This is a genomic window from Jatrophihabitans fulvus (assembly GCF_054781375.1).
Genome location: NZ_BAAGUN010000001.1, coordinates 733109 through 790779, shown reverse-complemented (window position 1 = coordinate 790779; position 57671 = coordinate 733109). Strand labels below are relative to the sequence as shown.

Genomic DNA, 57671 nt, shown 5'->3' with positions numbered 1-57671 from the left:
CGCTGGCCCTTGGTGAGGAGCAGCGCCACCGCCAGAGGGCGAGCCGTCCCGGCCGCCCAGGCGTGCAACACGCCGGTGCCGGTCACGCTGGTCGCGAAGATGTTCGCCGTCACGGCGGTCGCCCAGGTGGGAACGTTGCATCCTGTCGCGGCGCCGCCCTGGGCGGCGAGGCTGCTCGCGCCCGCGACCCTGAACGTGCGAGTCCCGTTCTTCTTCAGGTTGCCGGCCTTGGCCCGGCTGGTGTCGACGGCACGGCAAGGCGCGATCGACACGTAGCTCGAGTCATGACCACCCGTCGGCACGTTGCGCGCGAAACTCCGGTGGCCGGCCACCGTGCTCGGGTCGTGCTGGGTGCTCGGCGCCGCCTGGCTGGCCGTCACGACCGATCCCGCTGCGACGATGCCGCATGCGATCACAGCGATCTTTCGGTACATCGCAGTTCTCCCCCTCGACCGCACACCGGACGGCGGTCGTCGAGGTGCATCCTGACCGTGACGTGGTCCCGACGGAAGGCAACTTCGCCGAAATCCGGCCACCGCGCCGGGGTCTGCCCGATCGGGCGGGACGTCCGTCCCGCCCGACGGGCAGACCCGTCACGGAGTGCGGGCGGTCGAGCTTCGCGGGAAGGGTGGACGCATGGTCGCCTCGTTCGCCGCAGTCGTGCTCAGCTCCCCCGATCCGGTCGCGCACGCCGCGTTCTACCGGGACCTGCTCGGCTGGGAGAGCGTCGTCGAAGGCCCGGAATGGGTGCGGGTGCGTGACCCGGAGCGCGAGCGTCCGGGGTTGAGCTTCCAGCTCGAGCAGGGTCACGTGCGTCCCGACTGGCCGGACGGTCCGGTGCAGCTGCAGTCTCACCTCGATGTCCTCGTCGACGATCTCGACGCCGAGGTCGCACGGGCCCGCGACCTCGGCGCCACGCTCGAGGCGTTCCAGCCGCAGGACGGCGTGCGGGTGATGCGCGACCCGTCCGGCCAGATGTTCTGCCTGTTCCTCGAGGGCAGTTAGCTCTGCAGCTTGCGCAGGGCGTCGCCCTTGTGCGCCGCCTTGCTGCCGCTCTTCTCGCTCTTCACGATGTAGACCGGCTCGTCGTCGCCGGCCGTGAACTTCTGCCCCTCGAACTGGAAGTCCTTGGTCTTCTTCTCCTCGACGGTGCCCTGCGTGCGTCCCTGTGGGGTGTTCCAGCTGACGCGGTCACCCTTGCTCATCGACATGCATCAGGCCTACCCGCCGTACGGCTCAGTTCTGCAGGTAGGCGAGCACCGCGAGCACCCGGCGGTTGTCGTCCTCGGAGGGCTCGAGCCCCAGCTTGGTGAAGATCGCGTTGGTGTGCTTGCTGATCGCTTTCTCGGTGACGCTCATGGCGGACGCGATCGCGGCGTTCGAGCGACCCTGCGCCATGTGCTCGAGCACCTCGCGCTCGCGCGGGGTGAGCGTCGACAGCGGGTCGTCGAACGCACTGCGGCGGGTGAGCAGCTGCGCGACGACCTCAGGGTCCATGGCGGTGCCGCCGGCGGCGACCTGACGCACGGCGTCGACGAACCGTGTCACGTCGAACACCCGGTCCTTGAGCAGGTACCCGACGCCCCCCGACCGGTCGGCCAGCAGTTCACGGGCGTAGAGTTGCTCGACGTACTGCGACAGCACCAGCACCGGGAGGCCCGGCTGCTGGCGGCGCGCCTCGATGGCGGCGCGGAGTCCCTCGTCGGTGAACGTCGGGGGCAGGCGTACGTCGACGACGGCGACGTCCGGACGCTGCCGCGCGAGCGCGCGCTGCAGCGACGGTCCGTTGTCGACGGCCTCGACCACGTCGATGTCGTGCGCCTCGAGCAGCCGGATGAGCCCGTCGCGCAGCAGGGCGAGGTCCTCGGCGATCACGACACGCACCCGACGACCCTAGACCGGCTCGCCCACCCGACGGCGCCACAGCAGCACCGCCGCGACGGACACCCCGGCGAGCGCATAGCCCGTGGTCGCGAGCGGGATTCCCCGCCCCAGTAGATACGCGAGACCGGGCGCGAAGGCGACGGGCAGCCACTCGTAGCGGCGGGCCAGCACGATCAGGGCGAGCAGCAGCCCGGAGTACCAGCTGTACCCGGGCGTGGTGACGAGGAAGGCCACGCCGAGCACGACCACGGCGCTCTGCTCGGGCGCGTCCGGGTCGGTGCGCCGCAGCGCCCACACCGCGGTGCCTGCCACGAGCAGCCCGCCGACGACGGTGTCGAGCGGGTGCGGCAGCACGAGGCCGAGCAGCAGCAACCGCGAGCCGGAGTCGTACCCCTCCTCGCCCAGGTAGCCGGGCAGGTAGCCGACGACGTCCGCGCCGACGGCGACGACGTGCGGCAGGTACAGCAGCACCCCCGTCGCCAGTCCAGCCACGATCACCACCCAGGGACGGCGGCGCAGCAGCGACGGGATGAGCAGCGCGGGGTACAGCTTGGTCAACGTCGCCAGCGCGACGAGCACCCCCGACGACGCCGACCGCCCCCGCGACGACACCGCGAGCGCGCCGACCCCCAGCAGCGCGGCGGCCCAGTCGAGGTGCGCGTTGTTGGCGTAGTCGAGCACCGCCAGTGGTGACCACGCCCAGATCGCGACCGGCCACACCGGACGCCGGGTGCGGGTCAGCAGCAGCGCGAGCAATCCGGCGACGGCGAGCACACCGAGAACGGCGAGCACCTGGAACGCCCGCACTCCCCCGTGCCCGAATGTGACGGCGCGGGTCCCGTCGAACACCAGCTGCGCGGCGGGCGGGTAGACCGTGCGGACGGACGGCCGGTTGATGACGGTGCACCCGTCCGGGATCGGCCAGGGACAGTCGGTGCGGCCGGTCGGGAACAGCGACGGGTCACGCAGGTGGGCGAGCTGCGGCGCCTGCGGCGGGTACGAGTACGGGTCGATGCCGTCGAACTGCACCCGCCCGTCCCAGATGTAGCGGTTGACGTCGTCGGACGTCGACGGCGGTGCCGTCAGCGCCACGACCTGCAGCAGCACCGCCCCACCGAACACGACCGCGAGCGTGGTCCGCGCGGTCCACGGCGCCCGGCGCAGCAGCAACACCAGCGCCGCGAACACCGGCACCGCGGCGACGAACAGCACCAGCTCGGCGCGGCGCCAGTCGAGGTGCAGGAACACCGCGTACAGCGCGGCGTAGACCGCGAACAGCGCGGCTCCGGCGCGGCGCGGGTCAGTCACGAACGAGCTCGGCGGTGCCCTCGCCGAAGTCGACGCGCGGCTCCCAGCCCAGCTCGTGGCGGGCACGCGACGAGTCGGCGGTGATGTGCCGGACGTCCTCGAGCCGGAAGCGTCCGGTGGTCACCGGTGGCGGGCCGTCGACCGCGTCGGCGAGTGCGGCCGCGAGGTCGCCGACCGTCCGCACCGTGCCCGAACCGACATTGAGCGCCTGCGCGCCAATGCGCGGGCGGGTCGCCGCCGCCGTGACCGCCGCGGCCACGTCACGCACGTGCACGAAGTCGCGGCGCTGGCCGCCGTCCTCGAAGACCTGCGGCGCCTCGCCGCGACGCAGCGAAGACAGGAAGATCGCCGCCACGCCCGCGTACGGGGTGTTGCGGGGCATGCCCGGACCGTAGACGTTGTGGAAACGCAGCGAGGTCGCGGCGCCGCCGGTCGAGCGCACCCACGAGCCGGCCAGTTGCTCCTGCGCGTGTTTGCTGACCGCGTAGGCGTTGCGCGGGTCCATGGGTGCGTCCTCGCCGACCAGCTGCGGCGACAGCGGGCGTCCGCAGTGGGGGCACGGCGGTTCGAACCGTCCGGCCTCGAGCTCGTCGACCGACCGCGGCGCGGGTCCGACCGCGCCGTGCTCGTGGCAGCGCCCCAGTCCCTCGCCGTAGACGACCATCGAGCTCGCCTGCACGAGCGTGCCGACGCCGGCGCGGGCCATGCCCGCGAGCAGCGACGCGGTGCCGTGCATGTTCGAGTCGGCGTAGTCGGGCAGGTCGTGCACGTCGACGCCCACCCCGACCTTCGCGGCGAGGTGCACGACGGTGTCGACGCCGGGCAGCACTCGGTCGAGAATGCCGGCGTCGCGCACGTCACCCACGACCAGCCCGTCGATGTCCGGCCGCGCGTCCGGGCCGTGCACGTCGGGGCGCAGCGAGTCGAGCACGGCGACGTCGTGACCGTCCGCCGACAGCGCGCGGTGCACGTGCCGTCCGATGAAGCCGGCGCCGCCGGTGAGCAGGATGCGCATCACGACCTCCGCAGCAGCGTCACCGCGTAGAGCGCTGCCGACACCGCGAAGAGCACACCGGTGACCGCCAGCCACCGCAGGAAGTACGGATCGGCGCTGAGGCCGGTGAGCGCGTTGTACTTGCCGCTCGCCCGGGCGATCGACGGCAGGAACACGACGAGCAGCAGCAGCGAGATCGCCGCCGGGAAGCGGATGTGGTTGATCCACGACTTCGGCGCGACGTCCGCACGCCGCCGCAGCGCGACGCGGTCGAGCAGCACGTACAACGGCAACAGCACCACGTCGTGCACCAGGGCGGCACCGACGAACCAGACGCCGGTGGCAATGGCGCGATCGTCGATCAGCGACAGGGCCGCGTAGCCCGACAGCGCGAGACTCGAGACGAGCACGAGGATCTGCAGTGGTTCGCCGAGGTGGTGCCGGCGCACCAGGCTCCTCATCGGACGAACTCCAGCCGCGTGACCCACTTCGTGTTGTGCACGCCGGGGTTGCCCGGGACGATCACCCGCGCCGGGTAGCCGTGGTCGCGCGACAGCGTCGCACCGTTGACCTGCAGGGCCAGCAGGCTGTCGCCGTCGAGGATCTGGTTCTGCCGAAGCGACGTCTCGCCGTAGCCGCCCTTCTCGAGCGACTGCACGAGCACACGGGACGGTTCGCGGACGCCGACGAGCGCGGCGAGGTCACGCAGGCGCACGCCCGTCCACTCCTGGTCGTCGGTCGACCAGCCCTCGACGCAGGCGATCGGCAGGTGCGCGGTGTGCTGCGGCAGGGCGAGCACCTGAGCGCGGGTGAGAACGACGTCGCGTCGTCCGCTGACCGTCAGCCGCCAGTCGGGGCCGACCATCTCGTCGGTGAGCCCGACCTCGTCGAAGCGCTTGTTGATCTGGAAGCCGTTGGGACCGGTGCCGGGGTCCTCGGAGCGGGGCGCGAGCAGCGCCGTCCGCCGGAAGGGACCGCCGAGACTCTGTCCGACGGTCAGGGCGACGAGGGCGAGCGATCCCGCGCCGGCGAGTCCCAGCACCCCACGCCGTGAGATGGACGCCGGCACCGGGTCGGTGGTGACGAGCCCGCTGTCGTCATCGGGGTCGGGGACGGTGTGGGCGGCGTCGACGCGCAGCTCGTCGCGCAGCCGGCGTCGCTTCAGCGCCCGACGCATCGCCGGGAACTTCAGGATCACGTGGGCGATGAAGGCGGTGAAGAAGACCCAGGCGCCGTAGTAGTGCAGGCGGTAGAACGACCCGGGGAACGCGTAGAAGTACTGGACGTTCAGGATGCCGGTGACGAGTTCGAAGACGATGCCGCCGACGAGCAGCAGCAGCGAGAGGCGTTCGAGCCCCTGCCGCGCCGACGTCACCGGCGGCCACGCGAACAGCTTGGGGATCACCGACCACAGCTTGGCCAGCACGATCGGCACGAGCGCGAGCCCGAGGGTGACGTGCACGCCCTGGGTGGCCCGGTAGAGCCAGGCCGGGTGCGTCGGCCAGTCGAACAGGAAGAGCCCGAAGAACCCACCGGTCGCGCCGGTCGTGTCGTTGGACGGCAGCTCCGGGTTGTACGCGGCGTACGAGAGCAGCCCCGTCACGAATACGACGGTGATGCCGAACAGCAGCACCGAGCCGAGCAGCGCGGTGAGCCACACGCCGCGCACGGGACTGCGGAAGAAACCGGGCCGGAACGGTCCGGGTGGGGTGCGCGTCACGGAATCACCTCCTGCTGGGTGGGACGGAACGTGTTCGGGCGGTGACACCCGCTCGTGAGAGCAGGCGCCACCGCCCGAGTGTGACGTGGAACGGGGCCGGGTGCTTACTTGGCCTTGATGGTGGCGATGCCGATCAGCAGGCCGCCCTTGAGAGCGGTGATCTTGAAGGTCTTGTTGAGCAGCGCGGCGGCGTCGCTCGACAACTTGACCTCGGTGCCGGTGAGGGTGGCGACGCCGTTCGACACGGTCGGGGTCTTGAGGGTGTTGCCGTTCAGGTCGAACAGCTTCGCGCCCTTGGCGGCCGACTTGCCGTTGACGGCGACGTCACCGGTGAGCTTCGAGTTGTTGCCCGGGTCGATGACGAAGTTGGTCAGCGACACCTTGGTGCCACCGGCGGTCAGCGAGAGGCCGCTGCCGTTGTGGTCGATCTCGCCCTGCACGTAGGGCGTGACGTCGCCCTTCTTGTAGACCTTCACGTCGCCGCCCGTGATCGGGAACGATGCGACGCCGGCCGAGGAGATCTTGGCGGTGCCGACCGGTGCCGGCGTGACCTTCAGGCTCTTCAGGGCGCTGACGAAACCGCTGTCCAGCGCGACGGACGTCGAGGTGCCGCTGAGGCTCTTGATCTCGGCGACCGGGCTCGGGTCGCCACCGCACGCGGCGGCGGTGGTGAGGATGACGGCACCCGCGCCGACGGCGGCGAGCTTCGTGGTGAGACGACGCATGACAGAACTCCTTGGGAAACGGTGGAACCCGCCCCGTCGGGGTCGGGAGGGGCGATGCGCTCCGTCGGCTCGCGTTCGGCCGGGTGGCTCGCCCCGTGTACCTGGATGTTCGTGCGCCACGCCGATCCGGTTCCCCTGCATCGAAGTCGTGACGCTGGTCTCGTCGTCGTTACCGTGTGGGGATGCCCCCCGTCGACGTCGTCCTGCCGTGCCTCGACGAGGCACGGGCGTTGCCGGTCGTGCTCGCGGGCCTGCCCGACGGCGTGCGCGCGATCGTGATCGACAACGGCTCGACGGACGGATCCGACCGCATCGCCGCAGACCTCGGCGCGACCGTCGTGCGCTGCGCGGTCAGGGGATACGGCGCCGCATGCCACGCCGGCCTCGAAGCGGCGAGCGCCGAGATCGTCGCCTTCTGCGACTGCGACGGATCCCTCGATCTCGCCGACGTACTTCGCTTCGAGGCCGTCCTGCGCGCGGGCAGCGACCTCGTGGTGGCACGACGCCGTCCGGTCGGTCGGGACGCGATGTCTCTCTCGTCCCGCGTGGCGAACCGCGAACTCGCCCGACGGATCCGAAAGCGCACCGGCGCGCGAATACAGGACGTGGGTCCATTGCGCGCGGCGCGCCGCGTACCGCTGCTCGAACTCGGTCTGACCGACCGCCGTTCCGGCTATCCCGCCGAAACCGTCGTGCGGGCCGCGGACGCCGGTTGGACCATCACGCAGCTCGACGTCGAGTACCGCCCCCGCATCGGGCAGTCCAAGGTGACCGGCACCCTGCGCGGCACGCTGCGGGCCGTCCGCGACATGAGCGCGGCCATCAACCGGGACGGGTCCACCTCGTGATCGACACCCTGATCGTCCTGGCCAAGCAGCCGCGGCCGGGACGGGTCAAGACGCGGCTGACCCCGCCACTGACGCCGTCGCAGGCCGCATCGGTCGCCGGCGCCGCGTTGCTCGACACGCTCGCGGCGGTCGACCGGACACCGGCGCGCCGCCGCCTGCTCGCCTTCGCCGGCGATCCGTCCGGATGGCTGCCCGACGGGTGGGACCACTATTCGCAACCCGAGGGCGGCCTGGACGTTCGCATCGCGGCCGCGTTCGCCGCGGCGGGTGCGGGGTCGGCGTTGCTCGTCGGCATGGACACCCCGCACCTGCAGCCCGCGGACCTGCTCGCGTTCGACCCGGACCGGCACGACGCCGCATTCGGCGCTGCCCCGGACGGCGGCTACTGGGCGCTCGGGTTCCGCGACGCGGCCACGGGTACGCGGGCGGTGCCGGGTGTGCCCATGTCGCAGGACGACACCGGTGCCCACCAGGTGCTGCGGCTCGCCGCACTGGGGCTGCGCGTGCGCGCACTGCCGACGCTCACCGACATCGACACGATCGCCGACCTGACAGAGGTCGCAGCGCTCATGCCTCGCACCAGCGCGGTGGCCCGGGCGTGGGCGGGACTTCGGCTCGACGCCGCGTAGGAATGTCCTACGGACGCTCGAGCACGCTGAACCCGCGGCCGTCCGCGGTCCAGTGCCCGCCGGGGGTCAGTCCGGCCGACACGGCCGCCACGGCCAATCCCGCCAGGCCGAGCCGCGCCCAGGGGAACGCGCGGCTGGCGCAGCCGCCGGAGGCGTCGACGAGCACGAGGTCGCCGCGGAACTCGCCCGCCACATAGGCCTCCACCTCGACCACGGCGCGGCCACCCGGCGCGAGCAGGTCCCGCACCCGCCGCAGCAACCGCACCGGGTCTCCGCCGATACCGATGTTGCCGTCGAGCAGCAGCACGCTGCCCCACGCGCCGGCGTCGGGGACGTCACCGAAGACGTCCGCCAGCACCGCCCGTCCGCCGTGCGATCGGGCGTGGGCCACGGCCCCCGCCGCGACGTCGATGCCCGTCGCCGGGAGTCCACGCTGCGCACAGGCGGCGAGCATGCGGCCCGGGCCGCACCCGATGTCCAGCACCGGCCCGGCGCAGTGGTCGAGCACCGACCGGTCGGTGTCGTCGGCGTCGGCCAGGTACCTCGCGGTGTCGAGGCGGGTCACCCGCCCACCGGCGGCCGGTCGGGTGAACAGCTCCGTGCGCGAACGCAGCGAGTGCTCGTACATGCTCAGCGCGGAGGTCACCCTGCCTGTTCGCCGTATGCCCCGGTCGCGGTTCCGTCCGGTGGGCCGCGCCACGGGCGGCGCCGCCGACGGGATCAGCGGGCGACGCGCAACCGGCGGTCGTCCGTCAGCGCGTCGGTCGCGAGGGCCACGAAGTCGAGCACGCGACGGCGCCGCTGCGCCTTGGGCAGCACGATGCAGGTCGCGATCGGTTCGGCGTCGCGCACGCGCACGGTGACTAGGTCGGGCCGCGGGTACGCCTCGGCGACGCTGCGCGGCACGACCGCGATGCCGTCACCGGCCGCGATCAGCTCGAACTTCTCCTCGACGGTGGAGGTCCGCCGGGCGTGCGCGTCGAGGATCGACTCGCCCTCGAGGTCGGCGAGCCCGATGACCCGCCGCCGCGCGAGCCGGTGGCCGACGGGCACGCACGCCACCCGCGGATCGCTGCCGATCGGGATCACCCGCATACCGTCCTCGTCGAACTGCCGCCGGAGGAATGCGACGTGGGCGCGACCGTCGCGCAGCGGCGCCTCCTGCTCCCAGTACGTCACCGGCAGCAGGTCGACGGCGACGCCGGGGTGTGCGGCGGTGAACGCGCGCACCGCCCGGGACACGTGCAGCCCGTTGGCGAAGGCGACGACGAGCCGGTCGACGCCGCGGTCGGCCTCGAGCACCCGCGCGACGGCGGCGTCGACGGACGGCAACAGCGCACGGGACTCGTCCAGCAGCTGCTCCCCCGCGGCCGTCAGCTCGACGCTGCGGGTGGTGCGGACGAGCAGCGCGCACCCCAGCTCCTGCTCGAGCGCCCGCACCTGCCGGCTCAGCACGGGCTGCGCGATGAACAGCTGCTCGGCCGCCCGTCCGAAGTGGCGGTGCTCGGCGACGGCAGCGAAGTACCGCAGCTTGCGCAGGTCGAGATCCATACCCGGAGGGTATCGGTCCGACGACGAAGGTATTGGACGGTTGCCGTCCGGGCGCCGACGCTGAACGCATGATCGTGATCACCACCCCCACGGGGGACATCGGTTCGCAACTGCTCGCCGCGCTCGCCGCCGGCGACGAGCCCGTCCGCGTCGTCGTCCGCGACGCCGCGAAGCTGCCCGACGGTGTGCGCGGGCGCGTCGACGTCGTCGAGGGCTCGCACGGCGACCCCGACGTGCTCGACCGCGCGCTCGCCGGGGCGGACGCGCTGTTCTGGGTCGTTCCACCGAACCCGGCCGCCGCCTCGCTCACCGACGCCTTCAGCGGCTTCACCCGGCCGGCAGCCGAGGCGATCGCCGCCCACCGCGTCGGCCACGTGGTGGGCGTCTCGGCGCTCGGCCGCGGCACCCCCTACGCCGGACGGGCCGGTCTGGTGACCGCCTCGCTCGCCATGGACGACGTGCTCGCCGGCAGCGGCGCGGCCTTCCGCGCGCTCGCCTGCGCCGGGTTCATGGACAACGTGCTGCGTCAGACGGACGGCATCCGCGACGCCGGCGTCTACGCCGACACCGTGCCGCTCGGGCGTGCGCTGCCCTACGTGGCCACCCGCGACATCGCCGCCACCGCCGCCGGCCTGCTCACCGACCGGGGTTGGGACGGCACCGGCGAGGTGCCGCTGCTCGGACCCGAGGACCTCACGCCCGAAGAACTCGTCGCGACGACGGCGGAGGTGCTCGGTCGCCCGGTCGAGTACCGGCAGCAGACCCTCGACGAGCTCGCCGCCCACGCCCTGCACTTCGCGCAGCAGGCGTTCGCCGACGGCCTGGTGCAGATGATGGCGGCGAAGCACGACGGCCTGGACGACGGCGCCCCGCGCGACGGTCGCGCCGCCCGCACCCCGACCACGTTCCGGCAGTGGTGCGAGGACGTGCTGGCTCCTGCCGTCAGGCGGTGGTGACCGGGGACGTCACCGGCAGCGTCATCACAACACGCGTCGGGCCGCCCACCGGGCTGGTGACCTGCATCGTCCCGTCGAACGCCGACAACCTGCGGCGGATGCCACGCAACCCGGTGCCCGCCGCCTCGTCCACCCCGCCGTGCCCGTCGTCGTCCACGGTCAGCCGCAGCGTGTCACCGGACCGTTCGATCGACACGACGGCGCGCGTGGCGTCCGCATGCTTGACCACGTTCGTGAGCGCCTCGGCGACGGCGAAGTAGGCGGCCGACTCGAGCGGCGCGGACAGCCGACCGTCCAGGGTGACGACGCAGTCGACCGGGACGGGAACGGCGAGGGCGAGTGCCTCGACCGCCCCGGCGAGGCCGCGGTCGGCCAGCACGGGCGGGTGGATGCCGCGCACGAGGTCGCGCAGCTCGCCGAGTGCGGTGCTGCTGGTGTCACGGGCCTCGGCGAGCAGGGCAGCGGCCTGTTCGGGATGCTCCGCGACGAGCTGCTCGGCCAGCGCGAGCGTCATGCCCAGCGACACCAGCCGGGCCTGCGCGCCGTCGTGCAGATCGCGTTCGATGCGGCGGATCTCGGCGGCACCGGCGTCGACCGTCTCGGCGCGGGACGCTGACAGTTGCTGCACCCGCAGCGCCAGGCGACTCTTCTCCGACACCGACAGCCGGTTCGCGTCGAGGGCGTCGCGAGCCCGCTGCGCGAGCCCCACCGGCAGCCACCACAGCAGCAGGTCGAGCAGGCTCTCGACCACGGCGACGATGGCCAGGGCGAGACCGATCGTCGCATCGGCGAACAGCCACAGCAGGTCCCGGCGGAACGCCGGATCGCGCACGATCGCGGCGAAGTGCGTCAGCAGGTTGCCCTCGGCGCGCAGGTACGGCGACCCGATCGCACCGGCCCGCCGCCGTCCGATCTCGCGGCGTCGCGAGTCGGCGTGCCAACGGGTCGCCTTCGACGTCCCGATCGTCACGGGGATGCCGACCCACACCGCGGCCAGCGGCACCGCCGTCACCGTCACGCAGAACAGCACAATGCTGATCGTCGACTGCACGACCGCGCGCACGGACCACCACACGAGGTCGGCGCGGCGGCGCCAGGAGCTGGTCATGCGTCCATCCTGACGCACCCGGGACGGTCGCACGGTGGAGGAAAGTCCACCGCGGACGGGGATCCAGCCCACCTCCGTCCGACGGTTCGAACCGCGAGCGTCGTCACCGACAAGTCCCGTCCGTCGGAAGGAACGCCCGTGTCCAGACCATCCCGTCGCGAGCCGGCCACCGTGCGCGTCGCCCGCTGGAGCGCGACCCACCCGTGGCGTGCGATCAGCCTCTGGCTCGCGTTCGTCACCGTCTGCATCGCGCTCGGCAGCACGACCACACTGCGCCAGGCCACCGATCTCGACCAGGCGATCGGTCAGAGCGGTCAGGCCGCGCGCTGGGTGCACGACGCCGGGCTCGAGAAGCCCGACACCGAGAACGTGCTCGTCAGCGCCCGCAGCGGTCGGCTCGACCCCGCCGCGGCCCGGGCGGCGCTCGCCGACGCGACACGCGGCCTGCGGACGCTGCCGCAGGTGACCGCAGTCGGCCGGCCGGTCACCTCCCCCGACGGCGCGGCCATGACCGTGTCCGTCACCCTCGCGAAGGACGCGGACGTGCAACCGCTGCTCGACGAGACCGCCGCCGTGCAGCGCGCCCACGCGGGCGTCCGCGTCGAACAGGTCGGCGACGCATCGCTCGACGAAGCGATGAATACGCTCGTCGACGACGACCTGGGATCGGCGGCGGTCATCAGCACGCCGGTGACGCTGCTGATCCTGCTGGTCGCGTTCGGGGCGATCGTGGCGGCCGGTGTGCCGGTGCTGCTCGCGCTCTCGGCCGTCGGCGCCGCGACCGGGCTGTCGGCACTGGCGTCGCATCTCGTGCCCGACTCGGGCTCGACCTCGGCGATGATCCTGCTGATGGGCATGGCCGTCGGCGTCGACTACTCACTGTTCTACGTGCGGCGGGTGCGGGAGGAACGCCGCCTCGGGCACGGCACCCTCGACGCGGTCGAGATCGCGGCGCGCACGTCCGGCCACTCCGTGCTGGTCTCGGGGGTCGCGGTGATCGTGTCGATGCTCGGCATGTACCTCGCCGGTTCGACGGTCTTCGACTCCCTCGCCACGGGGTCGATCATCGTGGTCGCCGTCGCGGTGATCGGCTCGCTGACCGTGCTGCCCGCGCTGCTGGTGAAGCTCGGGCGGGCCGTCGACCGCCCCCGGGTGCCGGTGCTGTGGCGGCTCACCGCGCAGGTGCGCGAACCGCGGTTGTGGCCGGCGGTGCTGCGCCCGTCGCTGCACCGGCCCGGACGGACGCTGGCCCTCTCGTCCTTCGCGCTGCTGCTGCTCGCCCTGCCCGCCCTCGGCCTGCACCTGCAGACCGGCAGCATCGACACCCTGCCGTCGTCACTCGCCGAGAAGCACACCCTGCAGCGACTGAACGCGGCCTTCCCCGACCAGCGGACGACCACGACGGTGGTGGTCCGCACGCCGGCGGCGCGGGCGGCGGAGACGGCGGCATCGCTGCGCGACCTCGGGTCGTCCGTCGACAGGAGGTACTTCCAACCCGGCGGTGAGGTGACGGCATCGTCCGACCGCACCGTGCAGGTGCTGACCCTCACGGCGACGGGCGACGACGAGTCGCCGGCTGCGCGCGACGGTGTCCGGCTGCTGCGCGACGGCCTCGTGGCACGCACGCTGCCCGACGGCGCGCGCTGGGCCGTCGGCGGAGGTGCCGCACTGTCCCTGGACGCCGACACCCACCTCGCGGACCGCCTGCCGTGGGTCATCGGGTTCGTCGTGCTGCTGACGATGCTGATGACGTGGCGGGTGTTCCGGTCGCCGCTGCTCGCGGTGGCGACCGCCGGCATGAACCTGCTCTCGGCGGGTGCGTCGTTCGGTGTGCTGGTGCTGGTGTTCCAGCACTCGTGGGCCGAGTCGCTGCTGGGGTTCACCTCGACCGGGCGGGTCGTCAACTGGATCCCGCTGTTCATGTTCGCGGTGCTGTTCGGCCTGTCGATGGACTATCACGTGTTCGTGCTCGGACGGGTCCGCGAGGCCGTCCGCCGGGGCCTGCCGGCCCCCGACGCCGTCCGCGAGGGCATCGTCGGCTCGGCGGGCACCATCACGAGCGCGGCCCTGATCATGGTGTCGGTGTTCGCGATCTTCGCCGCACTGCACGTGGTCGAGATGAAGCAGTTCGGCGTCGGGCTGGCCGTCGCGGTGCTGATCGACGCGGTGGTGGTGCGCGGCGTGGTGCTGCCGTCGGTGCTGGTGCTGGCCGGCGACCGTGCGTGGGGCCGTCGTCGGGTCACCCCGCCGGCCCGTGAGCCGGCGCTGGTGTGAGCTACTGCTCCGACAGCGGCATCGGGCCGTAGACCTTGTCGTCGACGTCGTACAGCGTCACCTGCGCGACGCCGGCGTCGGCGAGGTCGCGCCAGTTCTCGCCCAACCAGCTCTCGGCGTCCGACTGGTTCGACTGCGGTGCCACCGCCGGACCGTCGGTGATCTCGGAGCCGTCGGGTCGTTCGAGTCGCCAGGTCCACGCCATGGGCCCGAGGGTAACGACCCCGCCGTGGGAACCATGGACGGCATGACGACGCCGCTGCTGATCGCCGAGGAGCTGTTCCTGCTCACCCACGACGACGAGTCCGGCAAGGCGCGCGGGCTCACGCCGAACGAGGCCGTGGCGGGTGCGCTGCTGCTCGACCTCGCCGAGGCCGGGGTGATGAAGGTCGACGACCGCAAGCGGGTGCTCGTGACGGGCGAACCGTGCGGGCACCCGCTGCTCGACGAGGCGCAGGCGGTGATCGGGGCGGACGACAAGCCGCGGTCGGTGTCGCACTGGGTCGGCCGCCTGCCCTACAAGCTGAAGAAGATCGACCAGCGGGTGGGCCGGTCGCTCGTCGACCGGGGCATCCTCGGGCGCGAGGAGCGCAAGACGCTGGGACTGTTCACGACCGTCCGCTGGCCCGAAAGCGATCCCGCGCCCGAGCGGGCACTGCGCGCCGGCCTGGCCGACGTGCTCGCCCGGGGCGTGACGCCCACGGAGCACCAGGGTCTGCTCGTGCCCCTGCTGACCACGCAGGACCTCATTCCGAAGCTCGTCGAGAAGGACGACCGCGGCGCGGCCCGCAAGCGGGCGAAGCAGATCACCAAGGACGCCAAGGAGGGACGGATCGTCTCGGCCGCGGTGTCGCAGGCGGTGCAGGCCACCCAGGCGGCGGTGATGGCGGCCGTCGTGGCGAGCACGACGGTCGTCACCACCTCGAACTGAACGGGACCACTACCGCACCCGGCGGACGGAGGCCGGACGGCCGGCCACGGCCTCGGGATGGAGCACCCCGGCGATCGCCTCGACGCCGTCGACCACGCGCGGTCCCGGACGGACGACCAGCCCGTCGCCGTCGATCGCCCACACCGGCACGTCGGGCAGTGCCGCGCACACGACCTCGGCCTGGGCGGCCGCGCCGTCGAGGTGGTAACCGCACGGCGAGACGAGCACCAGGTCGGGACGGGCGTCCGCGATCGCGTCCCAGGTCGTGGGCACCGAGCGTTCGCCGCCGGTCGCGGCGACCGGCTCGCCCCCGGCCGCGCGGACGAGATCGGGGATCCAGTGACCCGCGGTGAACGGGGGGTCGACCCACTCGACGACGGCCACCCGCGGACGCTCGCGCCCGGACACCGCCGCGGCCACCGCGTCGAGACGTCCGCGCAGCACGGGCGTGACGGTGTCGTCGACGCCGGCGGCCTTCGCCACCGTGCCGATCGTGGCGAGCACGTCGTCGAGCGAGTACGGGTCGAGCGCGACCACCTCCGCGCTGCACCCGAGGAACTCCAGCGCCTCGTCGACCTTGCCGGACGGCAGCGCGCACACCCAGCAGAGGTCCTGGGTGAGCACGAGCTCGGGGTCGAGGCCGGCGAGCGCGTCCTGGTGCAGGTGGTAGAGGTCGGCACCGGCGGCCGCCTGCGCGCGGACGTACGCGTCGATCTCGCCCGGCGTCATGCCCGAGGTGTCCTTGCCGCCGACGACGACGGTGGCGTCGGTGCGCGCCGACGGCGGTTCGTCGCACTCGAACGTCACGCCGACGAGCTGGTCGCCGAGACCGAGCGCGTGGACGATCTCGGTGGCCGACGGCAGCAGCGAGACGATGCGGGTCATCGCTCGACGGTAACCGGGTCGAAGCGCACCGGGGCCTGGAAGGCGGCCTTGCGGGCGGCGCGGCGGAAGGTGGCGAGCGCGGCGGGCCCGACGATCACGATGGCGAGGAAGTTGGTGACGGCCCGGCCGGTGTCCCAGCCCAGCGAGGTCGTCGCGTCGAAGACGAGGTAGCGGTGCAGCTGCTCGGTGAAGCCCGCGCCCGGCAGGTAGGCGATCGAGCTGTTCGGGTCGACGGAGAACGGCCAGAACGACAGGTTGAGCAGAAAGCCGAACACGTAGCCCGACACCGCGCCGTAGACGGCGAGCATGACGATCTCGGCCCTGCCGCGGGCGCGGGGCAGCAGTCCGGCGAACAGGCCGACCCAGGCGCAGCCGAACATCTGGTACGGCAGCCACGGTCCGACGCCGCCGGTCAGCAGCGCCGACGCGAACAGCGACGTGCAGCCGAGCGCGAACCCGAAACCGGGGCCGAAGACCCGTCCGGCGAGCACGAGCACGAAGAACACGGTCTCGACGCCGGCGGTGCCCGCCCCCAGCGGGCGCAGGGCGGCGTTCACCGCCGACAGCACGCCCAGCATGGCCAGGGCCTTCGCGTCGATGCCGTGGTCGGCGATCTCGCTGAAGACCACCGCGAGCACGAGTACCAGCAACCCGCCGAACATGATCGGGGCGAGGGTCCGGTTGTCCAACCGACCGGGGTCGACCACGAACGGCCACACGAACGCGACGACGCCGACGAACGTGGCGAGCACGAGCGACACCACGCTGCGGTTCGGGATGCCGATCGCCCTCATGACGCCAGCGCCGCCTCGACCTGCGCCACCGTCAGGTACGGCAGCGGCGCGAGGATCTTCGCGGTCTGCGGGGCGAACGCCGGTGACGCGACGACCACCTCGGACGTCGGCCCGTCCGCCACGATCTCGCCCTCGGCGAGCACGATCACCCGGTCGGCCGCCGCGGCGACGAACTCGACGTCGTGAGTCGAGACCACGACGCTGCGACCCTCGGCGGCGAGCTCGTCGACGATGTCGGTCAGGGCCGCCTTGGCGGCGTAGTCGAGACCGCGGGTCGGCTCGTCGAGCAGCACGACGGGCGGCGCGGCCCGCAGCGCGATCGCGAGCACCAGTGACAGGCGCTGCCCCTCGGACAGGTCGCGCGGGTGCAGCCGTCCGTCGACACCGGGGGCGATGCGGTCGAGCAGCTCGCGCGCGGAGGGCCCTGCCACGCCCTCGGACTCGGCGTCCGCCTGCGCCAGCTCGGTGTCGACGCTGCCGAGGTAGAGCAGGTCCGCGGGCGTCTGCGGCACCAGCCCGACGCGGGTGCGTGCCTCGGCGGGCTTGAGCTGTTTCGGGTCCCGTCCGCCCACGTCGACGCTGCCGTCCTGGCGCGGGCCGGAGCCCTGCAGTGCCCACAGCAGCGACGACTTGCCCGACCCGTTGTGGCCCATGAGGGCCACCACCCGTCCGGGGCTCAGGGTGAGGTCGACACCGCGGACGGCGACGACGTCCGAGTACCGGACCACGACGTTGCGGGCTGTGAGCACGGGCGCGGCGGGAAGACACGGCGTCGCGCTGCGCTCGGGGGTTCGGCGGACGGCCGGTAGCGGCCGTTCGCGCAGCTCCTCGCGCAGCGGCAGGGCACGGCGGCGGGCGTCGCGAACCGACAGCGGCAGCGGCTCCCACCTGGCGAGCCGCCCGAGTTCGACGACCGGCGGCGCGACGGACGTCGTCTCGAACATGCGCTGCGGCTCGCCGCGGGTGACGGTGCCGTCGCCGTGCACGTGCAGCACGGTGTCGGCGTACTGCACGACGCGCTCGAGCCGGTGCTCGGCGACGACGACGGTGATGCCCAGGTCGTGCACCAGCCGGGTGACCGCCGCGAGCACGCCCTCGGCGGCGGTGGGGTCGAGCGCCGAGGTCGGTTCGTCGAGCACGAGCACCCGCGGGTTGGCGGTGAGCGCGGCGCCGATCGCGACACGCTGCTGCTGGCCGCCCGACAGCTCGTGCAGCGCCCGGTGCCGCAGGTCGGTGAGGTCGAGCAGCACGAGCATCTCCTCGACCCGCTTGCGCATGACCTCCGGCGGCACCGCGAGCTGCTCCATCGAGTACGCGAGCTCCTCCTCGACGGTGTCGGTGACGAAGCCCGCGAGCGGGTCCTGCCCGACGACGCCCACCAGGTCGGCGAGCTCGCGCGGCGGGTGATCGGCGGTGCTGCGCCCGTCGACCCGCACGGCACCGGCGAGCGTGCCGCCGGTGAAGTGCGGGACGAGACCGTTGATCGCGCCGAGCAGGGTCGACTTGCCCGACCCGGTGCGCCCGACGACGAGGCACAGCTCGCCCTCGTCGATCGTCAGGGTGACGTCGCGCAGGACGGGTGCGTCGGCGTCGGCGTAGGTGACCGTGACGTGGTCGAACTCGATCATGCGACGGTCACCTCCTCGCGGACGGGTCGTGCGGCGGTGGGTTCGGGGCGGACGGGACGGGTGGGCGGCCGGCGCCGCACCGGGGGCGGGGCGGCCAGGGCGCCGACGCCCGCGACCAGGATCGCCAGCGCCGGCAGCAGCGGCAGCTGCGGCCACCGGATCGGGTACAGCGACGGGTTCAGCTGCCCGGGGTCGTACCCGACCGTCACGAACATGACCGCCGCGCACAGCACGCCGCTGCCGGCGACCACGAACTCGGGCAGTTCGACCGGGTCGGGACGGTAGCTGGTGCGCACGATGCGGCGGCTGCCGACGACGAAGCCGGTGAGGCACGACCCGGCCCCCACGGCGAGCATCGGGACGCCCAGCACCCACGGCGTGCTGCCGTCGAGCAGCCCGTAGACGCCGACGCACAGTCCCGACATGCCGAGCAGCATCAGGCCGGCGGTGAGCCGGCGGCTGCCCTTCGTGGCCCGGCCCGTCCGTCCGTACCCGCGTGAATCCATGCCGGCCGCGAGCCGCAGCGAGCGTTCGAAGGCGTCCTCGAGGACGGGGATGACCACCGCGCGCAGCACCCGCAACCCCTTGCCGGAGCCGCCGCGCAACCGCCGCGCCCGGTTGACGCGCTGCGCGCTCTCGACCAGCTGCGGCGCGACGCTGAGCGCCACCACCACGGCGACGCCGAGCTCGTAGAGCGCCCCGGGCAGCACCCGCAGCGCGCGCTTGGGGTTCGCGAGCACGTTGGCCGCGCCGACGCAGCACAGCAGGGTGCCCAGCCGCAGTCCGTCGAACGCCGCCGACATCGTCGCCTCCAGCGACACCGGGCCGCCGATGGTGACGCCCGCGTACCAGTCGGGCGTCGTCAGCCGCGGCAGCGAGAACAGCACGTGGTCGGCCGGGGTGACGCCCGTGGCGAAGACCGACCGGAACACCACCCTGATCGCGATCACCGTCAGCGCCATGAGCAGGTAGAACTTGAACGCCCGGGCCCACGGCGAGTCACCGCGCCGGTTGGCGATGACGAAGCCCAGGACGGCCAGCAACAGCGCGAGCAGCAGCGGGTTGGTCGTGCGGTTCGCCGCGACCGCCAGCCCGATCGCCCAGACCCACCACGCGACGGGGTGCAGCGCGCGCGGGATGCGCCTGCCGCTCGTCGGGATGGTCATGGGTTGGGCTTTCCTACTCGCTGAGCCGGCGACGACGCAGGACGGTGACGCCCGCTCCCGCGCCCAGCGCTGCGACGACGATCAGGACGATGACGAGCGGGAGCGCCGAGTCGGACCCGCCCTGGTCCGCGGCCGCCGGGCTCGGACGCTCGAACGGTACCGCCACCGCGCCGGACGACGAGGCGGTCGGGGCCGGTCCCGACGCGGTGGCCGTCGTGGGCGCCGCCGACCGGGTGGCCGGCGTCGTGGCGGAGCGCCGGGCCGGGGTCGCCGCGCCGGTCGAGGTCGGCTCGGCCGCCGTGGTGGGCCGGCCGGCTGGTGTCGAGCGCGTGACCGGCCGCGACGTCCGGGGCGGCGACGGGCGCGACGACGTCGTGCGGGGCGCCGACGTGCGCCGCGGCGGAGCAGCGACGGGGCACGACCGGCTGCGCCCGGCGCGCGCGTCCGCCGGGCTGAAGCAGGGCTGCCCGGTCGTCCCGCTGACGTTCGTACGGCCGAACACCCAGGCGTCGACGTCGCCCGGCGAGGGCTTGCGCGTTCCGGCGCCCTCGGGGCTGTACGTCCACCGGTTCTGCCCCGCGTGCGCGAACCAGTAGGACCAGTACGCCGACGCGGGCGGGGTGTTGACGCAGTTGTCCGCCGCCGGGCCGGGACGGCCGTTGATGCGGCACACGAAGCCGGGCTGTCGGGTCACGTCGACGGTGGCGAACCCGGCGTGGTTCAGGGCGGCGCGTCCGGTGCTCGGGTCGGCGTCGCAGCCGCTCTGCAGCCCGCCGCCGAACGGCCGGAAGTCGACCGCGACGAGAACGCCGGACGAGCACGCAGGCGCCGCCGTCGCCGGCACGCTCGGGGGAACGACGACTGCGGCGACGGCGAGGGCCGCGGCCACGAGGAACGTGGTCGCGGCCCGGATCGCCGATGAGCTCACCGCTCTCGCGTGGCGGTCCGACGGCGGCCGAGCGCCAGGCATCCGGCGCCGACGAGCAACAGCGCGAGCGCCCAGGCGAGTTGCGCGTCGGACGTGACGCCGGTGTCGGCGACCTCCGTCGCCGCGCCCTTCGCCGGCGCGGCGGAGCCGGACGTCGGCGCACTCGGAGTCGGCGTCGGGGTCGGGGCGGGGTTCGGCGGCTGCACCACGACGGCGTCGCGCGGGACCGCCAGGATCGTCGCGCCGGTGAGCGAGACGAGCGTGCGTTGCGCGGCGGCGAGCACGGCCTGCGTGGTCGACCGGACGTCGGCGTCGGCGCTCCCGCGGCTGACGGCGTAGCCGCTGTTCGGCAGCGCGAAGGTGGCGAGTCCGCGCAACGCCGCCTGCCATCGCGTGATCGGGGCGATCGTCCTCGGGCCCGCCTGGGGCACGGTCGAGGAGTGCAGGGCCGTGACCAGGGACTGCAGCCCGACGGCGGCCAGCGCGGTCGAGTTCGAGTTCTCGCCCGCCGCGCCCGCGAACACGCCGCCTGTCCGCTGCCTCGTCTCGAGGAAGTGCTGCGCCTTGCCCAGGGCCGCGTCGGCGCCCGGCACGGTGCTCAGCGCCTGGATCGCGAAGCCGGTCGCATCGACATCGGACGTGCAGTCGGACGCCTTCGTGGGCAGCTCACTGCTGAAGCCGCCGTCGGCGCACTGCAGCTGACGCAGCCGGACGACGACCGGGCTCGTGAACGCCACGTGGTCGGACGCCCGCGTCGACGCGTTGAGCGCGAGGACACCGAGAGCCTGGGTGATGCCGCTGTAGGCCTGGAAGAAGTCGCCCTTGGCGCTGCACTGCGTCGCGTCTGTCGTCGCTGCCGTGCAGACGTTGTCACGCAGCACCTTGAGCAGATCGACCCCGTTGAAGGCATGCGGGTCGCGGCCCGTCGCCAGCGCGACGAGCGCAAGCTTCGCGAGGCCACCCGAGTACGGGCCGCGGTACTGCTCCTTACCGCCGTTCGGGTCCGCGTAGGCGTCGATCTGTCCCTCGAGCCACGTGACCATCGCCGCAACGGTCTGATCGTGGCCACCGGCCGCGAGCAGCGCGAAGACGCCGTCCGCCGTGAGCCCCTGGTCGTCGTAGACCTGGGTGTCGCCGTTCTCGTCGACGTAGCTGCTGGTCAGGTGATTGGCGTCGACGAGCTGCGACACCACGAAATCGGCGCCAGCTCCCGCGTCGGTCCTGCTGCCGAGGTCGTCGAGCACCGACCCGAACGGGACGCGCGCAACACCGCTGAGCGCCTGCGCCGAGGCGCGGACATCCGAACCGTTGTCGCCCAGCGCCTTGTCGAACCCACCGTCCCCGTTCTGCGCCGCGGCGAGGAACTGCTGACCCGTCGCGATCGCCGACGCGTACCGACGGGCGTCGAGCGACAGCGCTTGGACGGCGAGGGCGGTCGAGTTCACAGACGTGCCGGACGCGCCTGTGAAACCGCCACCGGCACGCTGCCGGTCGGCGATCCAGCGCAGCGCCGAGGTGACCGAGTCCCGGGCCCTCGTGCCGGGCACAAGGGCGAGCGCCATCGCGCCAAGGGCGGTGCTGTCGACGTCGACGACCGAGCCGTCGGTGTTGCTGCCCACGCCGCCTGTGGCGGTCTGCAGCGACTCGAGGAACGCGGCCGGCACGCCGGCGTCGACGCCCGCCCGCTGCAACGCGAGCACGGCCAGCGCCTGTCCGAACGTGGAGGTCACGCCCCGGTAGGCGCCGCGGCCCGCGCAGTCGGACGTGGCGCGGGTGCACTGCAGCGAGCGCACCGCCGCGATCAGGTTGACGCCCCCGAAGGCGCGCGGGTTGCGGCCGGTGACCTCGGCGAGCAGCGCGAGCTTGGCGGCGCGGCCGGCGTCACCGGGCGGGGACTTCACGAACGTGTACGCGTTCACGCGCGTGGCGAGGTAATCGACGATGTCGTCGACGACGGCGTCGTGGCCGCCTGCCGCGGCGAGCGCGAGGGCGGCGTCGACCGTGAGTCCGTAGTCGGGCGTGCCCGGCATGCCCTCGGTGTCGTAATGGGTGCCGCCGACCAGCCGTCCGACGAGGTAGTCGGCCGCGGCGCTCGCGTTCGCGGTGGCCGGAGCCGCGGCCGTCGCGCGGCGCTGCGCCGACCGCATCGCGGACGCGGACGGCAATCCCTTGCGCACCTGCGCGGGCGTGAACACCGGCTTGCCGCCGGCGCCGCTGACGTCCGTCCGGCCGAAGGTCCAGGCCTGGACCGATCCGGCGGTGGCCTTCTGGCCGGCCGCGCTGCTCGCCGCGTACTTCCAGGTCGTGGCGCCCTTGGCGGCGACCCAGTACGACCAGTAGGCGGACGACGAGGGCGTGTTCACGCACTTGTCCGCGGTGGGGTAGCGGGTGCCGCTCTTGAACAGCGGGTGTCCGATGCGGCAGATGAAGGCCGGTTGCCGCTGCACCGGGGTCGTCGTGAATCTGGCCGTCTTCAGCAGGTCGGCGCCGGTGGTGGGGGTGGTGTCGCAGCCGCGGACGACCGCGCCGCCCCAGGCGCCGAAGCTGACCGCGACGAGCGCACCCGTGGTCGTCGTGCACGACCCGGTGCTGCCGACGATCGTCGGTGCCTTCACCGTTATCGCGCGGCGGCCGATCGAGCTGCGGTAGATCTTCGCGCGGCCGGAGTAGGTGGCGGCGACGATGCGCGTGCCGGTGCTCGGGAAGGTCGCCCGGCACGACGCGACACCGGCCGACAGCGGACGGGCCCCGCACCCGGCGAGGGTCCTGCCCGCCACCGAGAACCGCACCACGCCTCCGCCCGGACGGGGGGACACGCGGGCCTGCAACGTCACCGGGCGTCCGGCCACGGGCGCGGCGGCGGCGACGGTCGTCCGCGTCGACTTCAGCGCGGCAGCGCCGGCGGGGGCTGCGGTGACGAGCGCGCCGGAGGCGAGCAGGGCGATGGTGGCCGCAGCCGTGAGGCGGGCGCGCGCTGGGAGCATGTGGGTCCATCCGTGTCGAGCACACGCGGCGAGCGGGCGGGACTCGGCCGACGGACGGACCGGGCACCGCCTCGCGTACCGCGACGAGGCACTGGCCGACCCGATCGGACAGGCATTCCGACTCGCCGGACCCGGTGTCCCGGGAACGGCTCACGGCTGCGGGTCAGTGCCGGTTTCGCACCGGCTTCCCCTGCACGGACCGGGTGAAGCTGCCCGGAGGCCCGGGCGGAGGAACGGTAACACCCGGCGCGGCCCGGGCAACCGGGCGATGACGGCCATGCGGTCGTGGTCGCGGGGCATACTTCGGGACGTGACGCGCGCGGCGACCGATATCGCGGGCCTCGGCGCACAGGTCGACTGGCCGGACGCCGAGGCCGCTGCGAACACGCGCGCTGTCGCCTCCGCCACCGCGGGCCGGACGGCCGAGTTCGCCGAGTGGCTGGCCGGCACACAGGGCGTCCACCCGCCCCGCCCGCCGTCGCGGGTGCGCCTCGCCGCCGTCGGCGGCGTGAGCGAGACCGTCCGCACGCTGGCCGCGTCGCTCGACGTGACCGTCCGCGACCTCGAACCTCCGCACGACGCCGGCGCCGCCTTCGAGGCCGGCGTCGCCGCGGCCGACGACGCGGCCGAGTCGGGGGTCGACCTGCTGCTGGTCACCGCGTCCGCGCCGGACGAGGTCGCGAACGCCGTCGTGGTCAGCCTGCTCTGCGCCGTCGAGCCGACCGCGCTGCTCCCGCGCGGGGGGCGGGCTGTCGACACCGCCGGGTGGATCCGCCGGGCGGGGACGCTGCGCGACGCGCGCCACGCGGCGGCCGACCTGCGCACCGATCCCGACGCCCTGCTGCGTCACCTGCAGGACCCGGGCCTCGCGGGCGTGACCGGGCTGCTGGCCGCTGCCACCGCGCGGCGCACCCCCGTTGTGCTCGACGGCGCGAGCGCCGTCGTCGCGGCCCTGCTGGTCGCGGACGTGGCCAGGCGGGCGACGCGGTGGTGGCTCGTCGCCGACACCGACGACGACCCCGTGCACACGCGCGCGGTCTCCGAACTCGAGCACGAACCGGTGCTGAGGCTCGACCGCCGCGGCGACGGGACCGCCGCAGTGCTGTGCGTGCCGGTGCTGCGGGCGTCCGCCGAGCACGCCGCCGCGGGGACGCCCTCGTGAGCGGACCCGTGCGGCCGCGTCCCGAGACCTCGGACGCCGCCGACGCCGTGACCCCGTCCGTCCGCATCGCCGCGGCCTGGACGTGGCGCCTGCTGGTCATCGGGCTCGGCCTGTACGTGCTGACGCAGATCTTCTTCCGCATCGAGCTCGTCGCGTTCTCGTTCATCATCGCGCTGTTCTTCACCGCCGTGCTGCACCCGCTGGAGCGCTCGCTGCGGCGCCTACCGGGTTCCCGGTCGGTCTCGGCGGCGCTGGCTCTGCTCATCGGCCTGGCGGTGCTCGGCGGCGTCGGTTACTTCGTGGCCTGGCAGATCAGTGCCCACTCGGCGCAGCTGGGCGACCAGATCTCCGAGTTCGTCGACGAGACCCGTGACTGGTTGCAGAACGGCCCGCTGAACCTGAAGTCCAAGGACCTCAACCGCCTCACCGACGAGTTCCAGAAGGCGGTGCAGGAACACCAGGGCGAGTTGATCAGCGGCGCCATCGAGACCGTCCGCACCGTCGTCGAGGTGCTCGGCGCGCTGCTGCTGATCCTGCTCTCGACGTTCTTCCTGCTGCGCGACGGCGAGCAGATCTGGAACTGGGTGCTGCGGCTGTTCCCGCGCGCCTCGCAGTTCCGGCTCGACCGCGCCGGACGGGTCGGCTGGCGGACGTTCGGCGGCTACATGCGCGGCCAGGTGCTGATCGCGCTGTTCCACGGCGTGTCCGTCACGGTGCTGCTGCTGATCCTGCGCGTCCCGCTGGCCGGGGCGCTGGGCGTGCTGATCTTCCTCGGCTCGTTCGTGCCACTGGTCGGCCTCACCGTCACCGGTGCGCTGTGCGTGGCGGTCGCGCTGCTGGAGCACGGATTCGGCGCCGCGCTGGTCGTCGCGATCTCGATCATCGTGCTCGTGCAGGTCGAGGCGCACCTGCTGCAGCCCTACATCATGAGCCGCAGCGTCGAGGTGCACCCGCTCGCAATCGCGTTGGCGGTGCTGACCGGCACCGTGCTCGCCGGCATCGTCGGCGCGCTGCTCGCCGTGCCCCTCGTCGCCTTCCTGAACTCGACCATCCACGCGCTGCGCGACAGTCCCGCGCTGCCGACCGGTGACGGCGGATTCCCCGTGACCGGACGGGCGTCACCCGACGGCGACCCCGTCGACCTCGCCGAGGACCACCCGCGGGACGCCGAGGTGCTCGAGCAACGCCACGACGGCGACAGCGCCTAACGCACGTGCGACGGCACGAACGGCGGGGCCGTCACCTGCACCGCGCTGCGGCGTCCGCGGACGTCCAGCGCCAGCTCGGCACCGTCCTCGACCCCGGCGGACGAGTCGATCAACGCCAGCCCGATGCCCTTGCGCAGCGACGGCGAGAACGTGCCGCTGGTGACCTCGCCGACGGTGGCGCCGTCCGCGTCGAGCACCGGCATGTGCGCGCGCGGGATGCCGCGGTCGAGCGCCACCAGGCCGCGCAGCGTCCGCGCCGCGCCGGCCTCGCGTTCGGCGAGCAGGGCGTCCCGTCCCCAGAACGCGTCCTTCTTCCAGCCCACCGCCCACGTCGAGCGCGCCTGCACCGGCGAGATGTCGAGCGAGAGGTCCTGTCCGTGCAGCGGGTAGCCCATCTCGGTGCGCAGCGTGTCGCGTGCACCGAGGCCGGCGGGTAGCCCGCCGAATTCGCGCACCTGCGCGACAAGTGCGTCCCACAGCTCGGCGGTCACGTCCCAGGCGGGCACCAGCTCGTACCCGTGCTCGCCGGTGTAGCCGGTGCGGCAGATGCGCACCGGACGGCCGTCCCACTCGGCGTCCGCCCACGCCATGTAGTCGAGCTCGGCAGGCAGCCCCAATCGGGCGAGCACCTCGAGCGAGCGGGGCCCCTGCACGGCCAGCACCCCGTAGTCGTGGTGCTGCCCCGTGACGGTGACGCCCTCGGGGGCGGCCGCCTGCAGCCGGCGCACGACCTCGGCGGTGTTCGCGGCGTTCGGGATCAGGAACACGGCGTCGTCCGACACGAGGTACGCGATCAGGTCGTCGACGACACCGCCGGTCCCGTCGCACGCCAGCGTGTACTGCGCCTTGCCCGGCGCGATCCGTCCCAGGTCGTTCGTCAGGCAGGCGTTCACGAACGACGCCGCCCCCGGCCCGGTGACGGACGCCTTGCCCAGGTGCGACACGTCGAACACCCCGACGGAGTCCCGGACCGCCGCGTGCTCCTTGAGGACGCCGCCGCCGGGGTACTCGATCGGCATCTCCCACCCACCGAAGTCGGCGAGCTTCGCGCCGAGGGCGACGTGCCGGTCGTGCACGGGGGAACGGAGCAGGTCGGTCATGCCGGTCAACCTATCGACCTAGAGTGCTTCCCATGCCGACCCAGCTACCCACCGTCTCGATCGCCACCGCCGACAAGGCCGACGCCGTCGTCGTCGGCGTGAGGCGGACGAAGGACGGGCCGGAGCTCGTGCCCGGCGCGCAGGACGTCGACAAGGCCCTCGGCGGACGGCTGCTCGAAGCGCTGAAGACGCTGGGCGCCGGCGGACGTGCGGACGAGATCTCGCGCATCCCCACCCTCGGCCGGGCCGACTTCCCGCTCGTCGTGGCCGCCGGCGTCGGCGACGAGGCGTCGGACGAGGCGCTGCGGCGCGCGGTCGGCGCGGCCCTGCGGGGGCTCGGCGCCCACGCGCGGGTGCACATCGCGATCGATGCCGAGCCCGGCGTGCTCGCGCTCGGCGCCCTGCTCGGCAGCTACGCCTTCACCGACTACAAGTCCCAGCCCGCGACCCGCAGGCTGAAGACGGTCACCGTGGCCGGCGGGTCGTCCGCCCGGGCCGAGGTGAAGCGGGCGACCGCCGTCGCCAAGGCGGTCACCGCCGCCCGCGACCTGGTGAACACCCCGCCGAACGACCTGTATCCGCAGGTGTTCGCCGAGCGCGCCCGCGAGCTGGCGTCCGCGCAGGGACTCGACGTCGAGGTGCTCGACGAGAAGGCGCTGAAGCGGCGCGGGTTCGGCGGCATCCTCGGCGTCGGTCAGGGCAGCGTCCGTCCGCCCCGGCTGGTGCGCATCACCTACCGTCCGGCGCGGGCCAAGCAGCACCTCGCGCTCGTCGGCAAGGGCATCACCTTCGACACCGGTGGCGTGAACCTCAAGACCGCGAACCTCACGTGGATGAAGTCCGACATGGGCGGCGCGGCCGCCGCCGTCGCCGCGATCGCCGCGCTGGCCGAGCTCAAGGTGAAGGTCGACGTCACCGCGACCGTCCCGATGGCCGAGAACATGCCGTCCGGATCGGCGTACCGGCCCTCGGACGTGCTGCACATGTACGGCGGCCGCACCGTCGAGATCGACAACACCGACGCCGAGGGACGGCTGATCCTGGCCGACGCCATCGTCCGCGCGGGCGAGGACGACCCCGACTTCCTGGTCGAGGCGTCGACCCTCACCGGCGCCCAGCTCGTGTCCCTGGGCAGCAAGGTCATCGGCGCCATGGGCGAGCCGGCCTGGCGCGACACCGTCGTCGCCGCCGCCGGGCGCGCGGGCGAGTCGGCGTGGGCGATGCCGCTGCCCGAGGACCTGCGCCCGGGCCTCGACTCCCCCGTCGCCGACCTGGTCAACTCCCCCACCGAGCGCTGGGGCGGGATGCTCGTCGCCGGGCTGTTCCTCAAGGAGTTCGTGCCCGCCGGCCTACCGTGGGTGCACCTCGACATCGCCGGACCGGCCTGGAACCTCGGCGGCCCCCACGGCTACACGCCCAAGGGCGGCACCGGCGCCGCCGTCCGCACCATGATCGCGGTCGGCGAGGAGCTCGCCGGCCGCTGACGTGGCGGGCGGTCAGACGGACGGGCCGCCCGACTTCTGCGCCTTCTGGCGGGCCGTCCACTCGCGCATGCGCCGGGGGTAGCCGACCACGGCGGCGTCGTACAGCGGGATCTTGTGCTTCTTCGCGAACGCGTGGGCGCCGTCCGGCCCGTCGACGCGGCGGCGGGTCCACTCGCCGTCGGCGGCCACGAGCACCACGGTGGTGTCGGTGAGGCTGGTGCGCGGCTCGACGTAGGCCTCGACGCCCGAGCGCGTCTCGAGGAACTCGGCGAGATGGCGCAGGTCGTCCGACGACCCGGTGCGCTGGATGCCCGGACGCCGCTTGCGCGTGAAGAGACCCACGGACGGCATCCTGTCAGCCCAAACCCGGGTGTGCGCAATGAAACGGCCGGGGTGGAAGGATGGGGTGCAGACGCCGGTCCCGTTCCGAAGAGGTGCAACGAAGTGGCTGACAAGCAGGTCGATCTGGTCGTTCTCGGTGGCGGCAGCGGTGGGTACGCCGCAGCGCTGCGCTCGGCCGAACTCGGCAAGTCCGTCGTGCTCATCGAGAAGGACAAGGTCGGGGGCACCTGCCTGCACCGCGGCTGCATCCCGACCAAGGCGCTGCTGCACGCCGGCGAGATCGCCGACAACACCCGCGAGAGCGCCCAGTTCGGCGTCAACGCCACGCTCGAGGGCATCGACATGGCGGGGGTGAACAAGTACAAGGACGGCGTCATCTCCAAGAACCACAAGGGGCTCGCCGGCCTGATCAAGGCGCGCGGCATCGAGACCGTCGAGGGCGAGGGCAAGCTCGTCGGCCCCAAGACCGTGCAGGTCGGGGACGACACGTACACCGGCGCGAACGTCATCCTGGCCACCGGCTCGTACTCCCGCTCGCTGCCCGGTCTCGAGATCGACCACCGCCGCGTGCTCACCAGCGAGAGCGCGCTGCAGCTCGACCACGTGCCCGAGTCGGCCATCGTGCTGGGCGGCGGCGTCATCGGCTGCGAGTTCGCGTCCGCGTGGACGTCGTTCGGCACCAAGGTCACCATCGTCGAGGCGCTGCCCCACCTCGTGCCCCTCGAGGACGAGTCCAGCTCCAAGCTGCTCGAGCGCGCCTACCGCCGCCGCAAGATCGACTTCAAGCTGGGCAAGCGCTTCGAGAAGGTCGAGTCGACCGACTCCGGCGTGACCGTCACGCTCGAGGGTGGCGAGACCCTCGAGGCCGAGATCCTGCTCGTGTCCGTCGGCCGCGGACCGGTGTCGCAGAACCTCGGCTACGAGGAGCAGGGCGTCCGCATCGAGCGCGGCTTCGTCATCACCGACGAGTTCCTGCGGACGTCCGTGGACGGCGTCTACGCCGTCGGCGACCTCATCTCCATCGGCGGCGAGCCGCACCTGCAGCTGGCCCACGTCGGTTTCGCCGAAGGCATCCTGGCCGCCGAGCACATCGCCGGCCTGCCGGTGGTGCCGATCGACTACGCCGGCGTCCCGCGCATCACCTACTGCCAGCCCGAGGTCGCCTCCGTCGGCCTGACCGAGGCGCAGGCGGCCGAGAAGTACGGCCAGGACGGCATCAAGACGGTCACGTACGACCTGTCCGGCAACGGCAAGTCGGCGATCCTCAACACCAAGGGCGCGGTCAAGCTGATCGCCGAGAAGGACGGCCCCGTCGTGGGCGTCCACATCGTCGGCGACCGCGTCGGTGAGCTCATCGCCGAGGCCCAGCTGATCTACAACTGGGAGGCGCTGCCCGGCGAGGTCGCGCAGCTCATCCACCCGCACCCGACCCAGTCCGAGGCGATCGGTGAGGCTCACCTGCTGCTCGCGGGTAAGCCCCTCCACGTCCACGACTGATCCTTCTCGACCCCACGCCTTTCCCGTCCCACCGCCTTTCCCGTCCCACCGCCTTTCCCGTCCCACCGCCTTGCCCGTCCCACCGCCTTCGAGAGCCAGGGAGTACCAGACAGCGATGTCGACGTCCGTGACCATGCCGCGCCTCGGTGAGAGCGTCACCGAGGGCACCGTGACCCGCTGGCTCAAGGCCGAGGGCGACCACGTCGACGCCGACGAGCCGTTGCTCGAGGTCTCGACGGACAAGGTCGACACCGAGGTCCCGTCGCCCGCCTCGGGCACCCTGCTCTCGATCAAGGTCCAGGAGGACGAGACGGTCGAGATCGGCGTCGAGCTGGCGATCATCGGCGAGGCCGGTGAGGACGGCGGTTCGTCGGACGACTCGTCCGGCGGCCAGGCCGAGGCGCAGGCCGAGCCGGAGCCCGAGCCGGAACCCGAGCCCGAGCCGCAGCCCGAGCCCGAGCCGGAGCCCGAGCCGGAGCCCGAGCCGGAGCCCGAGCCCGTGCAGGCGTCCGCGCCTGCCAGCGCCGAGCCGCCGAAGCAGGAGTCCGCGCCGCCGGCGCAGGCACCCGCCCCGCAGGCACCCGCCCCGCAGCAGGCCCCGGCGCAGTCGTCGTCCGACGACGAGGACGAGCCGGCCGGCACGTACGTGACCCCGTTGGTGCGCAAGCTCGCGAGCGAGCACGACGTCGACCTCGCGTCCGTCCAGGGCACCGGCGTGGGCGGACGCATCCGCAAGTCCGACGTCCTCGCCGCGGCCGAGGCGGCGAAGGACAAGGCCGCGGCCGCGTCGTCCGCTCCCACGCCGACGACCGCGGCCGCCCAGGGCGGCACCGACCGTCCGGACGCGGCGGCGACCGCGGCGGCCACCGTCACGCAGCAGCGCGGCAAGGTCGAGAAGATGTCGCGGATGCGGCAGGTCATCGCGACCCGCATGGTCGAGTCGCTGCAGATCTCCGCGCAGCTGACCACGGTCGTCGAGGTCGACGTCACCCGCATCGCGCGGTTGCGCGACCGGGCGAAGAAGGACTTCGAGGCCCGCGAGGGCGTCAAGCTGTCGTTCCTGCCGTTCTTCGCGGTCGCGGCGATCGAGGCGCTCAAGGCGCACCCGACGGTGAACTCCTCCGTCGACATGGACGAGAAGACGATCACCTTCCACGACTCGGAGCACCTGGGCATCGCCGTCGACACCGACCGGGGTCTGCTGGTGCCGGTGATCCACGACGCCGGTGACCTGAACCTGGCCGGGCTGGCCCGCAAGATCGCCGATCTCGCGGCCCGCACGCGCGACAACAAGGTGGCTCCGGACGAGCTGGGCGGCGGCACGTTCACGCTGACCAACACCGGCAGCCGCGGCGCGCTGTTCGACACCCCGATCATCAACCAGCCGCAGGTCGGCATCCTGGGCACCGGGGCGGTCGTGAAGCGGCCCGTCGTCGTCACCGACGACGAGTTGGGCGAAACGATCGCGGTGCGCTCGATGGTGTACCTGGCGCTGTCGTACGACCACCGCGTGGTCGACGGCGCCGACGCCGCGCGCTTCCTCGTGACGATGAAGGAGCGGCTCGAGGCGGGCGCGTTCGAGCAGGACCTGGGCCTGTAGGTGCGCATCGTCGTGGCCGGGGCGTCCGGCCTCATCGGGGCGCCGCTGAAACGGCAGCTGCGTGAGGCCGGGCACCAGGTCGACGTCCTGGTGCGCCACGAGACGTCCGAACCGGGCACCGACCGGTGGGACCCGGCGGCCGGACGTGTCGACCCGCAGTTCCTCGCCGGCGCGGACGTCCTGATCTGCCTGTCGGGCGTCAACGTCGGACGACGCTGGACGCAGAGCTACAAGCAGCAGATCGTGCAGTCACGCGTCGACAGCGTGGGCACGCTGTCACGGTCGTTGGCCGAGCACGGCGGACCCCGCCGGTTCGTGGTCGCGTCGGCGGTCGGCTACTACGGCGACACCGGCGACCGCCGCATCGACGAGTCGGCGCCGAACGGCGACGACTTCCTCGCCGGCGTGTGCCAGCTCTGGGAGGACGCCGCCCGACCCGCGGTCGAGGCCGGCGTCTCGGTCGCGCACCTGCGCACCGGGCTCGTGCTCGCGAAGGGCGGCGGCCTGCTCAAGCCGCTGTCGCTCGTGGTGAAGGCAGGAATCGGCGGCAAGCTCGGCTCGGGCAAGCAGTACATGCCGTGGATCTCGCTGACCGACGAGCTCGCCGCGATCGGGTTCCTCGTCGAGCACCCGGAGATCACCGGCCCGGTGAACCTCACCGGGCCCGAACCGGTCACGAACGCCGAGCTGACCAAGGCGCTGGGCACCGTGCTGCACCGTCCGACCGTGTTCCCGGTTCCGGCGTTCGCTGCGAAGATCGCGCTGGGTGAGTTCGCGTGGAACACCCTGACCGGCCAGCGCGCCGTGCCGCAGGTGCTGCTCGACGCCGGGTTCACGTTCGCCCACGCGGACATCGAGACCGCCCTGCGCGCCGAACTCGGACGCTGACACCGGTCGTCACGTCGTGCCGCCCACCGTCTGGGCGACGATGCGGACGCCACGCGCGCCGCGGGCCAGCTCGAGACGCACCGTGGTGGGCGGCACCGGGGCCACCACCCGGTCGCCGGCCGTGCCGCAGCGCAGCCGGGTCGACGGGATCGCCGCCCGCGCCGTGACGGCTGCGCGTGCGGACGTGACCACCCGCACCCGCACCCGGTTGTAGCGGGTGACCGCTCCCTCGAGCCCGCATCCCGCGGGGACGGTCCGGCGCAGGGTCGCCGCGTCGGTCGCCAGCAGGCGCGGCGAACCGTAGACGTCGGCCAGCAGCGCGAGGTCGCGGGTCGCGTAGGCGCGGGCCCGGGTGGCGTCGAGCGTGCGCAACGCCTGCCACCAACTGCCCTGCGCCGGGACGGGACCTTGCGGTCCCGGAACCGTCCGTGAGGACGGCGACGCGGACGGCGACGGCGCGGCGGTCCGCGACCCTGCCGGTGCGGGACGCGACGTGGCAGGCCCGGGCCGCGTCGCCTCACGCGACGTCGTGGTGTGCGGGGCGGACGCGACGGGCGCCGACCGCGCACCGGGTTCGGCGGCGGCGTCGAAGGGTTCGGTCACGCCCACGGCGATCGCGGCCCCGCAGGCCGCGGCCACGAGCAACGCGGAACCGACCGCGAGCGGGCGGCGGGAACGGCGCAGCGCCGCCGCGACCGGCGACCACAGGTTCGCGCCGCGGTCGGGCACGTGGGGCAGCTGCGGCCGGGGGCGCGGGCAGACCGCCCGGGTCGGCGGCACCCCGTAAGCAGTCGGTGCCACGCCGTCGGCACCGGACGCCACGCCGTCGGCACCGGACGCCACGCCGTACCTCGTCGGCGGCATGCCGTCGGCACCCGGCCTCGCCCCGTAGGCATTCGGCAGCGCCGCGTGACGCGGACCGTAGACCTCGCGCCGATCGGCGCGGCGGCCACTGCCGCGCCGGGCGCCGGCCACCGCCGCGCGACCGGCCCGAGCCACCTCGACGCGATCGGCAGCGCGGTCGGCCGCCCCGGGGGCACCGCACTCGCCGCGCCGATCGTCGGCGGTCGCCGGATGCCCGACGCCGGCGAACGGCGCGCGCCGCGGGGTGGCGAACGGGTCGGCGAGCCGGTCGTCCTCGTCGGCGACGGCCCGGACGTGGGCGTCGTTGCCTGCCGAGGGCGCGTCGCGGACGGGCGCGCGCGGTTCGGGGACGGGCGGCTGCGCGACGTGCTGCCGAGGCCGTCCCGCCGACAGTTCGACCGCGACGGGGGTGCCGCTGTGCCGCAGATCGAGGGCGAGGTCGGCGGCGCTGCAGCGGCGCCACGGTTGCACCGCGAGCGCGCCGGCGACGACGGCCGCCATGTCCGGCGGTGCCCCGGCCGCGACGATCGCGTCGGCCACGCCTTCGAGCCGGCCGAGCCGGGCCGCGGCGAGCGCCGCCTCGGCATCGCGACCCGTCCAGGGCGGGCGACCCGTCAGGGCGTGCAGCGCCACCGCACCGAGCATGAACACGTCGCTCGGCGGGGCCGGCACTCCCCCGAGCGCCACCGCCGGATCGACGTAGGCGGGCGTGCTCTCGGCGTCGATGTCGTCGCCGAGCAGCCGGGCCGTGCCGAGGTCGGCGAGCAGCGCCACACCGCCGGGGGTGAACAGCACGTTCGCGGGGCTGATGTCACCGTGCACCACGCCCTGCCGGTGCACGTACGCGAGCGCGGCAGCCACCGGCGCGATCGCGGTGATCACCTCGCCGGGCGACAGCCGTCCGCGGGCACGCAGCAGGTCGGCCAGCGAGCCGCCGTCGGCGAGGTCGAGCACGAGCACGACGGCGTCGTCCGCCCGCACGACGTCGTGCAGCCGCACCAGGTTGGGGTGGTCGAGCACCGTCAGCACCGCGGCCTCGGCCCGCGCCCGGCGGGCCTGCGCTTCGACGTCCGACCCCGGCTCGAGCGACAGGCGCTTCAGGGCCACGGCGTGACCGCTGGCCGTCGCCCGGGCCCGCCACACCTCGCCCGACGCCCCGCGCCCGAGCAGCCGCTCGACCTCGTAGCCGCGCAGGCGGAAGGCGGGGCGTTCGGACCGGGTCATGTCCCGACGCTAAGCCCGCCGACACCGGTGTCCGGGGTTGTCCACAGGACGGATCCCCGGAATCGCCGAGGCATGGTGTCGTCGAACGTCAACCCCTAGTGTTGCGCCGACGTGGCCGCAGGGGCGACGCACAGCACGCTCCCGGAGCGCACCTGCGGGTGTCGGCGCTGTCCTACGGCGGCGCGCTCCTCGTCCGCGCGAAGGGGCACCGGCTGACCACGTTCCTGCGCTACGTCAACGATCAGTCGCCGTCGTCCGTCGCGACCCGCAAGCGGCTGTTCGACTACGTCGATTACGTGGCTCCCGGCGCGAACGTCTGGGTGTTCCTTCCGCGCGGGAGCTACTTCGTCCTCGACGGGTCGTCGACCGACACGGTACGGCGGCAGGACGTCCGCACGATCCGTGTCACCGGGGCACCGCTCGACGCGGCCAGGCCGAGGTCGACGACCGTCACCCAGGACAAATCGGCGCACCTGCCGGCGTCGACGACAGCTGGACGCACGCTGCGCCTGGTCAACCGCAGCAGCACGAAGTTCATGAACGTGTACGTGCGCGAGGTCGCCCGCTCGGCAACGGGCGCACAGCTGCGTCGGGCGGTCAGCCAGCCGGACTTCGCGACGGTGCGGCGGTTGTCGGTGCGGTACGACGGCCCGCAACTCCTGCCGACGCAGGTCGGGCCCCTGCACAGTGCCGTCGTGCGCACGCCCTTGCTGTCGGGCCACCGGTACTTCGTCTTCACGAGCTATGCGCTGGCACGTGGCACGCTGCACCGCGGCGAGCTCGGTCTGTTGACCTTGCGGTGAGCCGGCGGCGGGCCGCTTCGTAGGCTCGGGACCATGCCTGCCGACGCCCCGACCATCCTCGCCACCTCCGGCGGACGCGTTTTGTCCGACCGCATCCGCTGGGAGTTCGGTCCGCTGACGCACCACGCCATCGAGCTGGCGGGCGTGACCGGACGCGCGCCGCGGGTGTGCTTCCTGAACACCGCGCTCGGTGACGAGTGGACGACGATCGGCGACTTCTACGACGCCGCGCGGGTGGCGAAGGTCGAGGCGACGCACCTGCGCCTGTTCCCGATGCCGAACGTCGCGGACGTCACCGAGCATCTGCTCGCCCAGGACGTCGTCTGGGTGTGGGGCGGCAGCGTCGCCGGACTGCTCGCGATGTGGCGGCTGCACGGCGTCGACGCCGCGATGCGCGCCGCCTGGGAGGCGGGGGTCGTGCTCACCGGCGTCAGCGCCGGCTCGATCTGCTGGCACGTCGGCGGCACCACCGACTCGTTCGGTCCCGACCTGCGCCCCGTGACGAACGGGCTCGCGCTGGTGCCGTTCAGCAACGGCGTGCACTACGACTCCGAGGAGCAGCGCCGTCCGCTGTTCCAGCAGCTCATCGCCGACGGCACGTTGCCGTCCGGCTACGCGACTGACGACGGAGCCGGGGTGCTGTACCGCGGCACCGAGTTCGCCGAGGCCGTGACCGAGCGCGAGGGAAAGCGTGCGTACCACGTCGAACGGGGTCCCGACGGCACTGCCGTCGAGACCCCGCTGGAGACGCGCCTGCTGTGACTAGCGGCCGCTGAGCGCGGGCTCGCGCGGCGTCGGCTCGGTCTCGGGCGGCTCGACCGACAGCTTCGGCGTCACCTTCTCGAGCCACCTCGGGAAGAACCAGTTGCGCTTGCCGAAGATCTGCATCAGCGAGGGCACCAGCATCGTGCGCAGCACGAACGCGTCGAGGAACACCGCGATGGCCAGGCCGCTGCCGAAGATCTTGATCGGACGCCCGGGCGTCAGCAGGAAGCCGAGGAAGACCGCGATCATGATGAGCGCCGCCGCCGTGATGATGCCGCCGGTCTCGGCCTGGCCGACGGTCACCGAGCGGCGGTTGTCGCGGGTGTGCACCCACTCCTCGTGCATGCGGCTGACGAGGAACACCTGGTAGTCCATCGATAGGCCGAAGAGGATCGCGAAGAGCATCACCGGGATCCACGCGTCGATCGGACCGCCCGGCCCGGCGCCGATGGCGTCCGACCACCAACCCCACTGGAAGATCGCGACGACGATGCCGAACGACCCGCCCGCGGCGAGCAGGTTCATCACCGCCGCCGTGAGCGGGACGACGAGGCTGCGGAACGCGATCATCAGCAACAGGAACGACAGGCCGACGACGACGCCGATGAACAGCGGCATCTTGCGGCCGAGCACCTCGGCGAAGTCGACGTTGATCGCGGTCGACCCGTAGGCGTAGATCTTGTTCTGCGTGCCGTCGTACAGCGGTGGGAACACGTCGTCGCGCAGATCGCGGACGAGCTGGTAGGTCTTCTCCGACTCGGGCGCGGTCGTCGTCTTGAAGGTGACGAACGCGATCTCCTTGCCGAGCGGTTGTGCCGCGACGCTCGAGTCGTCGACCCCGTCGGTCTGCTTCAGCCGCTGTTCCACCCGCTGCAGGAACTGGCGGTCGGACGCACCCGGACCGTCGATGACGGCCTCGAGCGTCGAGTTGTAGCCGACGCCGAACTCGCTGCTGATGAGGTCGTAGCCGGCGCGGGTCGTCGAGCTCTTCGGGTCGCTGCCCTGGTCGCTGGACCCGAGGTTCAGCGAGAAGAACGGAACGACCAGCGCGATCATCACCAGCCCCGAGCCGAGGGCGACCAGCACGCGGCGACGCTCGATGAACTTCGACCACCGCGCCCAGAAGCCGACCGGGGTGTCGTCGATGAAACGGCCCTCGCGCACCGCCGCCCGCTGCTTGCGGGGCAGCACCTTCAGCCCGAACAGGCTGAGCAGGGCCGGCAGCAGGGTCAGCGAGGCGGCCATCGTGAACGCGACCGCCAGCGCGGTGGCGACGGCCATGCCGTTGAAGAAGCTGACCCCGAGCGCGATGAGGCCGAGGATCGCGATGCAGACGGTGGTGCCCGCGAAGAGCACGGCCCGGCCGGACGTGTTGATGGCCGACACGATCGACTGCTCGACCGGCATGCCACGCCTGAGATTGCGCCGATGCCGCGTGACGATGAACAGCGCGTAGTCGACGCCGACACCGATGACCATCAGTTCGGCGAGGTAGGGGGTGATGTTCGAGACGTTGATGGCGTGGCTGAGCAGGTAGATGACACCCAGCCCGCCGACCAGCGCGACCAGCGCACTCGCGAGCGGAAGCACCGTGGCCGCGACGGTGCGGAACACCAGCGCGAGGATGACGAGCGCCGCGCCGAAACCGATGAGGACGGACAGCCCGGAGCCCTCGCTCTGCCCGATGCCCTGGAACGCCTGGCCGGTGAACTCGACGCGCAGGTCGGCGGTGCCGAGGCTCTTGAGCTGCTCGTACGCCTTCTTGAACTCGGACTGGTCGTACTGGCCGCTCTTCCACGTGATGATCGCGAGGGCCGTGGACGAGTCCTTGCCCGAGTTGAGCAGCTTCGGGTTGCCCGGCCCCGTCTTCCCGTCGGCGCAGGAGTACGAGCGCCACGGCGTCGCGATGAGCGTGACGTCGATCTTGGCGTCGCACAGCTTGCTCAGCGCCGGTGACAGCGACGCCGGCGCCCCCGTGAAGGCGCCCTTCTCGTTCTTCAGCACCATGGTGCCGGACGCGCCCGTCTGGTTCTCGAGCTTCGCGTCCTTGAGCAGTTGCGTGACCGTGGCGGTCTCGGTGTCGGGCAGGCTGAACGTGTCCTTGTAGGACGCTCCCCCGGCGGCGCTCGCGAGGCCCTGCACGGCCACGATGAGCACCAGCCACCCGACCAGCACCAGCCAGCGGCGGCGGATCGCGAACTCGGCGATCGTCTTCATTGCTTGAACTCCTCAGTCCTTCGCGGCGGCGGACGCCAGCTTCGAGGGCCACCAGATCTTCTTGCCGATGTCGGTGGCCAGGGCCGGCACCAGGATGGAACGCACGACCACGGTGTCGAGCAGCACGCCGAACGCGACCGTGAACCCGATCTGGGCCAGGAAGACGATCGGCAGCACACCCAGCACCACGAACGTGGCGGCGAGGACGAGCCCCGCGGAGGTGATCACGCCGCCGGTCACGGCGAGACCACGGACGACACCTTCGCGGGTGCCGTGTTCGACGGTCTCCTCACGCACCCGGGTCATGAGGAAGATGTTGTAGTCGATGCCCAGCGCCACGAGGAACACGAAGGCGAACAACGGGTAACCGGGATCGGCATTCACGAAGTCGAAGACGTGGTTGAAGAACAGCGCGCTGACCCCGAGGGACGCGAAGAACGACAGCACGACGGTCGCGATCAGGATGAGCGGTGCCACCAGCGCCCGCAGCAACAGCGCAAGAATGATCAAAATGACGATCAGGACGATCGGGATGATCAGGTTGCGGTCGTGGCGGGACGCGTCCTGCACGTCGAGGTTCGCCGCCGACTGGCCACCGACCAGCGCGTCGGCGCCGTCGACGGTGTCGAGCTTCGCTCGCAGTGCCTTGACGGTGTCGTAGGCCTGGGTGGAGTCGAAGCTCGACGTCAGCGTCGCGTCGATGAGGATCTTGCCGTTCTTCGGCGTCGCCGACACGAACGACGGCGGGCACTGCCCGGCGGTGACGCTCTGCCGGAACTGCGCGAGCTCGTCGGGCGACAGGTCTGCAATGGCGCCGTAGTTGAGGGCTCGGCACACCCCGTTCGGCGCGGACGACACCCCGTCGACCGACTTGGCCGCCGCGATGACGGCGTCGGCGGCGTCCGCGTTCGCGAGGATCTGCGCCGGCGCGCCCGCGCCCTTGCCCTGCGGGAAGGCGGCGTCGTAGGTCTCCTGCCCGACCACGGCGTCGGGCTTGGTGGTGAAGCCGTCCTGGGTCGACAGGCCGTCGGTCTTCAGGGTGATCACCGCGACGGCGCAGGCGACCAGCACGACTCCGGCGCCGATCCAGCTGCGCCGGGAGTTGTTCGAGAGCGCCTTCGCGAAGCGTCCCCACAGGCCATGGTTGGCCATGACGTCGGTGCGGTGGTCGAACTCGGGACGCTTCGGCCAGAACAGCCACCGTCCGTCGCTGATGCGGCGCTTGCGGAAGTCGAGCGCGAGCAGCACCCACCCGATGGGCGTCAGCCAGTGCACGAACCGTCCGACGAACAGCATCGACAGCGGCAGCAGGGTGAGCATCACCAGCACGGTGGCCCCGATGCCGATCGCACACACCGGACCGAGCCCCGCGGTCGAGTTCAGATCGGCGAGCGACAGGCACAGCAGGCCGACGATGACGGTCGCGGCGGACGCGGCGATCGGCTGCACGGTGCCCTTCCACGCCGCGATCATCGCGTCGACGGGGTTCTGGATGACGTGCAGCTCCTCACGGAACCGGCTGATGAACAGCAACGCGTAGTCGGTGCCGGCACCGATGACGAGGACCGACAGGATGCCCTGGCTCTGGCCGTCGAGGGTGATGACCTCGTTGTCGGCCAGGGGGTAGATCACCAGAGCGGAGATGCCGAGCGCCGTGACCGCACTGAACAGCGGGAAGAACCAGAGGATCGGGCTGCGGTAGACGAACAGCAGGATCACGATGACCACGAGGCCGGCCGCGAGCAGCAGGCTGGTGTCGAGGCCCTCGAAGGCGTCGATGAACGCGGTGAGCAGGCCGGTGGCGCCGGCCGGGTTGACCACGACGCCGTCGGAGTTGCCCTTCTTCGCGATGTCGAGGATCTCGTTCTCGCGGTCGACCAGCTGGGGTCCCTCGACCGTCTTGCCGTTCTCCTTGCCGACCAGCGGGACGGACACCGCGGCGACGTCACACTTCCCGTCACACTTCGCGAAGCTCGCCACCGCCGTGCCGTCGGCACTGAGCGACGGCACGGGGCGCAATTCGTCCGCCGAGACGCCCTTGACGTCCGCGAACTTGCGGATGTCGCCGACGATCTTGGCGTAGTCGTCCTGCGTGAGCCCGGCGTCCTTCTTGTAGACGACGAAACCGGGGATCGACTGCGCGCCGGTGAACGCGTCGGACGCGTCGGCGACCTTGGTCGAGTCGGCCGACTCGGGCAGGAACGACGAGCTGTCGTTCTTCTGGACGTCGCCGAGCTTGCCCTCGGCGGTGCCTCCGGGGCCGGCCAGCAGGAAGAACAGGACGCCGAGGGCGAGCACCACCCACACGCCCCACGGTCGGCGTTGTCGGGGTGGGTCGGGCCGCGTGGTGGGGGCCGGCTGGGTGATGGTCACGTCGTCTCCGGGTCGGGTTCTCGGCACGGGGGCTGCTGCCCGAACGGAGGGTTGCCGTCCGGGCCGAGCAAAAGGTATCGGGACCTCCGGACACGTCTCGATGGGTTTAAGCCCTGAATGACCCCTGACATTCGTCTGGGGGCAGCCCGGGCAGGGGTGCGGACTACCGTGGAGCACGTGACCGCGACCAGCACGACCGACGCCGGCACCCTGCAGATCGTCCGCGCCGGCCTCGTCCCGTACGAGCAGGCCTGGAGGCAGCAGCGCGAGATCCACGAGGCGGTGGCCGACGGCACCCGTCCCGGCACGGTCCTGCTGCTGGAGCACCCGTCCGTCTACACCGCCGGCAAGCGCACCGAGCCGCACGAGCGGCCGTTCGACGGCACGCCGGTCATCGACGTCGACCGCGGCGGCAAGATCACCTGGCACGGCCCGGGACAGCTGGTCGGCTACCCCATCCTGAAGCTGGCCGACCCGGTCGACGTCGTCGCCTACGTGCGCCGCGTCGAGGACCTGCTCATCGCGGTCTGCGCCGAGTTCGGCGTCACGGCCGGACGGGTCGAGGGCCGCTCGGGTGCGTGGGTGAAGGGCACGGACGGTCCCGACCGCAAGCTCGGCCAGATCGGCATCCGGGTCGCCCGCGGGGTGACGCTGCACGGGTTCGCGCTCAACTGCGACCCCGACATGAGCTACTTCGCCAACATGGTGCCCTGCGGCATCCCCGACGCCGCGGTCACGTCGCTGAGCCAGGAGACCGGACGTGACGTCACGGTCGCCGAGGTGCTGCCGGCCGTCGAGCGCCGCCTGCCCGCGCTGCTGAGTACCGTGGACTCGTGACCGCAGTACAGCCGGACGGGCGCCGCATGCTCCGTATCGAGCAGCGCAACGCCGAGACGCCGATCGAGCGCAAGCCCGAGTGGATCAAGACCCGGGCCCGCATGGGTCCCGAGTACACCGAGCTCAAGGCGCTGGTGAAGAACGAGGGCCTGCACACCGTCTGCCAGGAGGCGGGCTGCCCCAACATCTACGAGTGCTGGGAGGACCGCGAGGCCACGTTCCTCATCGGCGGCGACCAGTGCACCCGGCGCTGCGACTTCTGCCAGATCGACACCGGCCGTCCGCAGCCGCTCGACCGCGACGAGCCGCGCCGCGTCGCCGAGAGCGTCCGCACGATGCAACTGCGCTACGCGACCATCACCGGCGTCGCGCGTGACGACCTCGCCGACGGGGGCGCGTGGCTGTACGCCGAGACCGTCCGGCAGATCCACGAGCTGAACGAGGGCACCGGCGTCGAGCTGCTCGCCCCCGACTTCAACGCGATCCCCGAGCTGTTGGCCGAGGTCTTCTCCTCCCGCCCCGAGGTGTTCGCGCACAACGTCGAGACCGTGCCGCGCATCTTCAAGCGCATCCGCCCGGGCTTCCGCTACGAGCGCTCGTTGGACGTCATCCGCGCGGCGCGGGCGGACGGCCTGGTCACCAAGTCGAACCTGATCCTCGGCATGGGCGAGACCCGCGAGGAGATCAGCGAGGCGCTGGCCCAGCTCGTCGAGGCCGGGTGCGAGCTCATCACGATCACGCAGTACCTGCGCCCCTCGCCGCGGCACCACCCGGTCGAGCGCTGGGTCAAGCCCCAGGAGTTCGTCGAGCTGCGCGAGGAGGCCGAGGAGCTCGGCTTCGCCGGCGTCATGAGCGGGCCGCTCGTCCGCTCGTCCTACCGCGCCGGACGGCTTTACGACCAGGCGATGGCCGCCCGCGGCTGACCCTCCCCCTCCCGCCGGGCTGACTGGCACGTTCCCTCGCTGACTGGCGACCTTTGGTCGTCCAGTCATGAGTGGACGTCGCCAGTCATTGCGCGACCCTGCCAGTCGGCGGCCGGGGCCGGACGCGGCGTCAGCCGACGTAGTGGCCGTAGGTGACGTTCGAGGACCAGATGTTCTGGTAGACGATGCCGTCGCGCGGGGTCGCGGCGGCGACCTGCTTGTGGCCGCCGGCGTAGATCGCGACGTGGAAGATGCCGCCGCCACCGTGGTAGAAGACCAGATCGCCCGGACGGGCGGCAGCGGCCGACACCTTGCGCATGCCGCGCATGGCGGCCTGCGAGTTCGTGTTGTGGGGCAGCGTCGCGACCTTGGCCACGCCGTAGACGTACTTGGTGAAGCCCGAGCAGTCGAAGCCCCGGCGCGGCGACGCGCCGCCGTCGACGTAGCGCGCCTTGCCGACGTAGCGCTTGGCGATGCTGACGATCTGCGAGCCCGACGGCGGGGTGTACTGCTTCACCGCCTGGCCCGACAGGGCGGTCTTCGTCCGTCCGATGCCGAAGCTCTTCGCCTGCACCGACGCGACCTTGCGCGTCACCGTGAAGGTGTGCTGGAAGCGGTGGTTCGGCAGGTTCGCGATCGCCCGTCCGAGGTAGACGCCTCCGGCGTAGATGCGGACGCCGATCGTGCGGCTGCGGTCGCGCGAGTCGTAGGCCCAGCCGCGGACGGACAGCCGGTGCGCCGACTGGTTCTGCACCGCGACGGTGACGTCCCCGCGGGGACCCCCGGCGGCGGACGCGACGGGCGCGCCCGCGACGAGGACGGTGGTGGTGGCGGCGGCTGCGCCCATCAGGGCGACGGCACGACGGAGCACGGACAACCTCCGGGTGGGGGACGGAGTCGAACACGCCGGCGGCGGCACGAAGGTCCGAGTATGCATAACGGAACGGTGACGAGGCAAACGCAGAGCTAACACGGATCCCACGCCCGCGCCCTTGGGGCGTTCGCGGCGGCAACTACGATCGGAGCCATGGCAGCGTCCGGCAAGAAGGCAGCGAAACCGAAGCTCACCAAGGAGCAGAAGTCGGCGCTGCGCGCGGCGAAGAAGCAGAAGCGGCGCGAGACCTTCAGCAACCTCAAGCAGGCCTTCACGCTGACCCGTCAGCAGGACCCGAAGTTCCTGCCCTACCTGATCGGCTTCACCGTCGTGACGGCGGCGGTCGTCTACGCGCTGGGCCTGATCATCACCGACTCCGTGGTGGTGCCGATCCCGATCGCGCTGCTGCTCGCGATCTTCGTCGGCATGCTGGTGTTCTCGCGCCGGGCGCAACGCTCGATGTTCGCGCAGGCCGAGGGACAGGCGGGCGCCGCCGGCTGGATGCTGCAGCAGAACCTGCGCGGTGACTGGCGGCTGACCCAGGCCGTCGCCGGCACCACGCACCTCGACGCGATCCACCGCCTGGTCGGACGGCCGGGCGTCGTGCTGGTCGCCGAGGGCGCGCCGCACCGGCTGCGCGGGCTCATCGCGCAGGAGAAGAAGCGCACCGCCCGCATCGTCGGCGACACCCCGATCTACGACGTCACCGTCGGCTCGGGCGAGGGCGAGATCCCGCTGTCGAAGCTCAACCGGCACCTGCTGAAGCTTCCGGCGAACCTCTCAAAGGAGCAGGTCAACGCCCTCGAGAAGCGGCTGCAGGCACTGGGCGGCGCGAAGTCCCCGCTGCCGCAGGGCCCGATGCCGCAGGGCGCGAAGATGCGCAACGTGCAGCGCACCGTCCGCCGTCGCACCTGAGGCGGCCGTGACCTCACCCTCCCACCAGCCGCAGAAGTACAAGGGCGAGCGCCTCGGCCTGCCCGACGCAGGCGTCGGTTCGCTCGCCCCCACCGGCCCGCGGGTGCTCGCGTTCCTCGTCGACGCGCTGATCGCGACCGTGATCGCCGCACTGTTCGTGCGCGGCGGCGGGGGCGGCGGGTTCGCCGACCAGCTCCCCCGCTCCTGGAGCCTGCTGCCACTGGCGGTCGACTACGTGGTCGGCTGCCTGTTCTTCGGGCGGACGCTCGGCATGTACCTGTTCGGGCTGCGGCTCATCCGCGTCGACCGCAACGAGGCGGTCGGGCCGGGCCGCATCCTGTTGCGCACGCTGCTGCTGTTCCTGCTCGTCCCCGCCGTGATCTTCGACCGCGACAACCGGGGCCTGCACGACCGCTTCACCGACACCGCGGTCGTCCGCGGCAAGTGACCCGCACCACCCGTCCGGATCGCCGGATTTGCGGGGTCGGGGACCGTCCCGGTCACCTCCCTGAAACAATCCGGACGTAGCGTCGCCGCCGATTCCCCAATCGCCTATCCGGAGGTCTGATGTTCACCAGCCCCGACGAGGTCCTGAGCTTCGTGAAGAACGAGAACGTCGAGTTCATCGACGTCCGCTTCACGGATCTCCCCGGCCAGCAGCAGCACTTCAACGTGCCCGCGGCCACCTTGCCCGAGGACTTCTTCACCGAGGGCGCCATGTTCGACGGCTCCTCGATCCGTGGCTTCGCCGCGATCCACAAGTCCGACATGAAGCTGATCCCGGACCCCGAGACCGCCTTCGTCGACCCGTTCCGCCGCGCCAAGACGCTCAACCTGAACTTCTCGATCGTCGAGCCGCGCACGGGTGAGCCCTACGAGCGCGACCCGCGCCAGGTGGCCAAGAAGGCCGAGGAGTACCTGAAGACGACCGGCATCGCCGACACGTCGTACTTCGGTCCCGAGGCGGAGTTCTACGTCTTCGACGACGTCCGCTTCGAGACCGCGCAGAACCGCGGGTACTACCACATCGACTCGATCGAGGGCGCCTGGAACACCGGTCGCGTCGAGGAGGGCGGCAACCGCGGCTACAAGACGCGCTACAAGGGCGGCTACTTCCCGGTGCCCCCGGTCGACCACTACGCCGACCTGCGCGACGAGATGAGCACCGCGCTCATCAACGCCGGTTTGAAGCTGGAGCGGGCGCACCACGAGGTGGGCACCGCCGGCCAGGCCGAGATCAACTACGAGTTCAACACGCTGCAGAAGGCCGCGGACGACGTCCAGAAGTTCAAGTACATCATCAAGAACGTCGCCTGGGCCGCGGGCAAGACGGCCACCTTCATGCCGAAGCCGCTGTTCGGCGACAACGGCTCGGGCATGCACTGCCACCAGTCGCTGTGGAAGGACGGCTCGCCGCTGTTCTACGACGAGCTCGGCTACGCCGGCCTGTCCGACACGGCGCGCTACTACATCGGCGGCCTGCTGCACCACGCGCCGTCGCTGCTCGCCTTCACCAACCCGACGGTGAACAGCTACCACCGCCTGGTGCCGGGCTTCGAGGCGCCGGTCAACCTGGTCTACTCGGCCGGCAACCGTTCCGCCTGCATCCGCGTTCCCATCACCGGCACGTCGCCGAAGGCGAAGCGCATCGAGTTCCGCGTGCCCGACCCGTCGGCGAACCCGTACCTGGCGTTCTCGGCGATGCTGATGGCCGGCCTGGACGGCATCAAGAACAAGATCGAGCCGGCCGCGCCCGTCGACAAGGACCTCTACGAGCTCCCGCCGGACGAGCTGGCCTCCATCGCGCAGGTGCCGGGTTCGCTCAATGCGGTGCTCGACCGGCTCGAGGCCGACCACGAGTACCTCACCGAGGGCGGCGTCTTCACCGAGGACCTCATCGAGGCCTGGATCGGGTACAAGCGCGCCAACGAGATCGACCCGATCCGCTTGCGCCCGCACCCGCACGAGTTCGAGCTGTACTACGACGTCTGATCTACGACGTCTGATCGTTGTTCGGCGGCGGCCCCGGGACCTGTCCCGGGGCCTTCGTCGTGCCGGGGGGCTGTTTGCCGGTCCGGCGTTCGGGCACGTCCTTGGTGAGCGACGGCGAACGCCGTCCGTGGATCGGAGGACGACATGGCTTCTGGAGTGGCGACGGTGTGGGTCCCGGTGACCGACATGGACCGTGCGGTGCGGTTCTACGAGGGCACGCTCGGGTTGTCGGTGAAGAGCCGGGAGGGCGACGACTGGTCGGAGATCGAGGCGGACGGCCTGACGATCGGGCTCAACGGACGCGAGACGGCGGCCGAGGGCGGGCACGGCGGCGCGGTGATCTCGTTCCGTCCGGACGGCGACATCGAGGACGAGGTCTCGCGGCTGCGCGAGGCCGGCGTCGAGTTCACCGGCGAGATCAGCGACCACCCGTGGGGACGCATCGCGCCCTTCCGCGACAGCGAGGGCAACGACCTGCAGCTCTACGCACCGCCTGCGTGACGATCAGATCGTGATCAGCATGACCTCGTGCTCGAACACGTACCCGCCGGTGTCGGTGCGGCAGCCGGCGAGGTAGTCGCCGAGCACGGGCGCGGCCTCCATCTCGTCGAGTCCGACGGTGTCGTCGAAGGCGCACCGCTGCAGGAAGCCCTCGGCGACGGCGCGGTCGTCCGTCCCGCTCGTGTATATGACGGTGCGGGTGCGGACGTTCGCGCCTGCGGCGCCGAGCGCGTCCGCGACCTGCTCGGCCGTCGTGTACGGCGTCGCGGCACGGACGCCGGCGCGGAACGCGTCGTAGAACGCAAGGTAGTGCGAGCGCGCTGTGGCCTGGGCGACGAAGCCGAGGCCACCGGGTCGCAGCGCGGCGACGAAGCGCGCGGCGCCGCGGGCGAGTTCGTCCGGCGGCAGGGCGTACAGCGCATGCGTCGCCCACACCACGTCGTACGGCCCGGCGCCGGCCGGCAGGTCCTGCAGCGTGACCTGGTGCTCGTCCCCCGCCCGGAACGGCGGACGCAACTGCGCGCGGGCCTCGGCGAGGCTGAACGCGGACGGGTCGAGCAGGTCGTACGTGAGCTCGGGCAGGTCCGACAGGTCGCAGTACCGCTGCAGCGCGGACGGGAACTTGCCCGACCCGCACGCGACGTCCAGCAGTCGCCAGCCCGGGCGGGCGAGCGCGCCGAGCGTGGCCGGCCAGTCGTCGGCGAGCGCGAGCTGCCGGTAGTCCTCGATCGCGAGGACGTAGAAGTCCTCCATCTCGGCGCGGCCGGCCTCGCTCCAGTGCTCGAGGCTGCGGGCGGCGGTGTCGTCAGCGGTGTCGTCCGCGGTGTCGTCGGCGGTGCTCATCCGCTCATCCTGCTGGAGCAACCCCGTCCGGTCGGTGCGCGACCACGACCAGACCGGCGAGGTCCCCGGTCACCCGTCCCGGCCCGAGGTGGTGCGTCATCCGCTCACCCACCGCCCGGGTCAGCTCGTCGAGCGGTCCGAGTCGCTCGAGGCCGAAGCGCAGCGGTGTCCCGAGACAGAACCCGACCGCCAGGTCGTCGGCGGACGCGGCCGTCCCCCGCACCACGTGCCGCCGGATCTGCTCGCACTCGAGGCCGCCGGCGACGACGTCGGACCGGATGAGACCGGCATCGTGATAGCCGTGCGGCACCTGTTCGACGAAACGCGGCGCCTGGCTGCCGAACAGGTCGTGCAGTGCCGCGACGAGGGCGGCCGGAAAGGGCGAGGCCGCCACGTCGTCCCAGACGCAGAACACCAGGTGCCCGCCGGGTCGCAGCACCCGCGCCGCCTCCCTGACCGCTGCCGGGCGGTCGGGGAAGAACATCCACCCGAACTGGCACGCGACGACGTCGAACGCGTCGGACGGCAGGGGCAGCGCCTGCGCGTCGGCGGTCGTCCACTCGGCCGCACCGACCCTGGACGATCCGAACGACACCATGTCGGCGTTGAGGTCCGTCGCGACGAGGCGCGCGGCGGGCACTCGGCGGACGAGTTCGGCGGTGAGCACCCCGCTGCCGGCGGCGAGTTCGAGCACGTCACTCGGCGCGTACCCGGCGACGGCGTCGCTCATGACACCGGCCCACGGCGCGAACAGCGAGGGCCCCAGGCAGCGGTCGTAATGACCGGGCATCGAGTCGTACCACCCCGCGGCGCTCGTCATCACGGCAGCATGGGCGCTCGCGCGGTGCGCGTCAGCCCCGGCGCGCGGATCGGGCAGGGGGACGCCGCCTCGCGGTGGTCAGCCCGGCGCCTCGACCCCGTGGCCCGGCAGGGCGCCGGTCTGCACGACGTAGGACGCGAGCGCCTCGACGTGGCCGTCACGGGTCAGTTCGTCGCAGGCGCGCTCCCAGGCCTCGGTGGCCTCGAGCTCGGTCCAGCCGGGCGAGCGCGCGAGCAGCACCCCGATGGCGATACCGACCTCGCGGGCCTGGCGCAGTTCGGCGCGCAGGCCCGCGATGACGAGGTCACGCTCGCGCAGACGGTCCTCGAGCGCGGCCACGGTCGGGACGTCGTCGTCCTGCGGCACGGTGTGCTCCCCCGGTTGGTCGATGCGGCCCCGTCCGACGCTAGGAGCGTCACGACCGGCCGACCACACCCTTGGGGAGGTAGCGTCTGCGCGCCGCGCCTCGTTACCACCCGCGGCGCACCATGGACGGATGGAGATCGCGCCGTCGGGCGACACCGCGGACGTCGGCCTGTTCGGACCCGACTCGGTGACGTGGCGCGTGCACGGCGATCCGTCGATGCTCCTCGCGGGCTTCCGGGCGCTGATGCTGCAGGCGGTCCATCCGCTCGTGATGGCCGGCTTCGACGACAACTCGTTCTTCCGCGGCGACCCGTGGGGACGGCTGCGCCGCACCGGCGAGTGGGTCGCGACGATCACCTACGGCACCACCGCGGACGCGCAGCAGGCCGGGGCCGGCCTGCGCCGGCTGCACGCCTCGCTGGCTCCCGGCGTCGAACCGGAGTCGGGCGAGCCCTACCGGGTCGACGACCCGGACCTGCTGCTGTGGGTGCACTGCACCGAGGTCGAGTCGTTCCTGTCGACCTACCGGCGCAGCGGCGGCACGCTCGGCCCGGGCGACGGTGACCGCTACGTCGACGAGATGCGCGCCAGCGCGGCTCAGGTCGGACTCGACCCGGCCGACGTCCCCCGGTCCGAGCGGGAGATCGCCGACTACTACGACCGGGTCCGTCCGTCGCTGCGGGTCACCCGGGTCGCCCGCCGCAACGTGCTGTGGGGGTTCGCTCCCCCGATGCCGCGCTGGGTCTCGCTCGCCACGCCGGCCCGTCCGGCCTGGGCCTCGATGGTTGCCGTCGCCGGTGCGATGCTGCCGCCGTGGGCACGGCGGCTCTACGGGTTGCCCGCGCTGCCCACCACCGATCCGGTGGCGAGCCTGGCCGGCCGGGTGGTCCGGCGCACGGCACTGACCCTGCCCGACCGCGTCATGCAGAGTCCCGCGTACCGCGACGCGCTGGCCCGGGTCGCGGCCGCCTGAGGTCATGTCGTCGCGGGTCGCGCCGGCGCTCCGCGCCCGAGCGGCTCGTGCGGGCACCTGGTTCGTCGCCCGCGGGCATCACCCTGGGGACGCGGGCCGCCGGCCACCGCGAGGACCTGCTGTGGGCGGTGACCGAAACCGGCATCGGGTAGCGCGGGGCTGAGAGCACCCCGCCGCCGAAAGTCCCGATTCGGGGTGAAAAGGGCCCCGACTGAGCGCGGAAGGACCTGTAAATCGGGCATTGTGCCCGTGTGTGTTGACCGCTAAACCACGCTCGGAAAGACTGCGTGAGCATCCGGATTCGGGCCGGGGTGCGTGATGCTCCCGGGCGGCCCCGAAGCCGTCGCGGGAGCGGGATCGAGGGACTCGCAGCGATGTTCATCCGCTTGGTGGACGACAGCCTGGAGCACATGCTCCGCGCGGAGCTGCCCTTCCCCGAAGAAGCCGGTGACGTGAGTTTCGACGTGCCGAGTTCGGCGTGGGCCGGTTCGGTCACGCGCCCCACCGTGAACCTGTTCCTGTTCGACATCTCCCGCAGCTCGCAGCCCAACCGCTTCACCCGTCGCGCGTCCGCCGAGGACGGCCGCACCGAGCGCCGCAAGCCGCAGCCGATGATCGAGCTGAACTACATGATCAGCGCCTGGGTGGGCAACGACCCGCGCGAGTCGCACCAGCTGCTCGGCGAGGTGCTCAGCCGCTTCGCCGCCCGTGACGCGCTGCCGGCCGAGTACGTCGCCCCCGAACTCGAGGCGCCGATCCTCATCTCGTTCGTCGAGGACGACCGGCACCGCGCCCGCGACATCTGGAACGGCGCCAACAACTCGCTGCAGGCCGGGTTCTCGATGCACGTCACCGTCCCCGCCGACACGTTCGGCTGGACCCTCGAGCCCCGCGGCGTGACCATGATCCAGGCCGGAGCGGCCCCGACGGTCCCCGCGGGATCCGACTGACCATGCGCGTCTCCTCCGAGTCCACGTCGCTCGCGGTCAGCCCCGGCGAGTCGACGGCGCTGACGATCGACGTCCGCAACACCGACGACGTCATCGCCGGTGTCAGCGCGAACGTGATCGGCCTCGCCACCGAGCACGTGACCTCCGAACCGCGGATGCTGCCGCTGTTCCCCGACTCGTCCGGCACGCTGCGGGTCGACCTCGCCGTGCCGCGCGCGCACCCGGCCGGACGCCACTCCCTCACCGTCGAGCTCGTGTCGCACGGCACCGCCGGACCGCCCGACTACCTGGACGTCGACCTCGACGTCGCCGCCGATCCGGGGCTGCGCCTCACCGCGCGCCCCCGCGTGGCCCGCGCCCGCCGCAGCGCCCGCTACGTGCTCGAGCTCGTCAACACCGGCAACGTCCCGCTCGACGTCACGCTGAAGGGCGTCGACGTCGACCGCCGCACCGAGGTGACGTTCACCCCCGAGCGGCGCCGGGTCGAGCCGGGCACGATCGTGCCGATCCTGGTGCGGGTCAAGGGCCCGCGCATGATCTTCGGCTCCGAGACCGAGCGTGCGGTCAGCGTCGAGGCCCTGGCACGGCAACTGCTGCCGGGCGTCGCACCCGCGCTCCCGCCGGCCGAGCCGACCCAGGAGGAGCTCGCCGACCGCTGGGTCAGCAGCTTCGTGCCCGACGAGCCCGCCGAGAACGATCCCGTCCTGCCGGCGGAGCCGATCGCAGCCGGCGAGCTGAAGCGCACCGTCGTCGTCCGCCTCAAGCAACGCGCCCTCATCGGCCGCGGCCTGCTGACGATCCTGATCCTCATGGGCATCCTCGCCCTCTGGGCGGGCGCGTTCCTGTTCGGCCTGCTCAAGGTGTTCGCCGACGACCCGGTGACCAAGCAGGCGCCGGCCTCGTTCTTCGCCAGCCTGCCCGAGAAGGACGGCGGCAAGGGCGGCGCCGGCGGTGCCGCGGGCAACGGCGCCGGCGCGGCCGGTGCCGACGTCGCCCCCGCCGGCGCCCTCGACAAGTCCGGCCAGATGCCCCCGGGCACGGGCGCGACGGTGAAGGGCCGGGTCGTGGGCAAGGCGGACAGCCGTCCGGTCGGCCGCATCCTGGTGACCGCCTACCGACTCGGCCGCGACGGCAAGCTGGTCGCCGCCAGCAGCGCGGCGACGCAGAGCGACGGCACCTACGCGCTGGCCGGGCTGTTCCCGACCCAGTACCGCATCAAGTTCAGCCGCGACGGCTTCGACACCGTCTGGTTCCCGGGCCGCACGGCACAGGCGCAGGCGCAGTGGGTCGCGGCCGACCCGCAGGCCACCAAGGCCGGCGTCAACGCCGTCATGACGGGTCACAAGGCCACCATCTCGGGGCTCGTCGACGACGGCAGTTCGTCCGTTCCGCCGCGCACGAAGGTGACCGCGCGGCCGCTGCTGGGCGCGTCGACGGGCACGGTCGCGGCGTCGGCGACGACGAACGCCGCCGGCGCCTACAAGCTGGTCGGCCTCGCCGCGCCGGCGAGCTACGAGCTCACCTTCCAGACGCCCGGTTACCAGCCCAGCACGCTGACCGAGACGGTCTCCGGCGGCGACCGCCGCATCGAGCCGACCGTGCTGCTCGGCGCGAACCAGGGCAGCATCACCGGCCTGGTGACCTCCGGCGGCCAACCGCTGGGCGGCGCGACGGTGAGCACCACCGTCGACGGCCGCAAGATCACCGTCGGCACGCCGACGACGGGCCAGGTCGGCCGGTTCGTCATCAGCGGGCTGCGCACCCCCGACACCTACGTCGTCACCGTCTCCAGCCCCAAGCGCGGAACGGTCACGCGCGTCGTGGCGCTGAAGGCCGGCCAGCAGTCGGCCGACCTGACGGTCGCGCTGCGGGCGGGCGACAACAGCCTGCTCGGGTCGGTCAAGGACACGAACGGCGACGGCATCGGCGGTGCGACGGTCACGGTCACCGACAGCTCCGGCGGTCCGGCGCTGTCGACATCCACCCTCACCGGCGGCACGGACAAGGGCAGCTTCATCATCAACGGCGCGTCCGGCGGGAGCCTCACCATCACGGCCAGCGCGCCGAACTACGAGTCGGCGACGGTGGTGACGACGGGGTCCGGTCCGACTCCGCCCATCGTGCTGCGGCAGGCCTCGGGGACGCTGACGGGCATCGTCCGCGCAGGAGGGAACCCGGCCGCCGGCGCGGCCATCAGGGCGACCAACGGGCTCACGACGTACACGACCACGGCGAACTCCTCCGACGGGCGGTACACGCTGTCGGGATTGCCGGGCGGCACGTACAGCGTCACCGCCACCCTGGCCGGTTACCAGCAGAGCACCGCGATCGTGACGCTCGAGAGCGGCGGCCGGGCCACCGCCGGGCGTCTCGTGCTGCCGAAACCGGAGCGGTGACATGCGCGTCGATGTGACACCGGACGTCATCGACGTCGCTCCGGGCCGCGAGACGACGGTGATCGTCACCGTCACGAACACGGCCGACATCATCGGCGGCTACGCGCTGCGCGTGCTCGGCGCCGACCCCGGCTGGGTGACGCTGTCCGAGGACTCGCTGTCGCTCTTCCCGGACGAGGTGCGGGCCGTCCAGCTCACCGTCGAGCCGCCGCCGGGCCTCACGGCGGGCACCCGGCGCCTCGCCGTGCAGGTGCGCGAGCTCACCGAGCCCTACGACAGCGTCGTCGCCGACATCGACCTCGTGGTGCCGGCGGTTCCCGACTCGCAGCTGCGCGTCGACCCGCTCGTCTTCGAGGGCGGCAAGCGCTCGAGCTTCAGCCTGCTCGTCGAGAACACCGGCAACACCGAGCTCGACGGCTACCTCAGCGCCTCCGACCCGGAGAGCGAGGTCCAGTTCGAGTTCGAACCGGACCGTCTCGTGCTCGCTCCCGGACAGCACGCCGTCGTCGAGATGCGCGCGCGGGCGAAGCGGCCGTTCTTCGGCTCGCCCGCCGTCCGCTCGCTGTCGGTCTTCGTCGACGACGCGCCGGCCGCCGCCGTCGTCCTCCCGGCGGCCACCGACGACGAGAACGAACGGCAGGCCCTCGCGGGCGCCACGTTCATCCAGAAACCGATCTTCGCGCGCGGGGCCCTGGCCCTCATGGGGTTGCTGGCCGCGGCGACGGTCTTCGCCCTGCTCATCTCGCTCGCGCTGACCAAGCTGGTCGCGCAGAGCGCGGCCGACCGCAACCTCGCGCTGCAGGTCGCCGCCGCCCAGGACTCCCAGAACGACGGGTCCGGCAGCTCGGGGGTGTCCGGCACCGTCCGCCAGCTCACCACCGGAGCGGGCGCCCGCAGCGTCACAGTGAACGTGTACGACGCCTCGGACGCCCAGAACGCGATCGCGTCGACGACGACGAAGCCGGACGGCACCTACGCCGTGAGCGGCCTGGCGGCGGGCAGCTACAAGCTCTCCTTCCGCGGGGCCGGCCTCACCGCGGTCTGGTACCCCGCCTCGGCGACCCCGGACAACGCCTCGGACGTCACGCTCGAGGACGGCAAGGTCACCCAGAACATCAACGTCACGGTCAGCGGCGTCCCGGCGAAGATCAGCGGCACGGTGAGCGGCGACGACGTGGGTGCGGCGACGCTGTACCTCGAGTCCGGCTCGCTCCCGGCGGTCGGCTCGGCGTCCGGCACCGGGCCCGACGCCGGCTCCCGCACCCGGCTGAACGCGCCCGCCACCCCGGGCTCGCCGACGACCTCCGGCGCCGCGGCCCCGGGCGCCGGCGCGGTCGTCCAGCAGGTCCCCATCGGTTCGGACGGGACCTTCACGCTCAGCAACGTGCCCTCGCCCAGCGTGTACCGGCTCGTGGTCGTCAAGGCCGGCTACGCCACCGCCGTCCAGCGCGTCGACGTCGGCGCCGGCGAGGACCGCAAGGGCGTGCAGGTCCAACTGGTCAAGGGCGACGGTCTCATCAGCGGCACCGTGACGGGCGAGGGCCGCAGGCTCGGCGGGGCGAGCCTCGTCGCGACGTCGGGGTCGTCGACCGCCAGCACCGTGTCGGTGACCGGCACCGGCACGTTCGCCCTGCGCGCGCTCGCCACGCCGGCGACCTACACGGTCGTCGTGAGTGCGAAGGGCTTCGGCGCACAGACGCTCAGCCTCAGCCTGACGCAGGGCCAGCACCTGCAGGGCGTCGACATCTCGTTGAGCAAGTCGTCGGCCACCGTCCAGGGCATCGTCACCCTCGCCACGGGCACGTCGTCGCTCCCGCAGGCGGGCTCGCCCGGCGACTCCAACGAGCTCGGCGGCGTCAGCGTGACGATCACCGACGGCACCATCGTGCGCCAGACGACGAGCGCGAGCTCGGGCGCCGGCGTGGGCACGTGGCAGATCCGCGGCCTGCCCCGTCCGGGTTCCTACACCGCGACCTTCTCCCGCAGCGACCTCGAGACCCAGACCATCGCCGTCGCCGTCGACGCGAGCGGTGTCGTCACCGCCGGGTCCGGGACGCTCACCGCGCAGGGCATCCCGGTCGTCATGCGTACCGCCACCGGACGCGTAGCGGGCTACATCAGCCAGGTGAAGGGCACCCGCCACTGCGGCTCCGGCGCGCGGCTCGGCGAGGCCAGCGTGACCCTGAGTTCCGGGTCGTCGTCGTTCGCGGTCACGTCCGCCTCGGTGGGCGACTGCGGCCGGTACGTCTTCGACGCCATCCCGCCCGGCACCTACACCCTGTCCGCCAGCACGAGCACCGGCACGACGCCCACCTCGCGCAGCGTCACCGTCGTCGCGGGCGAGTCGGTGCCGGCGAGCCTCGCCGACATCGTGCTCAACGACCCCGCGTCGGTCACCGGCACGGTCGTCGACGGCAAGAACAAGCCACTGCCGAACTGGACCGTCTTCCTGTACCAGCGCGACCAGTACCCCGGGATCGTGTACCGCAGCAAGCTCACGGACGGGCGGACCGGCGCATTCGCCGTCAACGACGTCGAGGCAGGCCAGTACGTGGTGGCGGTGTCGCCCACGCCCGACCCCGGTGACGCCGTGACCTACAAGCGGGTCACCGTCCGTCCGAGCACCACGTCAACCATCACGGTGAAGGTGAACCGATGACCGGCTCGTTGATCATGCGCGAGCCGGCCGAGCTGCCGCCGGGCGTCCGCCTCCTCGCCCGCGACGGTGTCGTGCGCACCTCCGCCGGCACACCGGCCGGCGCCGGTGTCGTCGTCGTCAACCGTTCGCCGGAACCCCGCGTCATCGCCGTCGCGGTCATGGGTGTCGACGCGTCGTGGCTGCCCGCCCCGATCCGCACCGGCGTCGTCCTGCCGGGCGACTCGGTGACCGCCGAGTTCGCCCTCGAGCCGGCGGCGGGCAGCATGCCCGGCGGTTACGCGTTCGCCGTGACCGTGCAGGCGCTGGACCCGGTGACCGGGCGTGCGATGTCCCCCGCGGCCATCGCCGACGGCACGCTCGTCGTCGACGCGCCCGGACGCGTCGAGGTCGCCATCCGTCCCGCCGAGCAGCAGCGACGGCTCAAGGGACGGCTCAGCGTCGCGGTCACCAACACCGGCGGCACGCCCGAGGACGTCGCGCTCGACGTGCACTCCAGCACGTCACTGCGCTTCCGCCTGCCGCGCTCGGTGCAGGTGGGCCCGGGCCAGACCCGCGTGGTCACGACGCCGGTGCGGGTCCGCCACCGCATGATCGGCGAGGCGGCCCGACACGTCTACACCGTCACCGCGCGCGGATCCGGTGCGGTGAAGAGCGTCGACGGAGCCGTCACCGGCAAGCCCATCTTCGGTCGCACCGGTCCCAAGGTCATCGCCTTCGTCGCGATCATCGCGATGTGGGTCGTCCTGGCCGTCACCTTCATCCCCCGCATCTCCAACACCTTCAGCAGTCCCGACGACGCCGCGAACTCCGCCAGCGCGCTGGCGGAGAAGGGCAGGGACAAGCTGCGGGTCACGAAGTCGGCGACGAGCACGAAGTCCGCCGACGGCACGAAGGACGGCGGGCCCGGCGGTGGGTCGGACGGCGGCGGCGCGCAGCAGGGCGGCGGTGACAAGAAGAACGGCTCCGGCAACGGCGGCAACGGCGGCAACGGCGGCAACGGCGGCAACGACGCCGCCACCGCCTCGGCGACGCCGAAGGTGCAGTTCAGCGGCACGCTGGCCGGCAGCAACCCCGACGGCGTGACCGTCTCGATGCGCCGCACCTCGCTGGTCGACGACCAGCTGCAGGGCGCGAACGGCGTCGGCGTCGACCCCGCCGTGTTCGACGGTGCCGGCAAGATCCCCGAGCAGGCGCTGGCGGTCCCGTCGAGCGTCACCACGACGTCGTCGCGGCCCGCGGCGGCCGGCAGCAACCGGCAGCCGTCCGGCGAGCGCGTCACGCGCACCACCAGCGACGGCGCATGGGCGTTCGCCCGGGTCAGCGCGCCCGGCTTCTACCTGCTGACGTTCTCCAAGCCCGGGTTCCAGGCGCAGCGTTACGTCCTGGACTCGACCAGCGAGGCCGCGACCCAGCCGATGAAGGTCACGCTGCTGCCCGGACAGGGCAAGCTTCGCGGCAAGGTGAACGGACCCACCGGCCCGATCCCCGGCGCCACGATCACGATCACCGACGGCACCACGACCCTGTCGACCAGCTCGAACTCGCAGAGCGACCGCGGTGCCTGGACGGTCACGGGACTGACCACGCCCTCGACCTACCTGGTGACCGCCTCCGCGCCGGGGTACGGCACCGCGTCGGCGCTGCAGAAGATCGGCGCGGGCGGTGAGGGTCGCATCGACCTCACCCTGTCGCGCGACGCCACGACCGTCACCGGCAAGGTGACCGGTCAGGACCTGTCCGGGCTGTCCGACGGGTTCATCCCGGTCGGCGGCGTGACGGTGA

At 72.5% G+C, this 57671-nt stretch carries 52 protein-coding genes and 1 riboswitch (2 of these 53 running past the window's edge); of the genes, 25 read left to right on the top strand and 27 right to left on the bottom strand.

The window, feature by feature from the left end:
* Positions 1-380: the 5' portion of a hypothetical protein gene (locus tag ACYVP9_RS03845; protein WP_460603369.1), read on the bottom strand. It extends 361 nt beyond the left edge of the window; the window shows 380 of its 741 coding nt (coding positions 1-380); the start codon lies at positions 378-380; the stop codon falls past the left edge of the window.
* A 256-nt stretch (positions 381-636) separates the two neighbouring features.
* Between ACYVP9_RS03845 and ACYVP9_RS03840 the strand changes: the two genes are divergently transcribed.
* Positions 637-1005 (top strand): VOC family protein, encoded by a 369-nt coding sequence (locus ACYVP9_RS03840; RefSeq protein WP_460603368.1) that lies wholly within the window; start codon positions 637-639, stop codon positions 1003-1005.
* Here ACYVP9_RS03840 and ACYVP9_RS03835 read toward each other — a convergent pair.
* The 7 genes from ACYVP9_RS03835 to ACYVP9_RS03805 all read right to left on the bottom strand — a co-directional run bounded on the left by ACYVP9_RS03835 (position 1002) and on the right by ACYVP9_RS03805 (position 6631).
* A complete protein-coding gene (locus ACYVP9_RS03835; protein WP_460603367.1) occupies positions 1002-1211 on the bottom strand; it encodes a hypervirulence associated TUDOR domain-containing protein in 210 nt (69 codons plus the stop codon). The genes ACYVP9_RS03840 and ACYVP9_RS03835 overlap by 4 nt on opposite strands.
* A gap of 25 nt (positions 1212-1236) precedes the next feature.
* Complete coding sequence (locus ACYVP9_RS03830) at positions 1237-1884, bottom strand: response regulator transcription factor (protein WP_460603366.1); 648 nt, start codon at positions 1882-1884, stop codon at positions 1237-1239.
* Positions 1885-1893: 9 nt separating this feature from the next.
* Positions 1894-3192: a glycosyltransferase 87 family protein gene (locus ACYVP9_RS03825; protein WP_460603365.1), complete on the bottom strand. Its 1299-nt coding sequence runs from the start codon at positions 3190-3192 to the stop codon at positions 1894-1896.
* Complete coding sequence (locus ACYVP9_RS03820) at positions 3185-4207, bottom strand: NAD-dependent epimerase/dehydratase family protein (RefSeq protein WP_460603364.1); 1023 nt, start codon at positions 4205-4207, stop codon at positions 3185-3187. Before ACYVP9_RS03820 ends, ACYVP9_RS03825 begins: the two co-directional genes overlap by 8 nt.
* Complete coding sequence (locus ACYVP9_RS03815) at positions 4207-4647, bottom strand: hypothetical protein (protein WP_460603363.1); 441 nt, start codon at positions 4645-4647, stop codon at positions 4207-4209. Before ACYVP9_RS03815 ends, ACYVP9_RS03820 begins: the two co-directional genes overlap by 1 nt.
* Positions 4644-5906, bottom strand: coding sequence for a molybdopterin-dependent oxidoreductase (locus ACYVP9_RS03810; protein ID WP_460603362.1), 1263 nt, complete (start codon positions 5904-5906; stop codon positions 4644-4646). Before ACYVP9_RS03810 ends, ACYVP9_RS03815 begins: the two co-directional genes overlap by 4 nt.
* Before the next feature lie 104 nt (positions 5907-6010).
* On the bottom strand, positions 6011-6631 hold the full coding sequence (locus ACYVP9_RS03805) for a hypothetical protein (RefSeq protein ID WP_460603361.1): 621 nt from the start codon (positions 6629-6631) through the stop codon (positions 6011-6013).
* A 182-nt stretch (positions 6632-6813) separates the two neighbouring features.
* On the opposite strand from ACYVP9_RS03805, the gene ACYVP9_RS03800 reads away from it, so the two are divergent.
* Both ACYVP9_RS03800 and ACYVP9_RS03795 read left to right on the top strand, forming a co-directional pair.
* Positions 6814-7479 carry a glycosyltransferase family 2 protein gene (locus ACYVP9_RS03800; protein WP_460603360.1) on the top strand — a complete coding sequence of 222 codons (666 nt, stop codon included), beginning with the start codon at positions 6814-6816 and terminating at the stop codon, positions 7477-7479.
* Complete coding sequence (locus ACYVP9_RS03795) at positions 7476-8108, top strand: TIGR04282 family arsenosugar biosynthesis glycosyltransferase (RefSeq protein ID WP_460603359.1); 633 nt, start codon at positions 7476-7478, stop codon at positions 8106-8108. The genes ACYVP9_RS03800 and ACYVP9_RS03795 overlap by 4 nt, the downstream gene beginning before the upstream one ends.
* 7 nt (positions 8109-8115) lie before the next feature.
* On the opposite strand, the gene ACYVP9_RS03790 is transcribed toward ACYVP9_RS03795, so the two are convergent.
* The gene (locus tag ACYVP9_RS03790; RefSeq protein WP_460603358.1) at positions 8116-8754 is read right to left on the bottom strand and encodes a methyltransferase domain-containing protein; all 639 of its coding nucleotides are present in this window, start codon (positions 8752-8754) and stop codon (positions 8116-8118) included.
* Positions 8755-8828: 74 nt separating this feature from the next.
* On the bottom strand, positions 8829-9659 hold the full coding sequence (locus ACYVP9_RS03785; protein WP_460603357.1) for a LysR family transcriptional regulator: 831 nt from the start codon (positions 9657-9659) through the stop codon (positions 8829-8831).
* Between the two features lie 68 nt (positions 9660-9727).
* On the opposite strand from ACYVP9_RS03785, the gene ACYVP9_RS03780 reads away from it, so the two are divergent.
* The gene (locus tag ACYVP9_RS03780; RefSeq protein ID WP_460603356.1) at positions 9728-10615 is read left to right on the top strand and encodes a Rossmann-fold NAD(P)-binding domain-containing protein; all 888 of its coding nucleotides are present in this window, start codon (positions 9728-9730) and stop codon (positions 10613-10615) included.
* Here the strand turns inward: ACYVP9_RS03780 and ACYVP9_RS03775 are convergent.
* Entirely contained in the window at positions 10602-11723 is a 1122-nt protein-coding gene (locus ACYVP9_RS03775; protein ID WP_460603355.1) for a sensor histidine kinase, read from the bottom strand. The two genes, ACYVP9_RS03780 and ACYVP9_RS03775, sit on opposite strands and share 14 nt — an antisense overlap.
* 138 nt (positions 11724-11861) lie before the next feature.
* Between ACYVP9_RS03775 and ACYVP9_RS03770 the strand changes: the two genes are divergently transcribed.
* Positions 11862-13997, top strand: coding sequence for an MMPL family transporter (locus ACYVP9_RS03770; RefSeq protein WP_460603354.1), 2136 nt, complete (start codon positions 11862-11864; stop codon positions 13995-13997).
* A 1-nt stretch (position 13998) separates the two neighbouring features.
* Here the strand turns inward: ACYVP9_RS03770 and ACYVP9_RS03765 are convergent, their stop codons facing one another.
* Entirely contained in the window at positions 13999-14202 is a 204-nt protein-coding gene (locus tag ACYVP9_RS03765; protein WP_460603353.1) for a hypothetical protein, read from the bottom strand.
* A 42-nt stretch (positions 14203-14244) separates the two neighbouring features.
* Between ACYVP9_RS03765 and ACYVP9_RS03760 the strand changes: the two genes are divergently transcribed.
* Positions 14245-14928 (top strand): GOLPH3/VPS74 family protein, encoded by a 684-nt coding sequence (locus ACYVP9_RS03760; protein ID WP_460603352.1) that lies wholly within the window; start codon positions 14245-14247, stop codon positions 14926-14928.
* A 9-nt stretch (positions 14929-14937) separates the two neighbouring features.
* Here the strand turns inward: ACYVP9_RS03760 and ACYVP9_RS03755 are convergent, their stop codons facing one another.
* Genes ACYVP9_RS03755 through ACYVP9_RS03730 form a run of 6 tightly spaced genes read right to left on the bottom strand, consistent with a single transcriptional unit; the run spans position 14938 to position 23313 of the window.
* Positions 14938-15813 (bottom strand): TroA family protein, encoded by an 876-nt coding sequence (locus ACYVP9_RS03755; protein WP_460603351.1) that lies wholly within the window; start codon positions 15811-15813, stop codon positions 14938-14940.
* Positions 15810-16607, bottom strand: coding sequence for an ECF transporter S component (locus ACYVP9_RS03750; protein ID WP_460603350.1), 798 nt, complete (start codon positions 16605-16607; stop codon positions 15810-15812). The genes ACYVP9_RS03755 and ACYVP9_RS03750 overlap by 4 nt, the downstream gene beginning before the upstream one ends.
* Positions 16604-18235 carry an ABC transporter ATP-binding protein gene (locus tag ACYVP9_RS03745; protein WP_460603349.1) on the bottom strand — a complete coding sequence of 544 codons (1632 nt, stop codon included), beginning with the start codon at positions 18233-18235 and terminating at the stop codon, positions 16604-16606. The genes ACYVP9_RS03750 and ACYVP9_RS03745 overlap by 4 nt, the downstream gene beginning before the upstream one ends.
* Complete coding sequence (locus ACYVP9_RS03740; RefSeq protein WP_460603348.1) at positions 18232-19401, bottom strand: energy-coupling factor transporter transmembrane component T family protein; 1170 nt, start codon at positions 19399-19401, stop codon at positions 18232-18234. Before ACYVP9_RS03740 ends, ACYVP9_RS03745 begins: the two co-directional genes overlap by 4 nt.
* Before the next feature lie 13 nt (positions 19402-19414).
* Positions 19415-20329 (bottom strand): hypothetical protein, encoded by a 915-nt coding sequence (locus tag ACYVP9_RS03735; RefSeq protein WP_460603346.1) that lies wholly within the window; start codon positions 20327-20329, stop codon positions 19415-19417.
* Complete coding sequence (locus tag ACYVP9_RS03730; protein WP_460603345.1) at positions 20326-23313, bottom strand: Ig-like domain repeat protein; 2988 nt, start codon at positions 23311-23313, stop codon at positions 20326-20328. Before ACYVP9_RS03730 ends, ACYVP9_RS03735 begins: the two co-directional genes overlap by 4 nt.
* Positions 23314-23403: 90 nt before the next feature.
* Positions 23404-23553, bottom strand: a riboswitch (cobalamin riboswitch).
* Between the two features lie 70 nt (positions 23554-23623).
* Between ACYVP9_RS03730 and ACYVP9_RS03725 the strand changes: the two genes are divergently transcribed.
* On the top strand, positions 23624-24475 hold the full coding sequence (locus tag ACYVP9_RS03725) for a nicotinate-nucleotide--dimethylbenzimidazole phosphoribosyltransferase (RefSeq protein ID WP_460603344.1): 852 nt from the start codon (positions 23624-23626) through the stop codon (positions 24473-24475).
* On the top strand, positions 24472-25683 hold the full coding sequence (locus ACYVP9_RS03720) for an AI-2E family transporter (protein ID WP_460603343.1): 1212 nt from the start codon (positions 24472-24474) through the stop codon (positions 25681-25683). The genes ACYVP9_RS03725 and ACYVP9_RS03720 overlap by 4 nt, the downstream gene beginning before the upstream one ends.
* Here ACYVP9_RS03720 and gcvT read toward each other — a convergent pair.
* Complete coding sequence (gene gcvT / locus ACYVP9_RS03715) at positions 25680-26783, bottom strand: glycine cleavage system aminomethyltransferase GcvT (protein ID WP_460603342.1); 1104 nt, start codon at positions 26781-26783, stop codon at positions 25680-25682. The genes ACYVP9_RS03720 and gcvT overlap by 4 nt on opposite strands.
* A 32-nt stretch (positions 26784-26815) precedes the next feature.
* Between gcvT and ACYVP9_RS03710 the strand changes: the two genes are divergently transcribed.
* Positions 26816-28267, top strand: coding sequence for a leucyl aminopeptidase family protein (locus tag ACYVP9_RS03710; RefSeq protein WP_460603341.1), 1452 nt, complete (start codon positions 26816-26818; stop codon positions 28265-28267).
* A gap of 12 nt (positions 28268-28279) precedes the next feature.
* Here ACYVP9_RS03710 and ACYVP9_RS03705 read toward each other — a convergent pair whose 3' ends face one another.
* Positions 28280-28609: an oxidoreductase gene (locus ACYVP9_RS03705; protein WP_460603340.1), complete on the bottom strand. Its 330-nt coding sequence runs from the start codon at positions 28607-28609 to the stop codon at positions 28280-28282.
* Between the two features lie 102 nt (positions 28610-28711).
* Here ACYVP9_RS03705 and lpdA point away from each other — a divergent pair, with 102 nt between their 5' ends.
* The 3 genes from lpdA to ACYVP9_RS03690 are packed head-to-tail and all read left to right on the top strand — an operon-like array spanning position 28712 to position 32594.
* On the top strand, positions 28712-30106 hold the full coding sequence (gene lpdA / locus ACYVP9_RS03700) for a dihydrolipoyl dehydrogenase (protein ID WP_460603339.1): 1395 nt from the start codon (positions 28712-28714) through the stop codon (positions 30104-30106).
* Positions 30057-31706, top strand: a complete 1650-nt coding sequence (sucB, locus tag ACYVP9_RS03695) for a 2-oxoglutarate dehydrogenase, E2 component, dihydrolipoamide succinyltransferase (RefSeq protein ID WP_460603338.1) — start codon at positions 30057-30059, stop codon at positions 31704-31706. The genes lpdA and sucB overlap by 50 nt, the downstream gene beginning before the upstream one ends.
* Complete coding sequence (locus ACYVP9_RS03690; RefSeq protein ID WP_460603337.1) at positions 31707-32594, top strand: epimerase; 888 nt, start codon at positions 31707-31709, stop codon at positions 32592-32594. It abuts the gene before it with no gap.
* Between the two features lie 9 nt (positions 32595-32603).
* Here ACYVP9_RS03690 and ACYVP9_RS03685 read toward each other — a convergent pair whose 3' ends face one another.
* Entirely contained in the window at positions 32604-34682 is a 2079-nt protein-coding gene (locus ACYVP9_RS03685) for a protein kinase domain-containing protein (protein ID WP_460603336.1), read from the bottom strand.
* A gap of 158 nt (positions 34683-34840) precedes the next feature.
* Between ACYVP9_RS03685 and ACYVP9_RS03680 the strand changes: the two genes are divergently transcribed.
* On the top strand, positions 34841-35485 hold the full coding sequence (locus ACYVP9_RS03680) for a hypothetical protein (protein ID WP_460603335.1): 645 nt from the start codon (positions 34841-34843) through the stop codon (positions 35483-35485).
* A gap of 33 nt (positions 35486-35518) precedes the next feature.
* Positions 35519-36247 carry a Type 1 glutamine amidotransferase-like domain-containing protein gene (locus tag ACYVP9_RS03675; protein ID WP_460603334.1) on the top strand — a complete coding sequence of 243 codons (729 nt, stop codon included), beginning with the start codon at positions 35519-35521 and terminating at the stop codon, positions 36245-36247.
* Here the strand turns inward: ACYVP9_RS03675 and ACYVP9_RS03670 are convergent, their stop codons facing one another.
* Together ACYVP9_RS03670 and ACYVP9_RS03665 are read right to left on the bottom strand one after the other, a co-directional pair.
* Positions 36248-38467 carry an MMPL family transporter gene (locus tag ACYVP9_RS03670; protein ID WP_460603333.1) on the bottom strand — a complete coding sequence of 740 codons (2220 nt, stop codon included), beginning with the start codon at positions 38465-38467 and terminating at the stop codon, positions 36248-36250. It lies immediately after the preceding gene.
* 12 nt (positions 38468-38479) lie between these two features.
* On the bottom strand, positions 38480-40834 hold the full coding sequence (locus ACYVP9_RS03665; RefSeq protein WP_460604281.1) for an MMPL family transporter: 2355 nt from the start codon (positions 40832-40834) through the stop codon (positions 38480-38482).
* Positions 40835-41017: 183 nt separating this feature from the next.
* Between ACYVP9_RS03665 and lipB the strand changes: the two genes are divergently transcribed.
* Both lipB and lipA read left to right on the top strand, forming a co-directional pair.
* Positions 41018-41677: a lipoyl(octanoyl) transferase LipB gene (gene lipB / locus ACYVP9_RS03660; RefSeq protein ID WP_460603332.1), complete on the top strand. Its 660-nt coding sequence runs from the start codon at positions 41018-41020 to the stop codon at positions 41675-41677.
* Positions 41674-42600 carry a lipoyl synthase gene (gene lipA, locus ACYVP9_RS03655; RefSeq protein WP_460603331.1) on the top strand — a complete coding sequence of 309 codons (927 nt, stop codon included), beginning with the start codon at positions 41674-41676 and terminating at the stop codon, positions 42598-42600. Before lipB ends, lipA begins: the two co-directional genes overlap by 4 nt.
* A gap of 130 nt (positions 42601-42730) precedes the next feature.
* Here lipA and ACYVP9_RS03650 read toward each other — a convergent pair whose 3' ends face one another.
* Entirely contained in the window at positions 42731-43471 is a 741-nt protein-coding gene (locus tag ACYVP9_RS03650; protein WP_460603330.1) for a C40 family peptidase, read from the bottom strand.
* A 156-nt stretch (positions 43472-43627) separates the two neighbouring features.
* Between ACYVP9_RS03650 and ACYVP9_RS03645 the strand changes: the two genes are divergently transcribed.
* From ACYVP9_RS03645 to ACYVP9_RS03630, 4 genes are all read left to right on the top strand, one after another.
* The gene (locus tag ACYVP9_RS03645; RefSeq protein ID WP_460603329.1) at positions 43628-44389 is read left to right on the top strand and encodes a DUF4191 domain-containing protein; all 762 of its coding nucleotides are present in this window, start codon (positions 43628-43630) and stop codon (positions 44387-44389) included.
* A gap of 7 nt (positions 44390-44396) precedes the next feature.
* Positions 44397-44837, top strand: a complete 441-nt coding sequence (locus ACYVP9_RS03640) for an RDD family protein (RefSeq protein WP_460603328.1) — start codon at positions 44397-44399, stop codon at positions 44835-44837.
* 119 nt (positions 44838-44956) lie between these two features.
* Positions 44957-46381, top strand: coding sequence for a type I glutamate--ammonia ligase (glnA, locus tag ACYVP9_RS03635; RefSeq protein ID WP_460603327.1), 1425 nt, complete (start codon positions 44957-44959; stop codon positions 46379-46381).
* 144 nt (positions 46382-46525) lie between these two features.
* On the top strand, positions 46526-46882 hold the full coding sequence (locus ACYVP9_RS03630; protein WP_460603326.1) for a VOC family protein: 357 nt from the start codon (positions 46526-46528) through the stop codon (positions 46880-46882).
* A 3-nt stretch (positions 46883-46885) separates the two neighbouring features.
* On the opposite strand, the gene ACYVP9_RS03625 is transcribed toward ACYVP9_RS03630, so the two are convergent.
* The 3 genes from ACYVP9_RS03625 to ACYVP9_RS03615 form a co-directional block, all read right to left on the bottom strand.
* Positions 46886-47725, bottom strand: coding sequence for a class I SAM-dependent methyltransferase (locus ACYVP9_RS03625; RefSeq protein ID WP_460603325.1), 840 nt, complete (start codon positions 47723-47725; stop codon positions 46886-46888).
* A gap of 4 nt (positions 47726-47729) precedes the next feature.
* A complete protein-coding gene (locus ACYVP9_RS03620; RefSeq protein ID WP_460603324.1) occupies positions 47730-48545 on the bottom strand; it encodes a class I SAM-dependent methyltransferase in 816 nt (271 codons plus the stop codon).
* Between the two features lie 78 nt (positions 48546-48623).
* Positions 48624-48911: a hypothetical protein gene (locus tag ACYVP9_RS03615; protein WP_460603323.1), complete on the bottom strand. Its 288-nt coding sequence runs from the start codon at positions 48909-48911 to the stop codon at positions 48624-48626.
* A gap of 130 nt (positions 48912-49041) precedes the next feature.
* Here ACYVP9_RS03615 and ACYVP9_RS03610 point away from each other — a divergent pair, with 130 nt between their 5' ends.
* The 5 genes from ACYVP9_RS03610 to ACYVP9_RS03590 all read left to right on the top strand — a co-directional run.
* Complete coding sequence (locus ACYVP9_RS03610; RefSeq protein WP_460603322.1) at positions 49042-49884, top strand: oxygenase MpaB family protein; 843 nt, start codon at positions 49042-49044, stop codon at positions 49882-49884.
* Positions 49885-50258: 374 nt separating this feature from the next.
* Positions 50259-50834 (top strand): Pvc16 family protein, encoded by a 576-nt coding sequence (locus tag ACYVP9_RS03605; protein ID WP_460603321.1) that lies wholly within the window; start codon positions 50259-50261, stop codon positions 50832-50834.
* Between the two features lie 2 nt (positions 50835-50836).
* Positions 50837-53230 (top strand): carboxypeptidase regulatory-like domain-containing protein, encoded by a 2394-nt coding sequence (locus ACYVP9_RS03600; RefSeq protein ID WP_460603320.1) that lies wholly within the window; start codon positions 50837-50839, stop codon positions 53228-53230.
* 1 nt (position 53231) lies between these two features.
* Positions 53232-55889: a carboxypeptidase regulatory-like domain-containing protein gene (locus ACYVP9_RS03595; protein WP_460603319.1), complete on the top strand. Its 2658-nt coding sequence runs from the start codon at positions 53232-53234 to the stop codon at positions 55887-55889.
* Positions 55886-57671, top strand: partial view of a carboxypeptidase regulatory-like domain-containing protein gene (locus ACYVP9_RS03590; RefSeq protein ID WP_460603318.1) — the 5' end (the start) only. It continues 4523 nt past the right edge of the window; the window shows 1786 of its 6309 coding nt (coding positions 1-1786); its start codon is at positions 55886-55888; its stop codon lies off the right edge, out of view. Before ACYVP9_RS03595 ends, ACYVP9_RS03590 begins: the two co-directional genes overlap by 4 nt.

Coding starts and splice junctions, on each gene's coding strand:
- ACYVP9_RS03645 (WP_460603329.1), top strand. CDS start 43,628: ATGGCAGCGTCCGGCAAGAAGGCAGCGAAACCGAAGCTCACCAAGGAG.
- ACYVP9_RS03785 (WP_460603357.1), bottom strand. CDS start 9,659: ATGGATCTCGACCTGCGCAAGCTGCGGTACTTCGCTGCCGTCGCCGAG.
- ACYVP9_RS03820 (WP_460603364.1), bottom strand. CDS start 4,207: ATGCGCATCCTGCTCACCGGCGGCGCCGGCTTCATCGGACGGCACGTG.
- ACYVP9_RS03805 (WP_460603361.1), bottom strand. CDS start 6,631: ATGCGTCGTCTCACCACGAAGCTCGCCGCCGTCGGCGCGGGTGCCGTC.
- ACYVP9_RS03685 (WP_460603336.1), bottom strand. CDS start 34,682: ATGACCCGGTCCGAACGCCCCGCCTTCCGCCTGCGCGGCTACGAGGTC.
- ACYVP9_RS03675 (WP_460603334.1), top strand. CDS start 35,519: ATGCCTGCCGACGCCCCGACCATCCTCGCCACCTCCGGCGGACGCGTT.
- ACYVP9_RS03840 (WP_460603368.1), top strand. CDS start 637: ATGGTCGCCTCGTTCGCCGCAGTCGTGCTCAGCTCCCCCGATCCGGTC.
- ACYVP9_RS03800 (WP_460603360.1), top strand. CDS start 6,814: ATGCCCCCCGTCGACGTCGTCCTGCCGTGCCTCGACGAGGCACGGGCG.
- ACYVP9_RS03835 (WP_460603367.1), bottom strand. CDS start 1,211: ATGTCGATGAGCAAGGGTGACCGCGTCAGCTGGAACACCCCACAGGGA.
- ACYVP9_RS03610 (WP_460603322.1), top strand. CDS start 49,042: ATGGAGATCGCGCCGTCGGGCGACACCGCGGACGTCGGCCTGTTCGGA.
- ACYVP9_RS03730 (WP_460603345.1), bottom strand. CDS start 23,313: ATGCTCCCAGCGCGCGCCCGCCTCACGGCTGCGGCCACCATCGCCCTG.
- gcvT (WP_460603342.1), bottom strand. CDS start 26,783: ATGACCGACCTGCTCCGTTCCCCCGTGCACGACCGGCACGTCGCCCTC.
- ACYVP9_RS03755 (WP_460603351.1), bottom strand. CDS start 15,813: ATGACCCGCATCGTCTCGCTGCTGCCGTCGGCCACCGAGATCGTCCAC.
- ACYVP9_RS03750 (WP_460603350.1), bottom strand. CDS start 16,607: ATGAGGGCGATCGGCATCCCGAACCGCAGCGTGGTGTCGCTCGTGCTC.
- ACYVP9_RS03740 (WP_460603348.1), bottom strand. CDS start 19,401: ATGACCATCCCGACGAGCGGCAGGCGCATCCCGCGCGCGCTGCACCCC.
- ACYVP9_RS03620 (WP_460603324.1), bottom strand. CDS start 48,545: ATGACGAGCGCCGCGGGGTGGTACGACTCGATGCCCGGTCATTACGAC.
- ACYVP9_RS03630 (WP_460603326.1), top strand. CDS start 46,526: ATGGCTTCTGGAGTGGCGACGGTGTGGGTCCCGGTGACCGACATGGAC.
- ACYVP9_RS03780 (WP_460603356.1), top strand. CDS start 9,728: ATGATCGTGATCACCACCCCCACGGGGGACATCGGTTCGCAACTGCTC.
- ACYVP9_RS03710 (WP_460603341.1), top strand. CDS start 26,816: ATGCCGACCCAGCTACCCACCGTCTCGATCGCCACCGCCGACAAGGCC.
- ACYVP9_RS03595 (WP_460603319.1), top strand. CDS start 53,232: ATGCGCGTCGATGTGACACCGGACGTCATCGACGTCGCTCCGGGCCGC.
- ACYVP9_RS03815 (WP_460603363.1), bottom strand. CDS start 4,647: ATGAGGAGCCTGGTGCGCCGGCACCACCTCGGCGAACCACTGCAGATC.
- ACYVP9_RS03745 (WP_460603349.1), bottom strand. CDS start 18,235: ATGATCGAGTTCGACCACGTCACGGTCACCTACGCCGACGCCGACGCA.
- glnA (WP_460603327.1), top strand. CDS start 44,957: ATGTTCACCAGCCCCGACGAGGTCCTGAGCTTCGTGAAGAACGAGAAC.
- ACYVP9_RS03600 (WP_460603320.1), top strand. CDS start 50,837: ATGCGCGTCTCCTCCGAGTCCACGTCGCTCGCGGTCAGCCCCGGCGAG.
- ACYVP9_RS03605 (WP_460603321.1), top strand. CDS start 50,259: ATGTTCATCCGCTTGGTGGACGACAGCCTGGAGCACATGCTCCGCGCG.
- ACYVP9_RS03775 (WP_460603355.1), bottom strand. CDS start 11,723: ATGACCAGCTCCTGGCGCCGCCGCGCCGACCTCGTGTGGTGGTCCGTG.
- ACYVP9_RS03625 (WP_460603325.1), bottom strand. CDS start 47,725: ATGAGCACCGCCGACGACACCGCGGACGACACCGCTGACGACACCGCC.
- ACYVP9_RS03670 (WP_460603333.1), bottom strand. CDS start 38,467: ATGAAGACGATCGCCGAGTTCGCGATCCGCCGCCGCTGGCTGGTGCTG.
- ACYVP9_RS03760 (WP_460603352.1), top strand. CDS start 14,245: ATGACGACGCCGCTGCTGATCGCCGAGGAGCTGTTCCTGCTCACCCAC.
- ACYVP9_RS03765 (WP_460603353.1), bottom strand. CDS start 14,202: ATGGCGTGGACCTGGCGACTCGAACGACCCGACGGCTCCGAGATCACC.